The sequence below is a fragment of the Bradyrhizobium sp. RD5-C2 genome, assembly GCF_019972155.1.
In the GTDB taxonomy this organism is placed as follows: domain Bacteria; phylum Pseudomonadota; class Alphaproteobacteria; order Rhizobiales; family Xanthobacteraceae; genus Bradyrhizobium.
The window spans coordinates 163,224-218,117 of record NZ_BOVL01000057.1 but is presented as its reverse complement, the minus strand read 5'-3'; the positions used below and the strand labels follow the sequence as shown (position 1 = coordinate 218,117).

The window sequence follows — 54,894 nt, the reverse complement described above, 5'->3', positions numbered from 1 at the left end:
GGCGCGGCGCGCGGGGCCGGTGCCGGATGCGGCGCAACGGCTGCGGCGCGGGGCGGCGGGGGAGCCGCGCGGGGTGGAGCTGCGGCCCGCACCGGCGCAGGCCGGGAGACCGGTGCCGACGGCGACACCGCAGCATGCGCGGGCGCCGAACGCGCAGCCGGCGTCTGCCGTGCCGGCGGCGTGCGGTTCGCCGGCGACGGCGCCGCCGCGGGCTTCACGTTCGTGGTCGGCGCGGTCGCGGCATGCGAGAGCGGTTGCGCGCCGGGCTTGCCGGCGGTCGCGGGCGAGGCCGGCGCGTTTGTCGTGGGGGCAGCGCCGGGCTTGGCCGGTGGAGCAGGCTGCGCGTTGGCAGGCGCCATGGCTGTTGCCGGCTTGCCTGGTGTCACCGCGTTCGGCTTTGCACCCGGCTGCGCTGCGCCAGGTTGCACGGTGCCCGGCTGCACGGCGCCGTGCTGCTGCGCGGGATTGGCCGGCGCGGTCGCCGACTGCGGCAGCGCCGGTCCATTCTTCGCGCCCGGCAAGGTGTGCGCACCCGGCGCACCCATCGCGTTCGGCGCGGCAGCTGCGTTCGGCGCAGCGCCGGGCGCTCCCATGGCCGCGCCCTGCGCTGGTGTGACGCCGGCCGGCGTCAGATTGGCGCGTTGCATCGCCGCGGCCGGCAGCTGCGGTGCCGCCGTGACCGGTGCGCCGCCCATCGCCGCCGTCACCCCGGCCGCATGGAGCTGCGCCGGCGTCGGGTTGGGATTGTTGATCACAGTGTTGATCACTGTCGTGTTGTGGATGTTGTTGAACACGATGTTGTTCTGCGGCGGCACGACATAGGCCGGTGCGGCGACATAGGCCGGTATCGCCACGAAGAACGGCGTCGGCAGCACGAACAGGCCGATCGGCGGCGGCGGCGGCGGCAGCACGACGAAGTCCGGCGGCGGCGGCGGCAGGAAGAATATCGGCGGCGGCGGGGGCGGCGCGAAGGCGAACACCGGATCGCTGTAGTACAGCACCGGGCGGTCGACATAGACGATCTCGTCGGGCGGCGGCGGCGGCACGTCATAGTCGATCGCCGCGAACTGCGGCGGCGGCTCCAGCGCGGCCGACAGATAGGCGAGCCGGCGCCGGGCGTCATATGAATGCGGCCCGCGCGGATAACGGTGCAGATACGACCAATACGCATCAGGTGTGTCGGCGCTGTAGGTGCGGCGCCAGGTGATGGCCTCACGCCGCGCCGCCACGATCGCGCGCACGCGCTTGGCCAGCGGATCGGTCGGATAGGCCTGCAGATAATCCTCGTAGCCTTGCAGCGTGTCGCGCTCCAGCGCCGCGGCATAGGCGTCCTGCGCCGGGAAATCGCGGATCGGCTTGGTGCGCAGTCCGGCATCGACCTGCTGCGGCGGTGCATCCGGCTTGCGCTCGAAGAACATGAAGGGCGCGTCGACCTTCTGGGCATTCCACGGGATCTCGGCGCCCTTGGTCATCTCGTTGACGCGCAGGCGAACGCGGTCGAACACCTCGGGCAGGGTCAGGCCGCCGGCGCGAATCATTTCCGCCAGCGCCTGCGCGTAGGGTCCGTAAGGCGGCGCACCGTCAGGGGCGACGGTGCCGGGCGCCGAATTGAAGGCGATCAAGAGCTTCGGATCGGGATCGACCAGCGCAAGGCCGCCGGCCAGCGGCTGGCCGTCCTTGGCGAAGGGATTGCTGCGCGCCGCATCGAGCACGATGACGCCGGCCTTGATCGGCAATGCCGAGAGCTGATGGCTGTAGTCGGAGAGGCGGATCGCCTCGACCGGGATGTCGGTGTCGCGGGCGATCTTGGCGTCGACCGGCACGAAGTAGTTCTCGCCGGTGAGCTGCACGCCGTAGCCGGCGAGATAGACGAAGGCCACCGCATTGGGCCCTGCGTCCTGCACCTTCTGGATGAAATCGCGGAACGACTTGCGCAGCGTCTCGCCGTCGAGATCGCGCGCGCCGACCACGTCGAAGCCTGCGGCCTGCAATGTCTGCGCGATCAGGCCGGCATCGTTTGCGGCGGTCTGCAACGCACCGGCCTGATAGGCGCCGTTGCCGACCACCAGCGCGAGGCGTTTCTCCTGATCCTGCGCATGGACGGGAAGCGACGAGAGCGACACCAGACCGACGATCAATGCCCACAGAATGCGCGTCATAGTGGTCGTCCCTTTTCTTCTCAAGAGTTGGCGTTACGGATGGAAAGGCTACTTCCGTGAATGCGCGCTGAACAGGATTGCGGCAATTGTGGCAATCCTTGGTCTGCACGGTCGCCGGCACCCCGGAATCGGCTTCCCGGGCGCGCGCGATCAGGCGATATTGCGCAGATAAAACAGGCAAAAAAGGAGCACCTCGATGCCAATCGCCGGACAAGGCATGCTGCTGACCTCGATGGATATCGACAGCTTACACGAAGCTGAATTCAACCGCTGGTACGATCGCGAGCATCTCGAAGAACGAGTCGCGATCGACGGTTTCCTGGAGGCCCGCCGCTACGTCGCCCATGACGGCAAGCCGAAATATCTCAGCCTCTACTCGACCGCGACCTTCGCAGTGCTCGAAAGCCCGGCCTACCGCAAGGCGCTCGCCAACCAGACCGACTGGTCGAAGGCCAACATCGCGCGCTTCCAGAACATGATCCGCGGGGTCGCGCGCATCACGATCAGCCGCGGCGTCGGCAGAGGCGCAGCGCTTGGCATCATCCGCTTGCGCCCGCCGGCCGACGATGCCGAAAAGCTCCGCGCTGCATTGCGGGAGCAACTCGATCCAGCCGCGCACGACGGCATCATTTCGATGCATCTGCTCGAGAATGACCCCGTGCTGTCGAAGCCGCTCACGCCGGACGCCGCGAAAGCCGATCCCGGTGCCGGTGACTGGTTCGTCTTGATCGACGCCACCGATGTCGGCGCGGTCCCCGCAGCCGCGGCAAGCATCACCGGCAACGCAGCTTTGAAGCCGCTGGTGGTCAGCAGCGGCGTCTACCGGCTGTTGTGGGATGTCGCGAAGAGCGATCTTCCGCGCGGTTGAAGCAAACGCGCACCGCTTGCACGGAGATCATGCTCAAACACGAACGGTATGCGGTGCAGACCATGCTGCACCGCCACATAACGCAAACGAGATTAACGCTACACGCGCATCAGCCGCGCGAAAGCTGATGATCGGACAATTTAGCCTTTGCGTTCTCTGGAACGGCTCTAATAAGATAAGCCTATGATCCAATTCAAAAACCAGAACAACGCCACGTGAGCGTTCGTCGTCAACGATAAGGCCGCGCGGGCCGGCATTTTTCGCGCGGGTCAAAGGTAGGAATGAAACCGACTGATATCTCGGCGCCGGATTACTTTCATAAAGTAGTCGATTGCCAATGGGCTTGTCCCGCACACACCCCCGTTCCCGAGTACATCCGGTTGATTGCTGAGGGGCGTTACAGCGACGCCTACATGATCAATTGGAAGTCCAACGTGTTCCCCGGGATTCTCGGGCGCACCTGTGACCGTCCCTGCGAGCCGGCGTGCCGCCGCGGGCGGGTCGAGGACACTCCGGTCGCGATCTGCCGCCTGAAGCGCGTCGCCGCCGACTTCAAGGACGACATCAAGGACCGTCTGCCGAAGCCGGGACCGAAGAACGGCAAGCGCATCGCGCTGGTCGGCGGCGGCCCTGCCTCGCTGTCCGTGGCGCGCGATCTCGTCCCGCTCGGCTATCACTGCACCGTGTTCGACGGCGATCCCAAGGCCGGCGGCATGATGCGCAGCCAGATTCCGAAATTCCGCCTGCCCGACAGCGTGATCGACGAGGAGACCGACTACATCCTCAACCTCGGCGTCGAGTTCAAGGGCGGCCAGCGCGTCGACAGCCTGAAGCAACTGATGGCCGAGAACTATGACGCGATCTTTGTCGGAAGCGGCGCGCCGCGCGGCCGCGAGCTCGACATTCCCGGCCGCAAGGAGGCCGCCGCCAACATCCATATCGGCATCGAGTGGCTGTCCAACGTGTCGTTCGGCCATGTCGACAAGATCGGCCGCCGCGTCATCGTGCTCGGCGGCGGCAACACCGCGATGGATTGCTGCCGTACCGCGCGCCGCCTCGGCGGCGAGAGCGTCAAGGTGATCGTCCGCTCCGGCTTCGAGGAAATGAAGGCGTCGCCGTGGGAGAAGGAAGACGCGCTGCACGAGGACATCCCGATCCTCAACTTCATGGTGCCGGTGGCGTTCAAGCATGTGGCCGGCAAGCTGATTGGCGTCACCTTCCAGAAGGTGAAGGCGGAGTACGACGCCAAGGGCCGGCGCAATCTGGTGCCCTCGGGCGAGCCTGACGAGACCGTGTCCTGCGACGATGTGCTCGTTGCGGTCGGCCAGGAGAATGCGTTCCCCTGGATCGAAGCCGATTGCGGCATCGAATTCGACAAGTGGCACATGCCGAAGGTCGACCCAAAGACGTTCGTCTCGACCAATCCGAAGGTGTTCTTCGGCGGCGACGCGGCGTTCGGGCCGAAGAACATCATCTGGGCGGTGGCGCACGGCCATGATGCCGCGCTGTCGATCCACCGGATGCTGTCCGGCGAGGACATCACCGAGCGCCCGCTGCCCGAGGTGCACGTCTCCTCGCAGAAGATGGGCATCCACGAGTGGAGCTATGACAACGACATCTCCGCCGACAAGCGCTTCAAGGTGCCGCATCGCGACAAGGTGATCGCGCTGAAGGACATCCGCGCCGAGGTCGAGCTCGGTTACGACCTCAAGCTCGCGCTCGGCGAGGCGCAGCGCTGCCTGAACTGCGACGTGCAGACGGTGTTCGCCGCGCCGCTCTGCATCGAATGCGACGCCTGCGTCGACATCTGTCCGATGGACTGCATCACCTTCACCGAGAACGGTGAAGAAGATGACGTGCGGCAGCGCCTGAAAGCTCCCTCGCCGCATCACGATCAGGCGCTCTACGTCTCCGGCGACCTGAAGACCGGCCGCGTGATGGTGAAAGACGAAGACGTCTGCCTGCATTGCGGACTGTGTGCCGAGCGCTGCCCGACCGGCGCCTGGGACATGCAGAAGTACCTCATCGATATGGTTCAAGCGGGATCAACATGTCAGTCCAAAGCCCGATCAGCAGCGTAAACGACTTCGTCGTCCGCTTTGCCAACGTCAACGGTTCGGGCTCGGCCTCCGCCAACGAACTGTTCGCGCGCTCGATCCTGCGCCACGGCGTGCCGGTGTCACCACGCAACATCTTCCCCTCCAACATCCAGGGCCTGCCCACCTGGTATGAGGTGCGCGTCACCGAGGACGGCCATCTCGGCGCCCGCGGCGGCGTCGACATGATGGTGGCGATGAACCCGCAGACCTGGGACAAGGACGTCGCCTCAATCGAGCCCGGCGGCTATCTGTTCTACGATTCGACCAAGCCGATGCCGACGTCGAAATTCCGCGAGGACATCACGGTGATCGGCGTGCCGCTGACCGCGATCACCAACTCGACTTACACCGATCCCAGACAGCGCCAACTGTTCAAGAACATCATCTATCTCGGCGCGCTCTGCGCCCTGCTCGACCTCGATCCCAAGGTCGTCGAACAGCTGATCGGCGAGCAGTACAAGGGCAAGGAGAAGCTGCTCTCCTCCAACGTCCATGCGCTGCATCTCGGCCGCGACTGGGCGCTGCAGAACCTGAAATGCCCGGTCGGGCTGCGGGTGAAGAAGTCCGACAAGGTCGGCGACCGCATCTTCGTGGAAGGCAACAGCGCCGCCGCGCTCGGCGCCGTCTATGGCGGCGCCACCGTGTGCGCCTGGTATCCGATCACGCCTTCATCGTCGGTGGCGGAAGCCTTCACCAGCCACTGCAAGAAGTTCCGTCACGATCCCGAGACCGGCAAGGCGAAATACGCCATCGTGCAGGGCGAGGACGAGCTCGCCTCGATCGGCATCGTGATCGGCGCCTCCTGGAACGGCGCGCGGGCCTTCACCGCGACCTCGGGTCCGGGCATCTCGCTGATGACCGAGTTCATCGGCCTGTCCTACTTCGCCGAGATCCCGGCCGTGATCATGAACATCCAGCGCGCCGGCCCCTCGACCGGCATGCCGACCCGTACCCAGCAATGCGACGTGATCGCCTGCGCCTATGCCTCGCATGGCGACACCAAGCACGTGCTGCTGTTCCCGGAAGACCCGGCCGAGGCATTCGAATTCGCCGCCGCCGCCTTCGATCTCGCCGAGCGGCTGCAAACCACGATCTTCCTGATGCTCGATCTCGACATCGGCATGAACCACCGGCTGTGCCGCCCGCTGAAGTGGGACGATGCCAAGCAATACGACCGCGGCAAGGTGATGACGGCGGAGATGCTCGAGGAGGGCCGCGACTTCGGCCGCTACCTCGACGTCGACGGCGACGGCATCCCCTATCGCACCTATCCCGGCACGCATCCGACCAAGGGCTCCTATTTCACCCGCGGCACCTCGCGCGACCGCTACGCGCGCTATTCCGAGGAAGGCGCGGTTTACGCCGACAACATGCAGCGCCTGGTGCGCAAGTTCGAGACCGCGCAGGACATGGTGCCGCGGCCGCTGCAGGCCAATGCGGCGAAGCCGACCAAGGTTGGCGTGCTCTATTTCGGCTCGACCTCGCCCGCGATGGACGAGGCGATCGGGATCCTGGAGGCGCGCGGCCATCAGCTCGACCGCATGCGCATCCGCGCCTTCCCGTTCCACTCCAGCGTCGCGAGCTTCATCGCCGATCACGACTTCGTCTACGTGGTCGAGCAGAACCGCGACGCGCAGCTCCGTCAGCTGATCGTCAACGAGAACGGCATCGACCCGGTGCGGCTGGTGCCGATCCTGCACTATGACGGCACGCCGATCACCGCGCGCTTCATCGCCAACGCGATCGGCGACCATCAGGATCATCTCAAGGTGACCCCTCTCCGCAAGGCCGTGACATGACCTACATTGCAAAACCGAAGTTTCATCATCCCGGTCTGAAGAAGAACGAGCTGGGCTATACCCATCGCGACTACGAGGGCAAGATCTCGACCCTGTGCGCCGGCTGCGGCCACGATTCGATCACCGCCTCGATCATCGAAGCCTGCTACGAGCTCTCGATCGAGCCGCACCGGGTGGCGAAGATTTCCGGCATCGGCTGCTCGTCGAAGACGCCGGACTATTTCCTCGGCAATTCGCACGGCTTCAACTCGGTGCATGGCCGCATGCCGTCGGTGCTGACCGGCGCTAACCTTGCCAACCGCGACCTGATCTATCTCGGCGTCTCCGGCGACGGCGATTCCGCCTCGATCGGCTTCGGCCAGTTCGCGCATTCGATCCGGCGCGCCGTCAACATGACCTACATCGTCGAGAACAATGGCGTGTACGGCCTGACCAAGGGCCAGTTCTCGGCGACCGCCGACCGCGGCTCGAAGTCGAAGAAGGGCGTCACCAACACCGACAACGCGATCGACCTGGTCGCGATCGCGCTGCAACTCGGGGCCACCTTCGTCGCGCGCAGCTTCTCCGGCGACAAGACGCAATTGGTTCCCTTGATTGCCGCTGCGATCCGCCACAAGGGCGCGTCCTTCATCGACGTGATCAGCCCCTGCATCGCCTTCAACAACCACGCCGGCTCAACCAAGAGCTTCGACTATGTGCGCGAGCACAATGACGCGGTGAACCGTCTCGACGTGCTGGTCGGTCGTGAGCCGATCAGCGTCGACTATGCGCCCGGCACCGTGCAGGTGGTCGAGCAGCATGACGGCTCGCGGCTCGCGCTGCGCAAGCTCGACGCCGACTACGATCCGCACGATCGGCTCGGAGCACAGACCTTCCTGCAGAAGCATGCGGCCAAGGGCCAGATCGTCACCGGACTGCTTTACGTCGATCCGGATGCCGAGGACCTGCACACCCATCTCGACACCGTCGAGACGCCGCTCAACACGATGGACGAGCAGGCGCTCTGCCCCGGCTCAGCCGTGCTGGACAAGATCAACGCCAGCCTGCGCTGACGGTCAATTCGGTTTCGAATCGGGCCTCCTGGCACTGCCAAGAGGCCCGATTTCTGTTTGGAGCTACTTGTCGCTCAGGACGTCGCCGAACAGCGCCCAGGACTTGCCGTCGAACCGAGCCATCTGGATCTGGCGGATCGGCGTCACATTGTCGGGCTCGGTCTGCACCTTGATGCCCGGCAGCAGCATCGGCAGTTCGAGCGCCTTCAGATTGGTCGCCTGCTTGATGATGTTGTCGCGGCTGTAATCGCCGTTGCAGTTCTTCAGCACCGCCGTCATGACCTGCGCGACGGTGTAGCCCTGCACGTTGAAGAGGTCGCCCGGGCTCGCATTCGGCTGATACTTCTTCATCCAGGCCGAGAACTCCTGCTGCGCCGGATCGTCGGCCCAGCGCGGGTCGGTCGGGTCCTTCAGATAGAGCCCGGTCACGACACCGATGACGTTCTCGAGCCCGGCCGGCTCGAGCACCGCAGAAACGGAGTTGGAGACGGTCGGCAGGATGGTGAGCGGCTTCCAGCCCATGCTCGCCGCCTTGCGCAGCGCTTGCGCCGCGAATTTCGGCGTCGCTTCGGCGAAGAACACGTCGGCACCGGACTCCCGCATCGTCACCATCTGGGAATCGATGGTCGGATCGGTCGTCAGGTAGGTGGTCTCCGCAACGATCTGGCCGACATGCTCGCCGAGCCCGTCCTTGAAGCCCCTGAGATAATCCTTGCCGGCGTCTTCGTTCGGCGTGATGACGGCGATCTTCGCGTCCGGCTTGGTCTTCAGGATGTACTTTGCATAGAGCCGGCCTTCGAGCTCGTAGGTCGGATTGAAGCCGACCGTCCACGGGAACTGCTTCGGATCGTTCCAGCGCGTCGCGCCGGAGGACACGAACAGCTGAGGCACGTGCTTGATGTTCAGATATTTCTGCACGGAGATGTTGGTCGCCGTGCCGACCGCGCTGAAGATCGCGAGCACCTCGTCCTGCTCGACCAGCTTGCGGGTCTGCTCGACGGTCTTCGACGGCGAATAGGCGTCGTCGAGACTCTCGAACTCGATCTTGCGGCCGCCGATGCCGCCCTGGTCGTTGAGCATCTGGAAATACGCGGCTTCGGCGCGTGCGATCGTGCCGTAGGCGGACGCCGGGCCGCTATAGGGTGCGGTGTTTCCGATTCTGATCGCGGGATCGGCTGCAACGGACGGCGAGATCGACAAGGCCGAGAGCGCGGTGAAGGCGAGAAAGCCCGCCAGGCGGGAGCGAGTTGACAAGAGCATATCCTTTTCTTGGTTTTCTTGACGCGGCGCACCTTATCAATCGCGCTCGCGCAGGCAATCACCAAGAGGACGTCAATGAGATTTCCGCAGGCCGGCAATCACGTTCGCGCGTGGAACATGATGCGATTCAAAATCCGGAATGTTGCCGGGATGTTCGCGATGCGAGCCTTCGATGGACACGAAGGTTCATCATGCAAGACTCGCCTTCCGCGCGGCGGTGTACGCCGCGCTCATGTCAGCGAGAACGTTATCCTCAGGCAGCGACCGCAGCCGCGCGCGGGCTGACGACGTATTCCTTCAGCACCTTGTCGGTGCCGTCGAGTTCGGTGAGTGCCACGTCGTAGGACCACAGATCGGCGAGATGCTGCAGCACGCGCCGCGTGTCGGTCTCGTTGAGCTGCGCGCCCTTCACGGTGGTGTGGCGCAGCATCAGGCGGCGGTCGCCGTCGAGATCGACATCCACGACCTCGATATTGGCATCGACGAAGCCGACGTCGTATTGCCGCGCCAGCTCGCGGCGCACCCGGCGGTAGCCACGCTCGTCATGGATCGCATCGACCTTGATGCCCTGGCTTTCGGCGGGGTCGTCGTGCAGATGGAACATGCGGAAGCGCCGGATCAGCGCCGGGCTGAGAAATTGGTTGATGAAGCTCTCGTCGCGGTAGTTGCTCCAGATCTCGCGCAGCACGCCCTCGACGTCGCCCTTGCCGGCGATATCGGGGAACCAGGCGCGGTCCTCGTCCTCCGGAGTCTTCACGATCCGCTCGATGTCCTGCATCATGGCAAAGCCGAGCGCGTATGGATTGAAGCCGGAATAGCGGCGATCGTCGAACTCGGGCTGAAACACCACATTGGTGTGCGACTGCAGGAATTCGAGGAAATTGCCGTCGGTGATCCGGCCCTGCTGATGCAGCCGGCTCATGATGCGGTAATGGACGTAGGTCGCGGTGCCCTCGTTCATCACCTTGGTCTGGCCCTGCGGGTAGAAGTACTGCGCGATGTGACGCACGATGCGAATGAGCTCGCGCTGCCAGCCTTGCAGCCGCGGCGCGGTCTTCTCGAGGAAGTAGAGGATGTTCTCCTGCGGCAGACCGAGCAGCGCGCGGCGCCGCTCGGCAGTGAGCGTCGCCTTGCTCTTGGCCTTGGTGTTCGGCACCGTCCGCCACAGATCGTTGAACACGGCCTCCTCGTGCTGCCGGCGCTCGCCGGCGCGCTTCTCTTCGGCGCGCAGGTCGAGCGTCTTCTTTCCGGGATAGCGGTCGACGCCATGCGACATCAGCGCATGGGCGGCATCGAGCGTCCGCTCCACCGTCTCGCGGCCATGACGATCCTCGCAGACCGCGATGTAGCCTTTGGCGAATTCGAGATAATCGAGGATGCCTTCGGCATCGGTCCACTGCTTGAACAGATAGTTGTTCTTGAAGAAGTGATTGTGCCCGAACGCCGCGTGCGCGATCACCAGCGTCTGCATCGTCGCCGTGTTCTCCTCCATCAAATAGGAGATGCACGGCGAGGAATTGATCACGATCTCATAGGCGAGGCCCATCAGCCCCTTGCGATAGGACGCTTCCTGGAAGGCGAACTGCTTGCCGAACGACCAGTGCTTGTAGAACAGCGGCATGCCGACCGACGAATAGGCGTCGAGCATCTGCTCCGCGGTGATCACCTCGATCTGGTTGGGATAGACGTCGAGCCCGAGTTCCTTGCGCGCGACCTCCTCGCAGGCGTCGTGAATTCGCTGCAGCGTCTGGAAATCCCAGTCGGCACCATCGAACAGCAGTTCGCCGGAAGACCCCATTAAACTATACCCTTTCCTGACTGGTGCGGCGCTTGAACAGGTCCTGGAACACCGGGAAGATCTCGCCGCGCTCGCTCACCTTGCGCATCGACAGCGGCTGGCCCTCGTTGCGCAGCCGCTCATAGAGCGTCCAGAGCGAGGAGTCCGGCATGTCGAAGGTGTAGTTGGCGGCCTCGCCGACCTCGAGATAGGCGAAGAACTGGCAGACCGGCAGGATCTTGTCGGTCAGGAGATGCCCGGTCACCCCACTGTCGGAGGTCATGTTGTCGCCGTCCGAGGCCTGCGCGGCGTAGATGTTCCAGTCGGCGGGACGGAAGCGGGTTCGAACGATGTCGTGCATCGCAACCAGCGCGCTCGACACCAGCGTGCCGCCGGACGCCGGTCCATGGAAGAACGTATCCTCGTCCACCTCCTCGGCGCGGTCGGTGTGCCGGATGAACACGATCTCGACGTGCTTGTAGCGCCGCTTCAGGAAGACGTAGAGCAGCATGTAGAACCGCTTCGCCAGATCCTTCATGTGCTCGGACATCGAACCCGAGACGTCCATCAGGCAGAACATCACGGCCTGCGCCACCGGCTTCGGCACCGTCTCGAAGCGGCGATAGCGGATGTCGATCGGATCGATGAACGGAATCCGCTTGACCTTGGCCTTCAGCGCTTCGAGCTGCGCCAGCAGCTCGCGGCGCCGCGTCTCGTCGTCGCATTCCGCAAGCTCGGCCTCGAGCGCCTCGACCTCGTCCTTGCGCGGCCGGCGCAGCGCCACGCGTCGCGCCAGCGCCCGGCTCACCGTGCGGCTGATGGAAATGTTGGCGGGCGAGCCCGATGTCGCATAGCCCGCGCGCCGGATGCCCTCGCTCTCAGTTTCTGCGAGCTTGCGTTTGGCAAGATCAGGCAGTTCGAGGTCGTCGAGGAAGAGGTCGACGAACTCCTCGCGGCTGAGCACGAAGCGGAAGGCGTCCTCGCTGTCGCCCTCGCCAGCGCCGGAGCCCTTGGCGCCGCTCTGGTTCGGGCGCTGCAGCCAGTCGCCCTCGACGAATTTCTTGTTGCCGGGCAGCACCATGTCACGCGTACCGCCCTCGCGCCGGAACCGCGGCTCATCCATGCCGTCCAGCGGGATGGTCACCTCGCCGCCCTCCAGGACATCCTTGATGTCCCGGTCCTGTGACGACTTCTTGACGGCTCCCTGCACCAGCGCCTTGGCGCGCCGCAGGAAGCGCTGGCGATTCTCCAGGCTCTTGCTACCCGGGTTCAGCCGCCGATCGACGATATGCATGACCACGTTGCATCTGCCTCACGCCGGATGCGATCAGACCAGTCGCATCGCATTTTTATTAGACGGAACGAGACGAGACGGAAAGCCGCTGCCGGCCTTCCGGATCGTGCACTAGCCGGCCTGCTTCACCCGCATGTACCACTCGACGAGCCGGCGGACCTGGCGCTCGGTATAACCGCGCTCCACCATTCGCTCGACGAACTCGCCGTGCTTCTTCTCGGTCTCGCCGTCCTTCTTGGAGCCGAACGAGATGACCGGAAGCAGATCCTCGACCTGCGAGAATATCCGCTTTTCGATCACGTCGCGAACCTTTTCGTAGGAGGTCCAGCTCGGGTTCTTGCCGTTGTTGTGCGCCCGCGAACGCAGCGAGAACTTGACGACCTCGTTGCGGAAATCCTTCGGGTTGGCGATGCCGGCCGGCTTCTCGATTTTTGTGAGCTCCTGGTTCAGTAGCTCACGGTTCATCAGCTGGCCGGTGTCGGGATCCTTGAAGTCCTGATCCTCGATCCAGGCGTCGGCATAGTCGACATAGCGGTCAAACAGATTCTGGCCGTAGTCGGAGTAGGATTCCAGATAGGCCTTCTGGATCTCGTTGCCGATGAACTCGGCATAGCGCGGCGCGAGGTCGGCCTTGATGAATTCGAGATAGCGCTTCTCGGTCTCGTCAGGCAGCTGCTCGCGGCGGATCGCCATCTCCAGCACATACATCAGATGCACTGCGTCGGCGCCGACCTCGGTGGTGTCGTGATTGAAGGTCGAGGCCAGCACCTTGAAGGCAAAGCGGGTGGAGACGCCGTCCATGCCCTCGTCGACGCCGGCAGCGTCCTTGTATTCCTGCACGCTGCGCGCCTTCGGATCGGATTCCTTGAGGCTCTCGCCGTCATAGACCCGCATCTTGCCGAACAGCGTCGAATTCTCGTGCTTGCGCAGCCGCGACATCACCGAGAAGCGGGCCAGCGTTTCCAGCGTGGCCGGCGCGCACGGCGCGGCGGCAAGCTCGGAGGTCTGGATCAGCTTCTCGTAGATCTTCTGCTCCTCGGTGACCCGCAGGCAGTACGGGACCTTGATGACGCAGATGCGGTCGATGAAGGCCTCGTTGTTCTTGTTGGTCTTGAAGCTCTGCCACTCGGCTTCGTTGGAGTGCGCGAGGATGATGCCGGTGAACGGGATCGCACCGATGTTCTCGGTGCCGATGTAGTTGCCCTCCTGCGTCGCCGTCAGCAGGGGGTGCAGCATCTTGATCGGCGCCTTGAACATTTCGACGAACTCGAGCACGCCCTGGTTGGCGCGGTTGAGGCCGCCGGAATAGCTGTAGGCGTCGGGGTCGTTCTGGGCGTAGGTCTCGAGCTTGCGGATGTCGACCTTGCCGACCAGCGAGGAGATGTCCTGGTTGTTCTCGTCACCGGGCTCGGTCTTGGCGACCGCGATCTGGCGCAGCCGGGAGGGCTGGATGCGCGCGACGCGGAATTGCGAGATGTCGCCGCCGAAGGCCTCGAGCCGCTTGTAGGCCCAGGGCGACATCAGCCCGCTCAGCCGGCGGCGCGGAATGCCGTACTTCTCCTCGATCATCGGCCCAAGCTGCTCGGGGTCGAACAGCCCGAGAGGGCTCTCGAACACCGGCGACAGCTCGTCACCCGCCTTCAGCACGTAGATCGGATGAATTTCCATGAGCGCCTTGATGCGCTCGGCGAGCGACGACTTGCCGCCGCCGACCGGTCCGAGCAGATAGAGGATCTGCTTGCGCTCCTCGAGGCCCTGTGCGGCGTGACGGAAGAAGCCGACCAGACGCTCGATCGTGTCCTCCATGCCGAAGAAGCCGGCGAAGGCCGGATACGACCTGATCGTACGGTTCAAAAAGATACGGCCAAGGCGTGGGTCCTTGGCCGTGTCGATCATCTGGGGCTCACCGATTGCCGCTAATAACCGCTCGGCCGCATTGGCATATCGCATCGGATCGCTTCGACACGACTCCAGATACTCGGCCATCGACATGTCGGTCTGGCTTCGCGCTTCAAACGACCTTGCGAAGGCGTTGAACAAAGAATCGTTGTACATGATCCCTCTCTCCACGATATGTATCGCCGCACGACTGACACGAGTCGCAACCAGAGCATCCTAGGATCGAATCAGCGTCGGCACGCTGGGCTCATTGGACACTCGACCGACTCATTTCGGCAATGCACGGCGCGTGCAGCCTCTGCCTTATCAACAGGCAGGAAGCTTAATGGTTCATCAATATCCCCTTGTTTTTGGTGTCTGTAACCCCCTCGCCACATCCGTGGTTTACCGGGGCCCAGGCTTCCGAAGCGGACATCCGACCGGGGCAGCTTCCCCGTCCGGCGATGAACGTTGGCTTCCCTGAAAAGGTGTGACTGTCCTGCCTTGGCGTCAAGATGTGCACGTCACAGACTCGCATGAACAAACTGTCAGGCAAGGTTGAACGTGCCTCCTTGTCGCCGCGACTAAGGCAACGAGCCCGCGCAGTTCCACGCGGCACCATTGCCGCGCTGTAAAGATGACACCTTGAAGGCGCGGGCTATTCCCGGGGCGGTCATGAAGCAGACGTTCCTTGTTGTCGCACTTGCCGCCGCAGCCTGCGCCGGTGCGGCGTTAACTGTTCAGGCGCAGGAAGCCGTCGACAAGACCAAGGCGGCCGCCTTCGACAACAGGATGTTCGCAGGCCCGCCCGACGCGAAAGCCTATGCCTGCTTCGTGCGGCGATACGATGCAAATCATCTGGCGCAGCATCCGAAGCAGAAGGTCAGCGCGATGAAGCTGCTCGTCTCCGCCGAAGATGCGCCGGAGGACAAGACCACCAACTACTCGTTCCGGCTCGGCGTCAGCTACCGCCATCGCCCAGGCAATTTCGACTCCAGCGGCTACTGCAACCACGCGATCGCAACCGAATCCGGACACGAGATACGCTTCGAATGCAGCGTAGATTGCGAGGGCGGCGGTATCAGCGTGGCGTTGTCGAAGGACGACAAATCCGCGATCGCGCGCCTGAGCAGCATCAGGATGTGGAATCGCAACAAGCCCGACGATGACGCGGCCGAAGCGCTGCTCGCCGGCGCCGACGACAAGATCTTTCGCGTCGATCGGGCGGGCTTGAGCGAATGCGCCGAACTTGTGACCGACCGCAAGGAACTCGCTGCGCTCCGCCACAAGTGATAGGTTTTGCGCCGATCAACAATCATTGCGCGAGGGACGCCATGCACCGACGCAGCATCCTGTGGGGCACGCTCTCGGCGATCGGCGCGGCCTTCGCAGCATCGCGGGCGAACGCCGCTACTGAGACCCCACCACCGGGAAAGCTGAAGGTGGTCTATCACCTCGACGACCTCGGCAAGGTCAATTTCGTCATCGGCAACATCCAGAACCATCTCGACGGCGTCGGCGGCCCCGGCAATGTGACGATCGCGCTCGTGGTCCACGGCCAGGCGCTGAAGGCGTTTCATACGGCAGCCGCCAATCCCGACCTGTCGAAGCATGTCAGGCAGCTCACGAAGGACGGGATTGAACTCGCCGCCTGCGCCAACACCATGAAAACGCAGAACATCGGCCTGAAAGACCTGCTCCCCGGCTTCGTTGCCGCCGAGCGCGGCGGCATGGTCCACCTCGCCGAGCTGCAATCCCAGGGCTACCTCTACCTGCGGCCCTGACGCGCGGTCGCGCCGCAACGCGTCATAAAAATGTGCCGAGATCGGGGTCTGCTTGGACACGTTCCGAGGGGATCGAACTGTTGTGAATGGCGTTATCCCTTTGGAATGCTGATAGTCCGCCCCGGGCCCCAAGCCATGTTGACAATCCCCCTCCACCCCCGAAAGCTGCGCGGGAACCCAAAAATCGACCCTCGATCGAACGAGAACAGGCACCCATGAACCCCGTCAAAGCACTCGAAAATCACCACCAGGCCGTCTGGCTGGACTTCCTTGCCCGCGGCTTCGTCGCCAACGGCGACCTGAAGCGGCTGATCGAGACCGACGGCGTCAAAGGCGTGACGTCCAACCCCTCGATCTTCGAGAAGGCGATCGGCAGCTCGGACGAGTATGACGGGGCGATCGGCCAGGCCCTCAAGAAGGGCGACCGCTCGGTCGCCGACCTGTTCGAACACCTTGCGGTCGTGGATATCCAACATGCCGCCGACGTGCTGCGCCCGGTCTATGACCAGAGCCATGGCGGCGACGGCTTTGTCAGTCTCGAAGTGTCGCCCTATCTGGCGATGGACACCAAGGGCACGATCGTGGAGGCCGAGCGGCTCTGGAAGGACGTCCACCGCAAGAACCTGATGGTCAAGGTGCCGGCGACGCCGGAGGGCCTGCCGGCGATCGAGTATCTGATCGGCGAAGGCATCAGCATCAACATCACGCTGCTGTTCTCGCAGAAGGTCTATCGCCAGGTCGCGGAAGCCTATCTCAAGGGCCTGGAGAAGTACGTCGCCAGGGGCGGCGATCCCTCCCATGTGGCGAGCGTCGCCAGCTTCTTCGTCAGCCGCATCGACTCTGCCGTCGACAAGCAGCTCGACGAGAAGATCGCGCGCGCCAACGACCCGTCCGAGAAGGAGCGGCTTGCCGCACTGAAGGGCAAGGTCGCGATCGCCAACGCAAAGCTCGCCTACCAGGACTACAAGCGCCTGTTCTCGGGCCCGCGCTGGGACAAGCTCACGGCCAAAGGCGCGAAGCCGCAGCGGCTGCTGTGGGCCTCGACCGGCACCAAGAACAAGGACTACAGCGACGTGCTCTATGTCGAGGAGCTGATCGGCCCCGACACCGTCAACACCGTGCCGCCTGCAACGCTTGATGCGTTCCGCGACCACGGCAAGGTCCGCGACAGCCTCGAGGAGAATGTCGAGGACGCCCGCCATGTGCTGGAGGAGCTGGAGAAATCCGGCATCTCGCTCGATGCGATCACCGAGGAGCTGGTCAAGGACGGCGTCAAGCTGTTCGCCGACGCGGCCGACAAGCTGTACGGCGCGGTCGCCCACAAGCGCGCGACCTCGCTCGGCGGTGGCATCGACCATCAGAAGCTTGCGCTCGGCGCCGGCATCGAGAAGGCGGTCGAGAAGAGCACCGAGGAATGGCGCGCGTCGGCCAAGATCCGCAGGCTCTGGCACAAGGACAAGTCAGTCTGGACCGGCGATGACGAGGACAAATGGCTGGGCTGGCTAAACAGCGCTGCGACCGCCGACGTTGCCGCCTACGAGGATTTCGCAGCCCGCGTGAAGGGACAGAACTTCACCGACGCCGTCGTGCTCGGCATGGGCGGATCGAGCCTCGGGCCGGAGGTGCTGGCGCAGACCTTCCCGCATAGATCCGGCTTCCCGCGGCTGCACGTGCTCGATTCCACCGACCCAGCGCAGGTGCGCGCGATGGAGGAGTATGTCGACATCGCGAAGACGCTGTTCATCGTCTCCTCCAAATCCGGCGGCACCACCGAGCCGAACGTGATGAAGGACTATTTCTTCGACCGGGTCGCCAAGGCGATCGGCAAGGACAAGGCCGGCCACCGCTTCATCGCGGTGACCGATCCCGGCTCATCGCTGCAGAAGGTCGCGATCAAGCAGGGCTTTGCCCGCATCTTCTACGGCGACCCTGCGATCGGCGGCCGCTATTCCGTGCTGTCGCCATTCGGCCTGGTTCCGGCCGCGGCCGCGGGCATCGACGTCCGCAGCCTGCTCGGCCATACGCTCGCCATGGTGCGCTCCTGCGGCGCCGACGTGCCGCCTCAGGAAAACCCGGGCGTGCAGCTCGGGCTGGCGATGGGCATCGCGGGGCTCGAAGGCCGCGACAAGGTGACGATCTTCGCCTCGCCCGACGTCGCCGATTTCGGCGCCTGGGCCGAGCAATTGATCGCGGAATCGACCGGCAAGGACGGCAAAGGCCTGATCCCGATCGAGGGCGAGACCATCGGCGACGCCGCGGTCTACGGCAACGACCGCTTCTTCATCGACCTGCGCACCGACGCCGAGAACGACGCCGCGCATGAGGCCAAGCTCGCCGCGCTCGAGGCCGCCGGCCATCCCGTGGTCCGGATCGTGATGAAATCGATCGACCGTATCGGCCAGGAGTTCTTCCGCTTCGAGATTGCGACCGCGGTGGCAGGCTCGATCCTCGGCATCAACCCGTTCAACCAGCCCGACGTCGAGGCCGCCAAGATCAAGACGCGCGAGCTGACCGCGGCGTTCGAGAAGACCGGATCGCTGCCGGCCGAGCAGCCGGTGGTGTCGGTGGATGGAGTCGAACTCTACACCGACGCGCAGAACGCCGGGGAATTGCGCAAGGCCGGCGCCAATGGCGACCTCAATTCCTGGATCAAGGCCCACCTCTCGCGCTCCGGCCGCGGCGACTATGTCGCCCTGCTCGCCTATATCGAGCGCGACGGCGACACCATCGACGCCATGCAGGCGATGCGGCTGAAGGTGCGCGATGCGAAACACCTTGCGACCTGCGCCGAGTTCGGCCCGCGCTTCCTGCATTCGACCGGACAGGCCTACAAGGGCGGGCCCGACAGCGGTGTGTTCCTGCAGGTCACGACCGACGACAGCAGGGATTTGGCGGTGCCCGGCCAGAAGGCGAGCTTCGGCGTCATCAAGGCGGCGCAGGCGCGCGGCGATTTCGACGTGCTCACCGAGCGCGGCCGGCGGGCGCTGCGCGTTCATCTCAAGGGCGACCTCACCTCCGGGCTTGCGGCACTCGATGCCGCGATCTCGGCCGCACTGAACTGACGGAGGCGAGCAATGCAACTCGGCATGATCGGCCTCGGGCGGATGGGCGGCAACATCGTCCGCCGCCTGATGACCCAAGGTCACACCACCGTGGTCTACGACAAGGATCCGAAGGCGGTCGCGGCGCTCGTCGCCGACAACGCCACCGGTTCCTCGTCGCTGGAGGATTTTGTCCTCAAGCTGGAAGCGCCGCGCACCGCCTGGGTGATGCTGCCGGCCGGCAAGATCACCGAAGCCACCATCGAGGCACTTTCAAAGTTGATGTCGCCCGGCGACGTCATCATCGACGGCGGCAACACCTTCTGGCAGGACGACGTCCGCCGCGGCAAGGCGCTTCGTGAGCGCGGGCTGCATTACGTCGATGTCGGCACCAGCGGCGGCATCTGGGGCATCGAGCGCGGCTACTGCATGATGATCGGCGGCGACAAGCCCGTCGTCGACCGGCTCGATCCGATCTTCAAGACGCTGGCGCCGGGCATCGGTGACATCCCGCGCACCTCCGGCCGCGAGGGCCGAGATCCGCGCATCGAACAGGGCTATATCCACGCCGGTCCTGTTGGCGCCGGGCACTTCGTCAAGATGATCCACAACGGCATCGAATACGGCCTGATGCAGGCCTATGCCGAAGGCTTCGACATCCTGAAGAACGCCAATATCGAGGCGCTCCCGCCCGAGCATCGCTTCGATCTCGACATCGCCGACATCGCCGAAGTCTGGCGGCGCGGCAGCGTGATCCCGTCCTGGCTGCTCGACCTCACCGCCTCGGCGCTGGCGCAGAACCACACGCTCGACAACTACTCAGGCTTTGTCGAGGATTCCGGCGAAGGCCGCTGGACCGTCAATGCCGCGGTCGACGAGGCCGTGCCGGCGGAAGTGCTGACCGCTGCGCTCTACACCCGCTTCCGTTCGCGCAAGGATCATACCTTCGCCGAGAAGATCCTCTCGGCGATGCGCGCAGGCTTTGGCGGCCACAAGGAGCCGCCGAAGAAAGCTTAGAAGCATTTTCAAGCGAAGTGGGCACCGGTTCGCGTGAAGAAAACGCGTCAAAACAAGAATCGAGAGCTCGGTTCCGATACAATCGGAACGGAGCTCGAGAGATAACCGCGGAAGGTCACGTGCAGAAGAAACCCGATCCTTGCTCCTTCATCATCTTCGGCGCCACCGGTGATCTGACACACCGGTTGGTGGTCCCGGCGCTCTACAATCTCGCCGCCGGCAACCTGCTGCCGGAAAAATTTTGCGTCGTCGGCGTCGTCCGCAAGGGCATGTCGAGCGAGCAGCTGACCGACAGTCTGTTGCAAGGGTTGCGCAAGTTCGCCACCCGCCCGGTGGACGAGGCGATCGCGAAGCGGCTGTTCGAATGCGTCACCGCGATCGAGGCCGATCCGCGCGATCCGGCGTCCTTTGATGCGATGAACGAGCGGCTCGACAAGCTCGAGACGGCGCGTGGCACCGGCGGCAACCGGCTGTTCTATCTGGCGACCCCGCCGAACGCCTTCCTGCCGATTAGCGAGCAGCTCGGACGCACCGGCATGCTGGAGGAGAACGGCGCCTGGCGGCGGCTGATCATCGAAAAGCCGTTCGGCACCGATCTGGCGTCGGCGAGGGCGCTGAATGCCGCGCTGCTGAAGCTGATGGACGAGCACCAGATCTACCGGATCGATCATTACCTCGGCAAGGAAACCGTCCAGAACATCCTGGTGCTGCGCTTCGCCAACGGCATGTTCGAGCCGATCTGGAATCGCAACCATATCGACCACATCCAGATCACCGTCGACGAGAAGCTCGGCGTCGGCCATCGCGGCAGTTTCTATGACGCCACCGGCGCGCTGCGCGACATGGTGCCGAACCATCTGTTCCAGCTGCTGTCGCTGGTGACGATGGAGCCGCCGGCGCGTTTCGATGCCCATGCGGTGCGCTCGGAGAAGGCCGAGGTGCTGAGCGCGATCCAGATCCAGAGCGAGCAGGAGGCGCTGTCCAACTCGGTGCGCGGCCAGTATCGCGGCGGCCGGATCGGCGACACGGAGATCGAGGACTACCTCAAGACACCGGACGTCAAGCCGGACAGCTCGACCGAGACCTATGCCGCGCTGAAGCTGACCATCGACAATTGGCGCTGGGCCGGCGTACCCTTCTATCTGCGCACCGGCAAGGCGCTGACCAGCAAGCGCACCGAGATCGCGATCAAGTTCAAGCAGGCGCCGTTCGCGATGTTCCGCGATACCGCGGTCGACCGCCTATCGCAGAACTACCTGGTCATCTCCACCGAACCGACCGAAGGCATCGAGCTGCAGTTCAACACCAAGGTGCCTGGCCCGGCCATCAACATCGACGGCGTCGAGATGAAGTTCCGCTACAAGGACTACTTCAAGGCCGAGCCGTCGACCGGCTACGAGACGCTGATCTATGACTGCATGATCGGCGACAATCTGCTGTTCCAGCGCGCCGATAGCGTCGAGGCCGGATGGCAGGCGGTGCAGCCCTTCCTCGATGCCTGGAAGACTGCCGGGGGACGCGGCCTGCAACCCTACAAGGCCGGCAGCGAGGGCCCGGAGGCTGCCAACGCGCTGCTGACGCGCGACGGCCGCAGCTGGCGAAAGCTCAGCTGACCATGGCCGCGAGCGGCGAGCGCAAGATCATCACGGTCGCCGATCCGGCCGCACTGGCGCAGACGGCCGCCGAGCGGGTAATCGCAAGGTTCGACGAGAACAGCGGCCGGATCGCAGTCTGCCTCACCGGGGGCTCCAGCCCCAAGGCGCTCTACCAGTTGCTGGCAACCCCGGACTATCGCCGGAGGATTCCGTGGGATCGCATCGACTGGTTCATCGGCGATGAGCGCCTGGTGCCGCGCAAGGACAAGCTGCACAATATGAGCATGGCGCGCCAGGCCTTCCTCGACCGCTGCGCTCCGGCTGCGAATGTTCACCCGATCGCGACCGACACCGCCGATCTCAGGGATCCCGACGTCAGCGCCGCGCTGTACGAGAACGAGCTGATGGCCTTCTACGGCGCCGAGCAGCTCGATCCGAAGCGGCCGCTGTTCGACCTGGTGCTGATGGGCATCGGGCCCGACGGCCACACCGCCTCGCTGTTTCCCGGCTTTCCCGCGGTCGAGGAGACGCAGCGCTGGGTAGTCGGGGTGCCCAAGGCCAATGTCGAGCCGTTCGTGCCGCGAGTCTCCCTGACCCTGCCTGCGCTCGCCTCCTGCCGCGAGATGCTGTTCGAGGTGGCGGGCGAAAACAAGCGCGCGATCTTGACGCGCCTGTTCGCAGGCGAGAACCTGCCGGCAAACCGCGCGCGATCGCTGGGCGAAACTGTCTGGCTGATCGATCAGGCCGCGCTGCCGGAGGATTTTCGTGGATGATTTTCTTAGGTATTTTCTTGGGTGACTTTCTTGGGTGACGGGCAAAACCCCTGCGCACTGGTCGTGATGGGCGTCTCTGGCTCGGGCAAGAGCACCATCGCCGACCGCCTCGCGATCAGGATCGGCTGGCGTTTCGAGGATGGTGACAGTTTTCACCCGCCGAGCAATGTCGCGAAGATGCATTCTGGCCAGCCGCTCACCGACGAGGATCGCTGGCCCTGGCTGCGCGCGATCGCCAATGAGATCGACCGCACCTGCGGCGTCCGCGAACGGGCGGTCATCGCCTGCTCCGCGCTGAAGCGCGCCTATCGCGACATCCTGGTGCACGGCCGCAACGACATCCGCATCGTCTTCCTCGACGGCACAGAGGAGCTGATCGCCGCGCGGCTCGCCGCGCGCAAGGACCATTTCATGCCGCCGGGCCTGCTCGCCAGCCAGTTCAAAACGCTGGAGCCGCCGACGCCGGACGAACGCCCGATCACGGTTGCGATCGACCGTTCGGTCGACACCATCGTCGAAGACATCGTCAATCAACTGAAGCTGGACCGCCCATGAACCACACCGCCACCCGCATCGCCCTTGTCGTATCCGATGTCGACGGCACGCTGCTCACCAAGGACAAGACCTTGACCGACGGCGCCAGCACAGCCGTGCGCAAGCTGCACGAGGCCGGCATCGGCTTCACCATCGTCTCCAGCCGGCCAACCATCGGGATGGGTTTCCTGGTCGCGCCGCTCGCGATCACGCTGCCGATCGGCGCCTTCAATGGCTCCTCGATCGTCGATCCGCAATTGAAGCCGATCGAACAGCATGTGATCCCGCCGGCAGTCGCCAAGCGCTGCGTCGACCTGCTCCGCGAGCGTGGCATCGACATCTGGCTGTTCACCAACGACCGCTGGCTGACCCGCAATCCCGACGGCGAGTACAACGCGCACGAGAAACGCGCGATCAAGCATGATCCGACCATCGTCGGCGATTTCACGCCCTATCTCGACCAGGCCTGCAAGATCGTCGGCGCGAGCTCGGATGCGCCCCTGTTGCAGCGCTGCGAGGCGGAGATGCAGCAGATGGTCGGCCATGACGCGACCGCGGTCCGCTCGCAGACCTATTATCTCGACGTCACCCCGCCCGGCCACGACAAGGGCACCTTCGTCAAGGGCATCGCGAAGCGCCTCGGCGTCTCGCTTGAGAATGTCGCCACGATCGGCGACATGCAGAACGATCTGCCGATGTTCGCGCGAAGCGGCGTCTCGTTCGCGATGGGCAATGCCAGCGATGACGTGAAGGCGCGCGCCACGCATGTCACCGAAACCAACGAGCATGACGGCTTCGCGCGCGCGATGGATGTCGTGCTGACGATGGGCCGCTAGACCGCGATCAGGTCGACCGCTGCACCGCGGGCTTCTCGGCGTCGGCCCTGGCGGCGCTGAGATTGTGCGCCGTGTTGATCAGCGCGATATGGGTCAGCGCCTGCGGAAAGTTGCCGGTCTGCCGGCCGGCGCCGGAGTCGAACTCCTCCGCCAGCAATCCGAGATCGTTGGCAACCGCGACGACGCGGTCGAACATGGTCTGCGCCTTGTCGAGATCTCCCGCCAGCACGTGGGCGTCGGCGAGCCACAGGCTGCAGGCCAGGAACGCGCCCTCGATGGGCTGGATTTCGTCGGACACCTCGCGCGGATCGTGCCGTAGCACGAACCCGTCGCGCATCATGTGCCGCTCGACCGCCGCGATCGTGCCGCGGATGCGCGGATCGGACGGCGGCAGGAAGCCGACCGACGGTAACAACAGCAGGCTGGCATCGAGCAGCTTTGAGCCATAGCTCTCGACGAAGCTGTCGAGATCGGGATCGTAGCCCTGCCGGCAGACGTCGCGATGAATGGCCTCGCGCAGCACCCGCCATTTGACCAGCGGCCCTTTGAAGCCGAACCGCTCCGCGCTCTTGATGGCGCGGTCGAAGGCGACCCAGCACATCACCTTGGAGAACACATAGTGTCTGGGCGTGTCGCGGCGCTCCCAGATGCCGTGATCCGGCTGGTCCCAGACGTCGGCGAGATGACTGACGACGGTGCATTCGAGCGACCAGTTCTCCTCGTCGAGCTTCAGCTTGGCCATGCGGGACTGGTGGAAGGCGTCGATCAACTCGCCGTAGACGTCGAGTTGCAGCTGCGCATGCGCTGCATTGCCGACGCGGACCGGTTGCGCCCCCTCATAGCCGGGCAGCCACCCGGCTTCCCATTCGAGCAGGCGCCGCTGGCCCAGGATGCCGTACATGATCTGCATGTTGGCGGGAGCGCCGGCCGCGGCCCGCAGCAGCCAGTTGTGCCAGGCGGCCGCCTCCTCGGTGTAGCCCGAATTCATCAGCGCCAGCAGCGTGAAGGTGGCATCGCGCAGCCAGCAGAACCGGTAGTCCCAGTTGCGCGCGCCGCCGAGCTTTTCCGGCAATGACGTAGTCGGGGCCGCGACGATGCCCCCGGTCGGCCTGAAGGTCAGCGCCTTCAGCGTGATCAGCGAGCGCATCACGAGGCCGCGCTGATAGCTGCCGTCATAGGTCGAACGGCTGCACCATTCCTTCCAGTAGTCCTCGGTATCCTTCAGCGCCACCTCGGGATCGATCGGCTCCGGCACCGGCTGATACGACGCTCCGTAGGTCAGGACGAAGGGCACGGTGTCGCCTTCGCCGATCTCGAAATCGGCGATCGTGGTCAGGTCCTTGCCCGATGTCTTGACCGGTGTGCGCAGCACGGTCATGTCCTGCCCGCTGATCGCCAGCAGCCCCTCGCCGTCCGGGTTCTTCCTCACCCAGGGGACATCGACGCCGAAGCCGAAGCGGATGACCAACTCCATGTGCATCTTGACGCGGCCGCTGATGCCGCGAACCAGGCGGACCACGTCGGAAGCATTGCCGCGCGGCGGCATGAAATCGATCAGCGCGACCACGCCGTCTTCGATCTCGAATCGCGTCTCCAGGATCAGCGTATCGTCCCAATAGCGGCGGGAGGTCTGCCTGATCGCACCAGTTGGCGCCAGCAGCCAGCGGCCGTTCCGCGACGTGCCGAGCAGCGCCGCGAAGCAGGCGTCGGAATCGAACGCCGGCCAGCACAGCCAGTCGATCGAGCCGTCACGGCCGACCAGCGCTGCGGTCTCGCAATCGCCGATCAGTCCATAGTCTTCGATGCGAGAGGCCACGCGCCGTGCTCCGCGTTGTCAGGCGTGCGACCGCTCGCGGGTTGCACGCTTGAGCGCGTCGACGTCGATCGCCGATGCGAGATGCTCGATCGATACCGGCAGCCGCCGTTTCCAGTTCGGATGCTCGTAGACGGTGCCGGGGATGTTCGGCTGCTCGACGATGCCGAGCAAATCCTCCATCGAGACCGCCATCATCCGCGATCGCGTCCGCGCCATGAAGCTCACCACCGAATAGAAATCATTGTGGTGAATGTCGTGACGGCGCAGCACGTCGTCGAGATGGCCGAGCGCATCCCAGCGCCCCTGGTCGGTCTCGCCGGGATCGATGCCGAGCGAGCGCTTGGTCTTGAGGTCGCTGAACGAGCGCCAGCCGGCATAGGTCGACAGGTCGTGCGTGTTGAACGTCACCAGCGCGTTCGGCAGATAATAGTCGGCGTTGCGGAACACGCCCTGGTCATCGGTCTCGAACATCATCACCAGATAAGACCAGATGCCCCAGCCGTTCATCTGCTCGCGGAAGCCCGGAGGCACGGTGCCGAGGTCCTCGCCGATCACGACGCAGCGGTTTGCTGTGCTCTCCTGCGCGGTCGCCGCCAGCAGCGCCTCGAACGGCATCAGCACATAGGCGCCATTGGCCGGGCCGAAGCCGCGCGGCACCAGATAAAGCCGCTTCAGCCCGAAGGCGTGGTCGAGCCTGATCGCGCCGGCATGGTGCATCGAGGCGCGCAGCATCTGCCTGAACGGCTCGAAGGAACGCTGCTCGAGGCCCGCGGCGTTGAAGCCGGCGAGCCCCCAGTCCTGGCCCGCGGTGTTGAGCGGGTCCGGCGGCGCGCCGACGCCGAGATGACGCGAGATCGCAGTCTGCTCATTCCAGGCGTCGAAGCCGTCCGACTGCACGCCGACGGCGACGTCGAGATAGAGCCCGACCCGCATGCCGAGTCTGTGCGCGAGCGCCTGGCAGGCGCCGAGCTGTCGGTCCGCGGTCCATTGCACGAACTCGACGAATTCAACCTCGGCGGCGGTGTCGCGCGCCCGGCGCAATTTCGTGCACGCCGCATCATTGGGCTGCCGCCACTCGTCCGGCCATTCCCACCACGGCGTGTTGAGTTTGTGCCGCATCACCTCGAAGCAGGCGAAGCGCGACAGCAGCACGCCCTGCTCCTTGCGATAGGCCTCGAAATCCTGCCAGCGGCCGAGGCCGGGATTGGCCTTGAAGGCCGCGAAGGCGGCCCGCAGCGCCGGCCATTTCAGCGCCGCGACCCCGACATAGTCGACCATGTCGCGGCTGCGGAGCTGCGCCAGCGCGGCCTGCGTCTCGGCATCGATGCGGAATTCGGGAATCTTCGCGACGTCGATATAGAGCGCGTTGAGGAACAGCCGGCTGTTCGGCGAGTACGGGCTGCAATCGCCGGGACGATCGTCGAACAACGCATGCAGCGGATTGAGCCCAATGCCGTCGGCACCGAGCCGATGGGCGAATTCGAGCAGGCCCTGCAGATCGGTGAAGTCGCCGATGCCCCAGTTGCGCGCGGAGCGCACGCCATAGAGCTGGACCGCGATCACCCAGCAGCGGTCGAACGCGCCGCCGAATGCGCCGTCCGGCGCCACCAGAAACGGCAGCTCCTCGCTGCCCGATGCGTCCTTGAGCTGCAACCGGTGCACGCCCTCAGGCAGGCCGGACGGCCACGTCACACTCCGTTCATGCGCCTCGCCTTGCGCGAGCAAGGTAGTACCGCTGATGAGCTTCCATTGCACCGGTAGCCGGGCCGCCTCGGAGAGCTCCGTCTGCCCGCCATGGCCGCCTCTGACGACCACGGGATCGGCGATCATCCGCCGCGGCGCCTGGGGCGGCAGCGCCGCGAGGATCGCCGTCAGCGCCTCCGGGGTTGTCACACGGCGGTGACCGCTCCCATCGATATACTCGGTCTGGATTCCCAGGGTCTGGGCTTTGGCATAAAGGTCCATTCGGCACGCTGCCTGCTCGCGACGGTATCGGGATCGTTGCTAAATTGTACAGATACGGGAAAGGGATAGTTGATGTTCAACGCTCTACCCTATCCGGCGTTCCCACCGGGAACCATTGCCCGGCGAGCGGCTTTCTATATGGGTCTGGCGCGCCTCCTTCGCGGCGCCGGGAATTCATTTGCCTATTCAATGGCGGCATCACCGTGAACAAAACCGCCCGGCCTGTCGAGAGCGCCAACGGCACTTTTCATATCACCGATGTCTATCCGTCGGTTGATGGCGGCCGCTTTGCGGTCAAGCGCATCGCGGGCGAAGCTGTCGAGGTGTGGGCGGACATCTACCGTGACGGACATGATGTGATCGCAGCGGCATTGGTGTGGCGGCATGAGGGCGACGGCGAATGGCAGCACGCGCCGATGACGCCGCATAGCGACGACCGTTGGGGCGGCGCCTTCGTGCCCGATCGGCCCGGCCGTTACAGCTTCGCGATCGAGGCCTGGACCGACGAATTCGCCAGCTGGCGGCATCGCTTCGAGCAGAAGCAGCGCGACGGCGGCGACCACACGCTGGATGCCGTCGAAGGCGCGGGCATGCTGACCCGGGCGCAAGCGGGGGGACCTGCCGCAGCCGCAATCATCATCAGGCAGTGCGAAATCTTCCTGCAGACCGGTGAGCCGGGCGCGCTGCTCGCACCCGAATTGCGGGAGGCGATGGCCGGCAGCCAGTTTCGCCGCGACCTGGTGCGATCGCAGCTCTATCCCCTCACCGCCGACCGGCCGCGGGCGCGTAGCGGCGCCTGGTACCAGATGTTTCCGCGCAGCCAGGGCAAGACGCCGGGCGTGCATGCGACCTTCAACGACTGCATCGCGCGGCTGCCCGATATCGCGGCGATGGGCTTCGACGTCGTGCTGCTGGCGCCCATCCACCCGATCGGACGGACCCATCGCAAGGGCCGCAACAATGCCGCTATCGCGCAGCCGGGCGATCCCGGCAGCCCCTATGCGATCGGCGCGGCCGAGGGCGGCCACGACGCCGTGCATCCGGAGCTCGGCACGCTCGACGACTTCCGCGCTTTCGTGGCGGCATGCCAGACCCACGGCCTCGAGGTGGCGCTCGATTTCGCCGCGCAATGCTCGCCCGATCATCCCTGGCTGACCGCGCATCCGGAGTGGTTCAAGCGGCGTCCGGACGGATCGATGCGCACCGCCGAACATCCGCCGCAGCGCTGGGACGATGTCGTCAATCCGGATTTCGGATCCGAAGATGCGGCGGCGCTGTGGCGCGCGCTGCGCGATGTCGTGCTGTTCTGGGTCGAACAGGGCGTCAAGATCTTCCGGGTCGACAATCCGCACACCAAGCCGCTGGCATTCTGGGAATGGCTGATCCGCGAGGTGCAGGACCGCGATGCGGACGTGCTGTTCCTCTCGGAAGCCTTCGCGCGGCCGAAGCTGATGAAGGGCCTCGCCAAGCTCGGCTTCACGCAGTCCTATACTTACTTCACCTGGCGCACGCAGCGCTCCGAGCTCGAAGCGTATCTCGGCGAGTTGATATCCTATCCCGATCGCGACTTCTTTCGGCCGAATTTCTTCGTCAACACACCTGACATCCTGCCCTTCCACCTGCAAAGCGGCGAATCCTGGATGTTCAAGTCGCGTCTCGCGCTGGCCGCGACGCTTTCAAGCAACTACGGCATCATCAGCGGATTCGAACTGCTCGAGCACACGCCGGTGCCCGGCCGCGAGGAGTATCTCAACTCCGAGAAATACGAGATCAGGGTTCGCGACTGGGATCAGGTCGGGAACATCAAGCCCTATGTCGCGGTTCTCAACCAAATCAGACGCGGCAATCCGGCCCTGCAACAATTCGCCGATCTGCGCTTTATCAATGTCGATGACGGTGGCGTGATCGGCTTCGTCAAGGAGGCGGTCGATCAGGGCAATGTGATCGCGGCCGCGATTGCGTTGTCGTCCGAGCCGCGCGACGTCTGGCTTCCGCTCGGCGACGTCATGGTCGGCCGCGGCGATGCCCGCCGCCCCGTCACGGCCGTGGAAGACCTTGTCACCGGCGAGCGTCATGCGCTCGAATGGGGAGGCATCCGCCTGCATCTAGATCCTGCGCGCGATCCCGCGTTGCTGCTACGCTGTGTCGCCTGAAGGAGCCGCCATGAACGTATTTTCCTCCGTCGACAGCGAGGTGAAGGTCGCGACCGAGACCGCGGACCAGCTATGGTACAAGGACGCCATCATCTACCAGCTGCACGTCAAGGCGTTCGCCGACAGCAACAATGACGGCATCGGCGATTTCACAGGCCTGACGGAGAAGCTCGGCTATCTGCAGGAGCTCGGCGTCACCGCGCTGTGGCTGCTGCCGTTCTATCCCTCGCCGGGCCGCGACGACGGCTACGACATCGGCGATTATGGCGATATCAATCCCGATTTCGGGACGATGAAGGACTTCAAGCGCTTCATCCAGGAGGCCAAGAGGCGCGGTTTGCGCGTCATCACCGAGCTTGTCGTCAACCACACCTCGGACCAGCATGCATGGTTCAAGCGCGCGCGCCGCAGCCCGCCGAATTCGAGCGCGCGCAGCTGGTACGTCTGGAGCGACACCGACCAGAAATACCTCGATACCCGCATCATCTTTACGGATACGGAAAAGTCGAACTGGACCTGGGATCCGGAAGCCGGCCAGTTCTACTGGCACCGCTTCTTCTCGCACCAGCCCGACTTGAATTTCGACAATCCCCGCGTGGTGCGCGCCATCGTGCAAGTGATGAAGCGCTGGCTCGACACCGGCGTCGACGGCTTCCGGCTCGACGCCATTCCCTATCTGTGCGAGCGCGACGGCACCAACAACGAGAACCTGCCGGAGACGCATGCCATCATCAAGCGGCTGCGCCAGGAGCTCGACGCCTATGCCAAGGGCAAGATCCTGCTGGCCGAGGCCAACCAGTGGCCGGAGGACGTGCAGGAATATTTCGGCCATGGCGACGAATGCCACATGGCCTATCACTTCCCGCTGATGCCGCGCATCTACATGGCGATCGCGCAGGAAGACCGCTTTCCGATCACCGACATCCTCAGGCAGACGCCCGATATTCCGGCGGCTGCCCAGTGGGCGCTGTTCCTGCGCAACCACGACGAGCTGACCCTGGAAATGGTCACCGACGTCGAGCGCGACTATCTGTGGTCGACTTACGCCAACGACCCGCGCGCCCGCATCAATGTCGGCATCCGCCGCCGCCTGGCGCCGCTGATGGACAATGACCGGCGCAAGATCGAGCTGATGAACTCGCTGTTGCTGTCGTTTCCCGGCACGCCGATCATCTATTACGGTGACGAGATCGGCATGGGCGACAACATCTATCTCGGCGACCGCAACGGCGTGCGGACGCCGATGCAGTGGTCGCCGGACCGCAACGGCGGCTTCTCGCGCGCCGACCCGGCGCGGCTCTACGCGCCGATGATCATGGACCCGGTCTACGGCTACGAATCCGTCAATGTCGAGGCGCAGTCGCGCAGCCTGTCGTCGCTGCTGTCGGCGACCAAGCGGCTGATCGCGGTGCGCAAGTCGACGCTTGCGTTCGGGCGCGGCACCATGACCTTCATCCGCCCGGAGAACCGCTCGGTGCTCGCCTATGTCAGGCAGTACCAGGGCGAGACCATCCTGTGCGTCGCCAATCTGTCGCGCTCGGCGCAGGCGACCGAACTCGACCTCTCCGCCTTCAAGGACCGCATACCGCTCGAGATGCTCGGACGCACGCGCTTCCCGGCGATCGGCGAGCTGCCCTACATGATCACGCTGGCACCTTACGGCTTCTACTGGTTCCAGTTGCAGGAGCGCGACAAGTCCGAGCCGGTGAAGCCGCGCGCGGTGCCGGAGTTCGAGACGCTGGTGGTGCCGCTCGGTTCGACCTGGACGTCGCTGGCGCGCGAGCGCGGCGTGTTCGAGCACGACGTGCTGCCCGGCCATCTCGCCCGCACGCGCTGGTACCCGGAGCATTCCCTGAAGGCGATCCAGCCGACGCTGGTGTCCGCGATCCCGTTCTGCGACATCGGCGACAACCGGCCCTGGCTGATCTTCTTCGAAACCACGGAGCGCGGCACCACCAGCCGCTACGTGCTCCCGATGCAGATCGAATGGGTGCGCTTCGACCGCGAGCGCTACAACCCGCGCGCCTTTGCCGCGGTCCGTCAGGGCGCGCGCGAGGGCACGCTGCTCGATGTCTCCACCGACCAGATCTTCACCGGCCTGTTCCTGCGAAACTTGCGGGAAAACCTCACCGTCGACGAGGGTGAGCAAGGCCTGAAGCTCGAATTCCGACCGACCAGCCGCTTCTCCGATCGCCCGGTCCGACAGCCCGAACGCATCCGCGTGTTCGAGAACGATCAGCCGCATTCGACTGCGCTGGTCGACAATGAGTATGTCACCAAGATCTACCGGAAGCTCGAGGTCGGCATCAATCCGGAGATCGAGATGGGCCGCTTCCTCACCGAAGTGGTCAATTTCCCCAACACACCGGCCTTGCTCGGCACATCGGAACTGGTGGAGGGAGACAATCGCAGCGCGATCGCAGTGCTGCACGCCATGGTGGTCAATCAGGGCGACCTCTGGAATGTCGGCGCCGCGCACCTCGACCGCCTCGTCGAGCGGCAGCGCCTGCTGGCGGCGAGCGAACATCCGGAGGAGAACGGCGATCAAGCCACCTATCTGCGCCACCTGTCGCACAGCGGCAAGCGTCTCGCCGAGCTGCACATCGCGCTCGCCAGCAACCGGGACCTGCCGGACTTCATGCCCGAGCCGACCAGGCCCGAGGACCTGCAGCGCTGGAACGATGAGATCATGGCGCGCGCCGAGCGCGTGTTCGACACGCTGAAGCAGCGGCGCGGCTCCCTGAGAGAGGCCGACCGGCTGCTGGCCGATCAGTTGCAGGCCCAGCACGACCTGCTGCCGGAGCGGCTCAAGGCGCTGCTGCCGCGCGAGACCGACGGGCTCAGCATCCGCCATCATGGCGACCTGCATCTCGGCCAGTTGCTGGTCGTCAAGGACGACGTCTTCATCATCGATTTCGACGGCGGACCGGGTCGCACCATCGCCGAGCGGCGGCGCAAGGCGCCGGCGGCCCGCGACGTCGCCGGCCTGATCCGCTCGATCGACTACGCCGCGACCGCCGCGCTGGAACGCGCGTTCAAGGTCGCGCCCGACGACAGCGGCAGGCTGGGCCTCGCTTTGGCCGAATGGCGCGACCAGGCGGCGGATACGCTTCTGGCGGCCTATCGCGAGACCGTGGCCGGCCAGCGGCTGTGGCCGGCCGACGCCAGAGCGGCCGAGCGCCTGCTCAACTTTTTCCTGCTTGAGAAAGCCTTCTACGAGATCGAGTATGAGCTAGCCAACCGGCCGGATTGGCTCCGAGTCCCACTGACTGGCCTGTTGAGACTCCTGGCCCAACAGCCGCACGAGGTTGCATGACCAAACTGCCCGCCGAGGCCTATGCGATCATCGAGGGCCGCCATTCCGATCCTTTCCACTATCTCGGGCTTCACGCCGAGGGGGATCGCAATGTCGTGCGCGCCTTTCTGCCTGACGCCAGCAATGTCGAGGCGATCGGGGAGCATGGCGAGGCGGCGCCGCTGGCCAAGATCCATGACGCCGGCCTGTTCGCAGGTCCCCTGCCGAACGGCTCGACGCGCTACCAGCTCCGCGCCCGCTTCGGCGACAATGTCGTCGAGCTGGAGGATGCCTACCGCTTTCCGCCGATCCTGAGCGATTTCGATCTCTATCTGCTCGGCGAGGGTACGCATCTGCGCGTCTACGACACGCTCGGCGCCCATCCGATGACGCTCGACGGCGTCGACGGCATCGGCTTCGTGGTGCTGGCGCCGAATGCGCGGCGGGTCAGCGTGGTCGGCGACTTCAATTTCTGGGACGGCAGGCGGCATCCGATGCGGGTGCGCGGTCCGGGCTATTGGGAGCTGTTCATCCCGCGCGCGCGCGTCGGCGACCACTACAAGTTCGAGATCATTGGGCGCAACGGCCAGCATCTGCCGCTGAAGTCGGATCCGCTGGCGTTCGCCGCCGAGGTGCGCCCGAAGACCGCCTCGATCGTGATCGACGAGCGCAAGATCCCGCACCCGCGCCCGGCGCCCGATCGCATCAACGCGCTGAGCTCGCCGATGTCGATCTACGAGGTCCATCTCGGCTCGTGGCGCCGCAAGGGCCGCAATGAGTGGCTGACCTATCGCGAGATGGCGGAGCAGCTGCCGGCCTACGCCAGCGACATGGGGTTCACCCATATCGAATTCCTGCCCATATCAGAGCATCCGTTCGATGGCTCCTGGGGCTACCAGCCGACCGGCATGTTCGCGCCGACCAGCCGCTTCGGCTCGCCCGACGATTTCGCCGCGCTGATCGACGCCTGCCACGGCGCCGGACTTGCCGTGCTGCTCGACTGGGTCCCTGGGCATTTCCCCGACGACCCGCACGGTCTCGGCAATTTCGACGGCACCGCGCTTTACGAGCACGCCAACCCATTGCAGGGCCGCCACCTCGACTGGGGCACGCTGATCTACAATTACGGGCGCACCGAGGTCACCAACTTCCTGGTGTCGAACGCGCTGTTCTGGCTCGATCGCTACGGCATCGACGGGCTGCGCGTCGATGCCGTAGCCTCCATGCTCTATCTCGACTACAGCCGTCCCGCCGGCGGCTGGATCCCGAACAAATATGGCGGCCGCGAGAACATCGAGGCGATCGATTTCCTGCGCCGCTTCAATACCGAGCTGTTCGCGCATTTCCCGCAGGCAACGACCGCGGCGGAGGAATCCACCGCGTGGCCACAGGTGTCGCGCCCGGTCGAATATGGCGGGCTCGGCTTCGGCTACAAGTGGAACATGGGCTGGATGCACGACACGCTGAAATACATCGGCAAGGATCCGATCCACCGCAAGCACCATCACGGCGACATCCTGTTCGGCCTGCATTATGCCTTCTCGGAGAATTTCATCCTGCCGCTGTCCCACGACGAGGTGGTGCACGGCAAGCGCTCGATCCTCGGCCGCATGCCCGGCGACGACTGGCAGCGTTTTGCGAATCTGCGCGCCTATTACAGCTTCATGTTCGGGCATCCCGGCAAGAAGCTGATGTTCATGGGCTGCGAGTTCGGCCAGGAGCGCGAATGGAATCACGACCACTCGCTCGATTGGCATCTGCTGCAACAGCCGAGGCACAGCGGCATCCAGAACCTGGTCCGCGACCTCAACCGGCTCTATCGCGCGCTGCCGGCGCTGCACGAGCTCGACTGCGACCAGGCCGGCTTCGAATGGGTCATCACCGACGACGCCAGCAACAATGTGTTCGGCTGGATCCGCAAGGGCAACGATGCGCGCGCCCGCTGCCTCGTGGTCCTGAACTTCTCGCCCAACGTCTATCGCAACTATCGCGTCCGGGTGCCGTTCGCGGGCAAATGGCACGAGGTGTTCAACTCGGATTCCTCCCATTACGGCGGCACCAATGTCGGCAATATCGGCGAGGTCCGTGCCTCTGAGGGCGCCACGCCCGAGCTGAGCCTGACCATTCCGCCGCTGGCAGCGATCTTCCTCGTACCGGAAAGCTGATTGATGCGACTGACCGGAGGTACGTCCGCACGGCTCGGTGCAAGCTGGGACGGCAGAGGCACCAACTTTGCGCTGTTCTCGGCGAATGCGGAGAAGGTGGAGCTGTGCCTGTTCGACGGCCAGGGCCGCCGCGAACTCGAGCGGATCGAGATGCCAGAGCGCACCGAGGACGTCTGGCATTGCTATCTCAACGACGTCTCGCCGGGCCAGCTTTACGGCTATCGCGTCTACGGACCCTACGCACCGGAACGCGGCCACCGCTTCAATGCCAACAAGCTGCTGCTCGATCCCTACGCCAAGCGGCTCGCCGGCCGGCTGGTGTGGAGCGATGCGCATTTCGCTTATCGTACCGGCAGTGCGCGCGAGGATCTCTCCTTTGACCGGCGCGACAATGCCCGCGGCATGCCGAAGGCCGTGGTGGTCGACGAGACCTTCAACTGGGGCCGCCGCGAGATCCGGCCGCACGTTCCCTGGCAAGACACCATCATCTACGAGGCCCACGTCAAGGGCCTGACCCAGAAGCGCGAGGACGTGCCGCCGAACCTGCGCGGCACCTATGGCGGCCTGTCGTCGCCGGCGATGATCGATCACCTCAAGCGGCTCGGCGTCACCACGATCGAGCTGTTGCCGATCCACGGCCTGATCGACGACCGCGTCCTGGTCGAGAAGAAGCTCGCCAACTACTGGGGCTACAACACCATCGCTTTCTTCGCGCCGGAGGCACGCTACGCCCAGGACAATGCGCTGGACTCGTTCCGCACCACGGTGGCGCGGCTGCACGATGCCGGCCTCGAGGTGCTGCTCGACGTCGTCTACAACCACACCGCCGAGGGCAACCATATGGGCCCGACGCTGTGCTTCCGCGGTATCGACAACGCCTCCTATTACTGGCTGAACCGCGAGAACCCGCGCTTCTACGACGACTTCACCGGCTGCGGCAGCTCGGTCAACCTCACCCATCCGCGCGTGCTGCAGATGGTGATGGATTCGCTGCGGTACTGGGTCGAGGTCTGCCATGTCGACGGCTTCCGCTTCGATCTCGCCACGACCCTGGCGCGCGGACCGAACGGGTTCGATCGCAACCATCCCTTCCTCACCGCGATCCGCCAGGACCCGGTGCTGGCGACCGCCAAGATGGTCGCTGAGCCCTGGGATCTCGGTCTCGGCGGCTACCAGGTCGGCGCGTTTCCGTCGCAATGGTCGGAGTGGAACGACCGTTATCGCAGCGCGATGCGGCGCTACTGGAGCGGCGAAGGCAGCCTGATCGGCGACATCTCAGGCCGCATGACCGCGTCCTCGGATCTGTTTCACCACGACAACCGGGCGACCCGCGCCAGCGTCAACCACATCACGGTGCACGACGGCTTCACGCTCGCCGATCTCTTCAGCTACAACGAGAAGCACAACGAGGCCAATGGCGAGGACAATCGCGACGGCTCCAACGACAACCACAGCAACAATTGCGGCCATGAAGGCCCGACCGATGATCCCGCCATTATCGCGCTGCGCCGCCAGCTCAGGAAGAATGCGCTGGCCTGCCTGCTGCTCGCACAGGGCACGCCGCTGATCCTCGCCGGCGACGAGGTCGCCAACACCCAAGCCGGCAACAACAACGCCTATTGCCAGGACAATGAGACCGGCTGGATCGGCTGGGAGAACCTCGGCACCGACGACGACGCCATCGCCTTCATCGGCCATCTCACCGCGCTGCGCCAGCGCTTCGGCCAGATCCGCTGCCAGAGCTGGCTCGATGGCCGCCGCGCCGACGGCAGCTATGGCGTGATCTGGCTGACGCCATCGGCGGAGGAGATGAAGGAGTCCGACTGGAAATTCCCGGAAAGCCGGTTCCTCGCCTACGTGCTGGGGCCGATGGAACAAGGCCAGGCGCCGATCTTTATCGTGCTGAATGCCGCGCCGCAGGAGATCGTGTTCAGGATGCCGCGGATGGCGGAATACAGGAGCTGGCAGCAGGTCTTGAACACGACCAAGGCAGAACAAACGGCCGAGCAATTTGTGGCCGGCGCCGACACCACGGCACCGCCGCGCTCCGTGCTGGCATTCGCAGGCTCCGCATGAACAGTGCGCAGCACTTCGGACCCGAACTGACCACTGACGGCACGCGCTTCCGGCTCTGGGCGCCGGCAGCCAAACGCGTCGACCTCTTGCTCGACAAGCCGCATGCGCTCACGCGCGATGCCGCCGGCTGGTACGTCGCCGAGATAGCCGGCGCGCGCGCGGGCACGCGTTACAAATTCCGCATCGACGACGAGGTCGATGTGCCCGATCCAGCCTCTGCGTTCCAGCCGGACGACGTGTTCGGCCCGAGCGAGGTGATCGATCACGCAGCATTCAAATGGCGCGCGACCGAGTGGCGCGGCCGACCCTGGCACGAGTCCGTTATTCTCGAGGCCCATGTCGGGACCTTCACGCCGGAGGGCACCTACCGCGCCATGATCGACAAGCTCGATCATCTGGTGGCAACCGGCATCACCGCGCTCGAACTGATGCCGCTGGCCGATTTCGCAGGCAAGCGCAACTGGGGCTATGACGGCGTGCTGTGGTATGCGCCCGACAGCGCCTATGGCCGCCCCGAGGACCTCAAGGCCCTGATCGATGAGGCGCATCTGCGCGGGCTGATGGTGATGCTCGACGTGGTTTACAACCATTTCGGCCCGGAAGGGAATTACCTCGGCCGCTATGCGCCCACCTTCTTCAGCGACGCGCATACGCCGTGGGGCAGCGCGATCGATTATCGCGTACCCGAGGTGCGTGCGTTTGCGATCGGCAGCGTGGTGAGCTGGCTGCGCGACTATCGCTTCGACGGGCTGCGCTTCGACGCGGTCAACACCATCGTCGAAGCCGGCGAAATCTCCATCCTGCATGACTTCAGCAAGGCCGCAGGCCAACTCGCCACGGAAACCGGCCGGCACATCAACCTCGTGCTCGAGAACGGCGACAACATCGCAAGCCTGCTCGATGCCGCCGAGGACCCACCGCACGGCAAATTCCGCGGCCAGTGGAACGACGATTATCATCACGCCTGGCATGTGCTGCTGACCGGCGAAACCCAGGGCTATTACGGCGACTACAAGGCGCCGAAGCAGGACCTCGCGCGGGCGCTGTCGTCCGGCTACATCTACCAGGGCGAAGTCTCGGCGTTCTGGGGCGGCAAGGCTCGCGGCGAGCCGAGCGGTACGCTGTCGCCGACCTGCTTCATCAACTTCCTGCAGAACCACGACCAGATCGGCAACCGGCCGCTGGGCGACCGGCTCGAGAGCATCGCAAAGCCGCAGGCGATTGAGGCAGCGTTGGCGGTCACGTTGATCGCACCGACCACGCCGATGCTGTTCATGGGCGAGGAATGGGGCGCGACGACCCCCTTCCCGTTCTTCTGCGATTTCAAGGGCGACCTCGCCAACGCCGTCCGCGCCGGCCGGCGCAAGGAATTCGCCTGGGCCTATGCCAAATACGGCGACGACATTCCCGATCCGCTTGCCGAAGGGACGGCGCGATCGGCCGTGCTCGACTGGGCGGCGCTCGGCCACGATCCCGCCCGCGCGCGGCTGACGCTGGTGCGCGACCTGCTCACCGTGCGCCGGCGCGAGATCACGCCGCGGCTGACAGGGGCACGCTTCGGCGGCGACCGCGTCACGGGCGATCTCTTGACCGCGCATTGGCGGATGGGCGACGGCCGCACGCTATGGCTGACGGCCAATTTGTCGGATCGGGATGTCACTGGCGCGCCGGAAGCGAAGGGAACTGTGATCTGGGGCGGCGCGTTGTCGAGCGACCTCCCCGGCTGGGCGGTGCGCTGGCACATCGGATAGCACAATGCCTCCGGCGATCCCGATCGCGACCTACCGACTGCAACTCACTGCCGATTTCGATTTCGATGCCGCCGCCGCCGTGGCGCCGTATCTGAAGGCGCTCGGCATCAGCCATGTCTATGCCTCGCCGTTCATGAAGGCGCGCAAGGGCTCGACCCATGGCTATGACGTCGTCGACCACACCAAGTTCAATCCGGAACTCGGCGGCGAAGAAGGCTTTGCGCGGTTCAGCGATGCGTTGAAGCAGAACGACCTCGGCCTGATCCTGGATTTCGTGCCGAACCATGTCGGCGTGCACTTCGCCGACAATCCCTGGTGGCTCGATGTGCTGGAATGGGGACCGGTGTCGCCTCACGCGGTCTCCTTCGACATCGACTGGGACCTCTTGCCCTATCGCGCGCGCGGTGGCGTGCTGCTGCCGATCCTCGGCTCGTCCTACGGCCAGGCGCTGGAACGCGGCGAGATCAAGCTGCGCTATGACGCGAGCGAAGGCAACTTCTCTGCGTGGTACTTCGAGCACCGCCTGCCGATCGCGCCGGAGCGCTATGGCGAGGTGCTGAGAACCCTCGTCCGCGAAGCCGGTGCGGAAGACAGTCCGGCCGGTCGCGCGCTGCTCGAGCTCGCTGCCAAGTATCGCGGGCTGCGTCACCCGAACCGGCAGGAGGCGCCGACGCTGAAGGCCGCGATCCAGGCGATCGCGGGCAGCTCCGAGATCATCGCGCGCGGGCTCGATGCCTATCGCACCAGTGAGGACCGGCCGACCCAAACGCTGGCGCTGCATCATCTTCTGGAACGCCAGCACTACAAGCTCGGCCACTGGCGGCTTGCCTCCAGCGACATCAACTATCGACGCTTCTTCGACGTCAACACGCTGGCCGGCCTCAGAGTCGAGGACGCCGCCACATTCGAGGCAAGCCATAGTCTCGTGAAGCGGCTGATCGCGGAAGACCGACTGCAGGGTTTGCGGCTCGACCATATCGACGGCCTGCGCGATCCCGCCCAATATTTCCAGCGGTTGCGCCGCCTGATCCGCACCGCGCAAGGCGCCAAGGCCAAGCCCGTCTACATTGTGGTCGAGAAGATCCTCGGCGAGGACGAGAAGCTGGCGAAATTCAGCGGCGTTCACGGCACCACCGGCTATGAATGGATGAATACGATCAGCCAGGTGCTGGTCGACGGCAGCGGGCTCGATCCGCTCAACGAGATCTGGCGCCAGATCAGCAACCAGTCGCCGAACCTGACGCCGGTGCTGCGCGCGGCCAAGCGCCGCGTGCTGGAGACCTTGCTGACCAGCGAATTCACCGTGCTGGCGAGGCTGCTCGCGCGCATTGCCAGCGGGCACTATTCGACCCGCGACTTCTCCGCCGACAGTTTGCGGCAGGCGCTCGAGCTCTACGTGCTGCACTTCCCGGTCTATCGCACCTATCTCACCACCTCCGGCCCAACCACGCATGACCGCGCGCTGATCAGCGCGATCATCGAGCGCGCCCGCGCCGACTGGTTCGCTGCCGATGAAGGCCTCTTCGACTTCCTGCGCGACGCCCTGACGATGGACCTCCTGAAGCCCGGCCGGCCGCCACATGGTGCGCCACGAATCCGGCGCTTCGCGCTGAAGGTGCAGCAATTCACCGGGCCGATGATGGCGAAGTCGCTGGAGGACACCACGTTCTATCGCTACCACCGCCTGCTCGCGCTCAACGAGGTCGGCGGCGATCCGGCGGCGAGCGCGATCGCGCCCGAGACCTTCCACGCCAAGATGCAGGCCCGCGTCCGCGAATGGCCGCACGGCATGACGTCGACCGCGACCCACGACACCAAGCGCGGCGAGGACGCCCGCACCCGCATCATGGCGCTCGCGGAAATCCCCGGCGAATGGACCGGCGCGGTGGCGCGCTGGAAGGTCTTGAACGCACCGCATCTGGTGCTCGACGGCGAGACGCGCGCTCCTTCAGCGACGTTCGAATACATGCTGTACCAGGCCCTGATCGGTGCCTGGGATCCGGAAGATGCGTCACTGGTCGGACGCATCCAGGCCTATGCCCTGAAGGCCGCGCGTGAGGGCAAGCAGGAGACCAGCTGGCTCAATCCGCACGAGCCTTACGAGGCGGGTGTGAAGACCTTCATCGCGCGGATCCTCGATCGCACGGCCTCGCTGGAATTCCTCGATGCGCTGGAGACGCTGGCAGGGCGCACCGCGCTGATCGGGGCGCTGAACTCGCTCAGCCAGATCACCCTGAAGGCGACGATGCCGGGCGTGCCGGATTTCTACCAAGGCACCGAAAGCTGGGATCTTTCCCTCGTCGATCCCGACAACCGCCGTCCGGTCGACTTTGCCGGACGCGCGGACATGCTCGCGGCGCTGGAGACGCCGGACTGGGATGCACTGGCGCAAGGCTGGCGCGATGGCCGCCTGAAGTTCGCATGGACGCGGCATCTGCTGCGGCTGCGCAATGAACTGCCCGAGATATTCACCAGCGGCGACTACCAGCCGCTCACGGTCAGCGGCCCGCATCGCGATCATGTCATCGCCTTCGCGCGGCGCCATGGCCGCGAGGCGGTCATCGTCGCGGTAGCGAAATCATTTGCCCCGTTCACGCAGGGCGGACGGAGCTGGCCGCGCGCCGAGGCCTTTGAAGGCGAGATCGATGTGGCTGGATATGCGCTCCCGGGCGGCCAAGACAGGATTCAGCTCTCGACGCTGTTCGCCAGGCTGCCGGTCGCGGTACTGAAGGCGAAGGCCGCGGCTGGAACGAAGCAAGCCCCAAGACGTGCACGCGCGCACGGCTAACGTCACGCGTCAGCGCTTGGTCAGCAGCAACTGCCCGCTCTTCTTAATGGCGGCCTGCGCGACCTCGGCGAAGCGTTGCAGCAGCCACGGCAGCGTCACTTCCAGGCGCACATGGCTGTCCTCGACATCGAGATGTCCGGTGGCGACCTGCCCCAGCGCGCGGACGCGGAAGCTCATGCGGTTATTCTCCCAGCGCTCCTCGTCGACGCTCATGACAGGCACGTTCGCCGCTGCGCGCGACAAGCCTGTCTTCAGGCGGCGCATCGCTTCGTCGCGGCCGAGGCTGTGGGGAATCGAGACAATCAGCGGAGCCGACATCGCGGTGCACTCCTCCATGGATTCCGTTGATGTAGTTCTGTTCCACCGCAAATGGAAGATCACACAGTTTTATCGCACGGTTCAAACCGGAACCTTCATAGTTGCGGGTTGTTTCCTCTCCCGAAGGGCAGAGACGACAGGCCCGCGGGGCTGAGGAGGACTGAGATGTCACTTGGAACGATCATTCTTATTATTCTGGTTATTGCGCTGCTTGGCGGCTTCAGCGGCATCGGCGGCGGACCGTTCTACGGCACCGGCTATTACGGCGGCGGCGGTCTCGGCCTTGTGATCGTGATCCTGCTGATCCTGCTCCTGCTGGGACGCCTGTAGCGCCCGGACGCGTGTTGCGCACGATCCGCATCAGCAACTGTCATCACCCGCGAAAGCGGGTGATCCAGTATTCCAGAGGCGTTCGTGATTGAACGGATCAGCCGCGGCGTACTGGATACCCCGCTTTCGCGGGGTATGGCGACCAAGCCAGCGGCACAAGCCTTCCTAAACGTTTGCTACTGCGCCGCGAGCTTCTTCATCGACGCCTTGATCGACGAGGCCGCATCCTCATAGCCGTCCCATGCCTTGCTCTTGGCGAGCAGCGCCGGCACCGACCGCACCGTATATTTCTTCGGATCGAGGTCGCCGCGCACCTGAGCCCAGGTCAGCGGCATCGACACCGTCGCGACCGGACGCGCTCGCGGCGACAGCACCGCGACCGCGGTCGAGAGCCGGTCGTTGCGTAGATAATCGAGGAAGATCTTTCCGGTGCGCTTGGCCTTGGACATATTGATCAGATAGCGCTCGGGATCGTCCTGCGCCATCCACTGGCAGATCGCTTGCGCGAATGCCTTGGCCTCCTTCCAGGTCACCTTGTCCTTCGCACCTGAGAGCAGCGGCGCCACGACGTGAAGGCCCTTGCCGCCGGTGGTCTTGCAGAAGCTCTCGAGACCGACCGCAGTCAACCGCCGACGCATGTCCTTGGCGGCGTCGATCACGTCGGAGAATGTGACGTCGGGGGCCGGATCGAGATCGAACACCAGCCGGCCCGGCGTGTCATAGGCATCGGGTGCGCAATTCCAGGGATGAAGTTCGAGCCCGCCGAGCTGCGCGACCGCAGCCAACCCTTCGACCTGGTCGATCTGCAGATAGGGTTTGCGGTCACCGGAGACCTTGGCGAGCTTCAGGAGCTTCGATGTGCCGGCCATCGCGTGGCGCTGGAAGAACGTCTCGCCCTTGATGCCGTCAGGCGCACGCACGATCGAGCACGGACGGCCCTTGAGGTAGGAGATCATCCAGGCGCCGACCGCCTCGAAATAATTGGCGAGGTCGAGCTTCGTCACCGGCGCGCCGTCGCCGGCATCGGGCCACAGCGCCTTGTCCGGGTGCGAGATGACGATGCCCATGACCTCGCCGGATTTTGCTTTCGCCATCGGCTTCACCACTTTTGTTACGACCGGCCGCTCGGCCTCGACCTCGTGCGCCGGCTTGTCCTGGCGCAGGCCCTTGAACGCCGCCTGGCGGATGTTGCCGGCGTCGGTCCAGCCGGCGAACTCGATCTCTGCGACCAGCTCCGGCTTCAGCCAGTGCACGTCGCGGCCCTTCTTCGGCGCGTCCTTGCCGCCGAACGGGCTGGTGTCGGACGCTGCCGCCTTCAGCGCCGGCATGATGCGGCGGACGGTATCCTGGCCGAAGCCGGTGCCGACGATGCCGACAAACTCCAGATGGCCGCCGCGATAGACGCCCGCCATCAGCGAGCGGAATTTGCCGTTGGTGGTCTTCCAGCCGCCGATCACCACCTCGTGGCCGGCGCGGATCTTTGCCTTGGTCCAGTCGTCGGAGCGGCCGGAGCGATAGGCGCCGTCGAGGCGCTTGGAGACGATGCCTTCCAGCCCGAGCTTGCGCGCCGAATCCAGCACGGCGTCACCGCGCTCCTCGAAATGCTCGACATAGCGGATCAGTCTGCCCTTGCGCGCCGCGAGCAGCGCCTTTAGCCGCGCCTTGCGCTCGGCGAGCGGCAGCGGGCGGAGATCCTCATTGCCGGCAAACAGCAGGTCGAACGCATAGAAGATCAGCTGGTCGGTCTTGCCGTCGGACAATGCCGCCTGCAGCGTCGAAAAATGCGGCATGCCGTTCTCGTCGAGCGCGACGATCTCGCCATCGATCAGGGCATCCGGCAGCTTGCCGGCCTCCGTCACGATCGCGCCGAACTTGTCGGACCAATCGAGCCCCTTGCGGGTCTTCACCACGGCCTCGCCGTCCTCGACGCGAAGCTGCACGCGGTAGCCGTCGAACTTGATCTCGTGGCACCAGCCCGCGCCATTGGGCGGACTCTCGACCGCGGCGCAGAGCTGCGGCGAAACGAAGTCCGGCATCTCCGTTACCTGCATCGGTTGGGCCTTCGGCCTCGTCTTCAATTGCGCTTTCAATTTTTCCTTGGGCGCCGGCGCCTTGGTCCGGGCGCGCGCGTCGGCAGCCATGCCGTGGTTGGATTGCCAAACCGCATCTGCCTTCATTGTCGCCTTCGCCTTGCCGTTGCCCCTGGCCAGCATGAACGGCTTCGGCGCCCGGCCCTTGCCGGCTGTGATCTCTGCCATCGACCGGCCGGAGGCGACCGAGCGGTCCTCGTCGAGGACCGCCTCGCCATTGCCATCAACGGCGTATTCGTCGCGGTGCTTGATCAACAGCCAGTTGGTGCGCTTGCCGCCGAAGCGGTCGTTCTTCATCCGCACAAGCACCCAGCTGCCGTGCAGCTTGTCGCCATGCAGCGTGAACTTGAGGTCGCCCTTCTTGAAGCCGCGTTCGGGATCGTCCGATTCCCAGGTGCCGCGATCCCAGAGCTGCACTGTGCCGCCGCCATACTGGTTTTCGGGAATGGTGCCTTCGAAATCGCCATAGTCGAGCGGATGATCCTCGACCTCGACCGCGAGCCGCTTGTCGTGCGGATCGAGCGAGGGCCCGCGCGTCACCGCCCAGGACTTGAAGACGCCGTCGAACTCCAGCCTGAAATCATAGTGCAGCCGTGTCGCGTCGTGCTTCTGGATCACGAAGCGCCGTTGCTTGCCGGGCGCGACCTTGACGTCGCCAGACGGCTCATTGGTCTTCTCGAAGTCGCGCTTCTTGCGATAGGTGGTGAGATTTCTCAACGACACGTCCAGGCCTCGGCGCAAACCACGGCCGCCGCGAGCCTGCGGCCATCAGGAACCAAAACCTACGGTATCCGTTCAAGTTCCAAACTCAAGCTGTTTGGAGACGATCATGGCCGCTCCCCGCGCCTACTGGAAAGGCACGCTCAAACTGTCGCTGGTGTCGTGCCCCGTGGCGCTCTACCCGGCCTTGACCACGGTCGAGAAAGCCCGCTTTCACATGATCAACCGGGAAACCGGCAACCGGCTGAAGCAGCAGATGGTCGATGCCGAGACCGGCGACGTCGTCGAGGGCGACCAGAAGGGCCGCGGTTACGAGGTAACCAAGGGCAAATATGTCGAGATCGAGAAGGACGAGCTCGAGGCGGTCGAGATCGAAAGCAACCACACCATCGACATCGACAGCTTTGTGCCCGAGGGCGAGATCGACAAGCGCTATCTGGACCACCCCTATTACATCAGACCCGACGGCAAAGCCGGCGCGGACGCATTCGCTGTCATCCGCGACGCCATGAAGGACCAGGACCGCGTCGCGCTGGCGCGCATCGTGCTGACCAATCGCGAGCACGTGATCGCGATCGAGCCGCTCGACAAGGGCATGCTCGGCACCACCCTGCGCTACCCCTACGAGGTACGCGATGCCGGTGACTATTTCGACGATATCAAGAGCCCGAAGGTGACCAAGGACATGATCGAGCTCGCCAGCCACATCCTCGAAAGCAAGGCCGCGCATTTCGATCCGTCGAAATTCAAGGACGAGTACGAGACCGCGCTGAAGGCGCTGGTCCGCCGCAAGGCCGCCGGCAAGCCGATCAAGGCGGCCGCGCGCGAGGAGAAGCCGAGCAATGTGGTGAACTTGATGGACGCGCTGAAGCAGAGCCTGAAGGACCGGAAAGGTGACGCCAGGCGCTCAGGCTCCGCCGCACGACGCCCGGCCTCGCATCGCCGTACCGCCAAGAAGGCGCACAGGTCGAGCGCGCGGTCGCGCAAGGCGGGGTGAACTCCCGCTCCCGTCATTGCGAGGGGCGAAGCGACGACTTTGTCCGCCGAAGCCTCGGCAAAGGGCGGAAGTAATCCATCTTTCCGCAGTCGAGGAGAGATGGATTGCTTCGCTTCGCTCGCAATGACGATGGGAACGGCTGCCCCTACTTCTACTTCGCGGCCTTCCGCTTCTTGGCCGCCTTGCGCTTCGCCGTCTTCTTCTTGGAAGCCTTCTTCGGTACCTTCCGCCCCTTGGCACGCGCCTCCGACAGACCGATCGCGATCGCCTGCTTGCGGCTCGTCACCTTCTTCTTGGAGCGGCCACTGCGTAGCGTGCCGGCCTTGCGCTTCTTCATCACACGCTCGACATCGCTTGATGCATTTCGCGAGTATTTTCTTGCCATGACTTCTCTCCCGTTAACGGAAACAAGCCTCGATGGGAGTGAAAGTTCCGACGGTGCCGTCGCCCGGCTCGACCGGGCGACCCAGTATTCCAGAGACGGTAGTGATTTAACCGAGAGGCCGCGGCGTACTGGATGCCCCGCCTTCGCGGGGCATGACACCGGAGAGAGCTAATCCGCCGCGCGGAGCCGATAGCCGATGCCGGTCTCGGTCAGCACGAACTGCGGACGCTCGGGGTCGGCCTCGATCTTCTGGCGGAGCTGGCGCACGTAGACGCGCAGATATTGCGCATCGGTCAATTCGTCCCACAATTCCTTCAGCAGAAAGCGATGGGTCAGCACCTTACCGGCATGCTGCACCAGCACGCGCAGCAGGTCGTACTCCTTCGGCGACAGCTTGATCTCCTTGTCGCCGACCTTGACGATCCGGCGCACCAGATCGACCGAGAGATCACCGGAGCGGAACACCGGCCGCTCGCCCTGCACCTGCAGCTGGTGGCGCAGCGCGGCGCGCAGCCGCGCCAGCAGTTCGTCCATGCCGAACGGCTTGGTCAGGTAATCGTCGGCGCCGAGATCGAGCGCCTGCACCTTGCCGCCTTCGTCGCCGCGGCTCGACAGCACCACGATCGGAACGCTCTCGTTGCGGCCGCGAATCATGCGCAACAGATCGTGGCCCTGGATGTCGGGCAGTCCGAGATCGAGGATGATCAGCGCCGGCCCCTCGCCCAGCATTTCCAGCGCGATCTTGCCGTTGGAGGCTTCGAGGATGTCGTAGCCCCGCGTGCTCAGCCCCATCCGCAGGAGCTTGCGGATCGGCGGCTCATCGTCGATGACCAGGACTTTGATCGGCGTGGCGTTCATGCAGCAGTGTCCAGCGCATTGGTGTTGGCCGGGATCGGCAGGCGGATGGTGATGACGGCGCCGGTCCGGTCGGAGCGGTTGGCCGCCGCGATCGTGCCGCGCATCGCCTCGACGAAGCCGCGCGAGATCGCAAGCCCGAGGCCGGTGCCGGGACGGACATGATCGCCCTTCTCGGCGCGGTAGAACTTGTCGAACACGCTTTCGAGCTCGGCGGCCGGAATGCCGTTGCCCTCGTCGAGGATCTGAAGCGCGATGGTGTCGCGGTCGCGCGTGCCGCGGATCGAGATCGTGGTGTCCGAGGGTGCGTATTTGGCGGCGTTGTCGAGCAGGTTGAACAGCACCTGCTCGAACAGCACGGCGTCGAGCTCCAGCATCGGCAGGTCGGCCGCGAGCTCGAGCGACACCCGGTGATGTACGAGGATCTTGGCGGCGCGGCGCAGCGCGCTGCCGACGATCTCGCCGACATCATGCCGTGCGGTGTTGGGCACGATCGCGCCGGATTCCAGCTTGGTCATGTCCAGGAGATTGGCGATGAAACGATTCAGCCGTTCGGATTCGTCGATCACGGTCGCGAGCAGGTCATGCTTCTGGGCATCGCTCAGGCTGGTGCCGAGATCGCGCAGCGCCGAGGCCGAGCCGAGCACCGAAGCCAGCGGCGTCTTGAGGTCGTGCGAGATCGAGGTCAACAGCGCGCCGCGCAGCCGGTCGGACTCGACCGTGCGCTTGACGCGATCCATGTCCTCGACCAGCAGCACGCGCTCGATCGCCAGCGCGCCCTGGTCGACCAGCGCATCGAGCAGCCGGCGCTGGTCGGGCGTCAGCAGCGGCCCGGTGCGGTCGTCGTCGATGCCGATCACGCCGATCGGGCCGCGGCCGGTGCGCATCGGCAGGAACAATCGCTTGCCGCCCGGCAGCGTGTCGGAGCCGCGGCCGGCCGGGCGATCGTTGCCCCAGGCCCAGTTGGCGGCGGCGAGATCGGCCTGATCGAGTTGGTCCTCCGGCGGATAGCCGCTCTTGACCGTCAGCATGCCGTCCTCCGGCAGCAGCAGCACCACGCGCACCTTCAGCATCAGCGCAATCTGGTAGGCGGTCGCCCACAGCACGTCGTCGAGCGTCGCGGTGCCGGCGAGCTTGCGGCTGAACGCATAGAGCGACTCGGTGGTGCGGACGCGGCCGATCGCGGTGTCGGCCTGGACGCGCACCCGCGCCGCGACGTTGGAGACCAGCAGCGCGATCAGCATGAAGAAGAAGAACGCCGCGACATTGGTCGGGTCGGTGATGGTGAAAGTATAGACCGGCGGCAGGAAGAAGAAATTGTAGCACAGCGAGGCGGCGACGCTGGCCAGCAGCGAAGGCCACAGCCCGTAGCGCGCCGCCGCACCGACCACCGCGGTGATGAACACGAGGTCGACATTCTCGATGCCGAAAAACGGCTGGATTAGCTTGGCCGCGCCGAGCCCGATCGCCGTCAGCAGCAGCGCCATCAGATAGGGCCGCGGATTGAACGGCTCCTGCCGCTGCGCGGTCTGCACCGCTGCCTTGCCGACCGGCAATTCGTCGCCGGCGATCACGTTGACGCTGATATTGCCGGCGCGGCGCACCAGATCGTGCACCACCGAACCGCGGGTCAGCTCGAACCAGCGCGAGCGCGTCGACTTGCCGATGATGATCTGGGTGACGTTGTTGGCCTGGGCGAAATTGATGACGTCGTCGGCGATGCGGCGGCCGACGCCGGGAAGCGTCAGCGCCTCGCCGCCGAGCGATTCCGCGAGCCGCATGGTGTCGGAAAGCCGGTCGCGCTGCTCGTCGCTCAATTGCAGGCTGCGGCGCGTCTCGATGCTGACCGCGGTCCATTGCGCATGCAGCCGGTCGGCCAGGCGCTTGGTGTAGCGCACAAGGCCGGCCGCGCGCGGATCCTCGCTCAGGCACACCAGGATGCGCTCGCCCGCGGCCCAGGGCCCCTGGATCGCATTGGCCTGCATGTGGGTGAGCAGCTGCTCGTCGACCCGCTCGGCGGTACGCCGCAGCGCCAGCTCGCGCAGCGCGGTGAGATTGCCGGGCGAGAAATAGTGCTCCAGCGCCCGCTCCGCCTGCTTCGGCACATAGACCTTGCCCTCCTTCAGGCGCTGGATCAGGTCGTCGGGCGTGAGGTCGATCAGCTCGATGGCATCGGCGCGATCGACCACCGAGTCGGGCACCGTCTCGCGCACCCGCACATGGGTGATCTGCGCGACGACGTCGTTGAGGCTCTCGATGTGCTGGATGTTGATCGCGGTGTAGACGTCGATGCCGTGCGACAGCAATTCCTCGACGTCGAGATAACGCTTGGGATGCCGGCTGCCCGGGGCATTGGTATGGGCGAGCTCGTCGACCAGCGCGAGCTGCGGTCGCCGCGCGATCAGGGCGTCGAGGTCCATCTCCTCGAGCGTCTGGTCGCGATAGGCCAGCCGCTTCCGCGGTATCACCTCGAGACCCCTGAGCAGCGCCTCGGTCTCCACCCGCCCGTGGGTTTCGACGACACCGACCACGACGTCGACGCCCGCCTTGAGGCGGGCGTGGGCACTCGAGAGCATCTCGTAGGTCTTGCCGACGCCGGGGGCGGCGCCGATGAAGATCTTTAGCCGCCCCGATCGATCGGTCTCCCGGCGCGCCGCCTCCAGCAGCGCATCCGGCGAGGGTCTTTTATCGGGGTCACGCTGATTGGCCATACCGCAATATAGTCATCCTGCGAGAGCGGGCCTACTCCCCTATTTCGCCTTTGCCGCGTCGAGCGCCAGGTTGAGCGCAAGAACGTTAACGCGGGGCTCGCCGATGATGCCGGCGAAGCGGCCCTGCGTGTTCTGCGTCACCAGCTCGCGCACCGCATCCTCGGACATGCTGCGCGCCTTGGCCACCCGCGGCACCTGGAACAGCGCGGCATCCGGCGAGATGTCGGGATCAAGCCCGCTGGCCGACGTGGTGACGAGATCCACCGGCACGCTGGCAGTCGGATTCTCCGCCTTCAGCTTCTCGACATCCTCCTTGACCCGGTCGTTCAGCGCCTTGCTGGTCGGGCCGAGGTTGGAGCCGCCGGAATTGGCCGCGTTGTAGGGCGCCGGCACGGTCTTGGAGGCATCGTTCGGATCGGGCGCGACGGTCGCCGACGGCCGGCCGTGGAAGTATTTATCCTCCTTGAACTCCTGCCCGATCAGGGCGGAGCCGATCACCTTGCCGTCTTTCTCGATCAGGCTGCCTTGCGCCTGCTTCGGAAAGATGACGCCGGCGATCGCCGTCATGGCGAGCGGATAGGCAAGGCCCGTGATCGCGGTCAGCAGGACCAGCACAAGGATAGCGGGGCGGATTTCTTTCAACATGACAGGTCTCCTAAGTCTCTCTCGTCATTGCGAGCGAAGCGAAGCTATCCATGGCTCAGCACGGGGATCGATGGATTGCTTCGTCGCTTCGCTCCTCGCAATGACGGTTGTGGTTACGCAAGGCCCAAGGCGGCGACGATGAGGTCGATCGCCTTGATGCCGATGAACGGGATGATGATGCCGCCGAGACCGTAGATCATCAGGTTGCGGCTTAGCAGCGCACCGGCACCGACGGCGCGATACTTGACGCCCTTCAGCGCCAGGGGAATCAGCGCGATGATGATCAGCGCGTTGAAGATAATTGCCGACAGGATCGCGCTCTGTGGGCTCGCCAGGTGCATGACATTCAGCACCTGGAGCTGCGGGTAGAACGCGAGGAACATCGCCGGGATGATCGCAAAGTACTTTGCGACGTCGTTGGCGATCGAGAACGTGGTCAGCGCACCGCGGGTCATCAGGAGCTGCTTGCCGATCTCGACCACCTCGATCAGCTTGGTCGGGTTGGAGTCGAGGTCGACCATGTTGCCGGCCTCGCGGGCCGCCTGGGTGCCGGTGTTCATGGCGACGCCGACGTCGGCCTGCGCCAGTGCCGGCGCGTCGTTGGTGCCGTCGCCGCACATCGCGACCAGCTTGCCCTTGGACTGCTCGTCGCGGATCAGCTTGAGCTTGTCCTCGGGGGTTGCCTGCGCCAGGAAGTCGTCGACACCGGCCTCGGCTGCGATCGCGGCCGCGGTCATCGGGTTGTCGCCGGTGATCATCACGGTGCGGATGCCCATGCGGCGCAATTCGGCAAAGCGCTCGCGGATGCCGCCCTTGACGATGTCCTTGAGGTGCACGACGCCGAGCAGCTTGCCGTCCTTGGCCACCGCCAGCGGCGTGCCGCCGGCCTTGGCGATCTCGTCGGCAATCGCCTGGATCTCGCGGGCTTCGGCGCTCATCGTCGCTGCGACCGCGCGGACGGTGTTGCCCGACGCGACGGTGCGGGGCGAACCGCCATCGACATAGGCGAGGATGGCGTCGACCGCACCCTTGCGGACCGACGAGGTGCCGGCATCGATGCCGCTCATCCGGGTCTGCGCCGTGAACGGCACGAAGGTCGCGGCAAGCTCATGCATGTCGCGGCCGCGAATGCCGTACTTCTCTTTGGCGAGCACCACGATCGAGCGGCCTTCCGGCGTCTCATCGGCGAGCGAGGCGAGTTGTGCCGCGTCGGCGAGGTCCTGTTCGGTGACGTCACGGATCGGACGGAACGCGGTCGCCTGGCGGTTGCCGAGCGTGATGGTGCCGGTCTTGTCCAGGAGCAGCGTATCGACGTCGCCGGCTGCTTCCACCGCGCGGCCGGACATCGCCAGCACATTGAACCGCACCAGGCGGTCCATGCCGGCGATACCGATCGCCGACAGCAGCGCGCCGATCGTGGTCGGGATCAGCGTGACGAACAGCGCCACCAGCACCACGACCGAGATCGAACCGCCGGCATAGGCCGCATAGCTCGGGATCGTCACCGTCGCGAACACGAAGATGATGGTGAGGCCCGCGAGCAGGATGTTGAGCGCGATCTCGTTCGGCGTCTTCTGCCGCTCGGCGCCCTCCACCAGGCGGATCATGCGATCGATGAAGGTCGAACCCTGAGCCGCGGTGATGCGGACGCGGATCCAATCGGACAGCACCTGGGTGCCGCCGGTGACCGCCGAACGGTCGCCGCCGGACTCGCGGATAACAGGTGCGGATTCGCCGGTGATGGCGGCCTCGTTGACCGAGGCGACACCTTCGATCACCTCGCCGTCGGACGGGATGTTGTCGCCGGCCTCGACCAGCACGATATCGCCGACCTTCAGCGAGGTGCCGGGCACCATGCGATAGGTCCGATCGGTGCCGGTCAACAGCTTGGCCTGGCTCTCGGTGCGGGTCTTCTTCAGCGACTCCGCCTGCGCCTTGCCGCGGCCCTCGGCGACGGCTTCGGCGAAGTTGGCGAACAGCACCGTGAACCAGAGCCAGAGGATGATCTGGAAGGTGAAGCCTAGGTTGGCGCCGCCGGTGACGAGATCGCGTACGAAGATGATTGTGGTCAATGCGGCCACCACCTCCACCACGAACATCACCGGGTTATTCATCATCAGCCGTGGATCGAGCTTGACGAAAGCCGACCAGATCGCCGGCACCAGGATCTTCGGGTCGAGCATGGTCGACGCCGTCACCTGCTTCTGCAGTTTCATGGTTTCCATGGATGTCACTCCGGACGTATTCAATCAGAACAGGGTGTTGGCGTTCATGGCGAGGTGCTCGACGATCGGCCCGAGCGCGAGCGCCGGGAAGAAAGTGAGACCGCCGATGATCAGGATCACGCCGATGACGAGGCCGACGAACAGCCCGCCGGTGGTCGGGAAGGTGCCCGCCGAGGCCGGGATCGACTTCTTCTCGACCAGCGATCCCGCGATCGCCATCGCCGGCACGATCATGAAGAAGCGGCCGACAAACATCGCCGAGGCGAGCGTCAGATTGTAGAACAGCGTGTTGCCGGTGAGGCCCGCGAACGCCGAGCCGTTGTTGCCGGTCGCGGACGTGTAGGCATACAGCACCTCGGTGAAGCCGTGCGGGCCGGCATTGGCCATCGAGGCCACCGCCGACGGCAGCACCACGCCGACCGCGGTCCAGCCGAGATACATCAGCGGCAGCACCAGGATCGCGAGCATCGCCATCTTGACCTCGCGCGCCTCGATCTTCTTGCCGACATATTCCGGGGTGCGGCCGACCATCAGGCCGGCGACGAAGATCGCCAGCACGACGAACAGCAGCATGCCGTAGAAGCCGGCGCCGACGCCCCCGATGATGACCTCGCCGAGCTGCATGTTGATCAGCGGGATCATGCCGCCGAGCGCGGTGAAACTGTCATGCATGGCGTTGACCGCACCGCAGGACGCAGCCGTGGTGACAACGGCGAACAGCGAGGACGCGACGATGCCGAAGCGGACCTCCTTGCCCTCCATGTTGCCGCCGGTGAGACCCAGCGCCTGCAGCGCCGAGGTGCCGTTGGCTTCCGCCCAATAGGTGACGGTGACGCCGGCGACGAACAGGATGCCCATCACGGCGAAGATCGCCCAGCCCTGGCGCTCGTTGCCGACCATGCGGCCGAACACATTGGTCATCGCAGCGCCGAGCGCGAAGATCGAAATCATTTGCACGAGGTTCGACAGCGCGGTCGGGTTCTCGAACGGATGCGCGGCGTTGGCGTTGAAGAAGCCGCCGCCATTGGTGCCGAGCATCTTGATCGCAACCTGCGAAGCAACCGGTCCGAGCGCGATGGTCTGCTTGCCGCCCTCTAGCGTGGTGGCGTCGACATAGGCACCTAACGTCTGCGGCATGCCCTGCCAGACCAGGAACAGCGCATAGACGATGCAGATCGGCAGCAGGACGTAAAGCGTGCAGCGCGTAACGTCGACCCAGAAATTGCCGACCGTGCGCATCGACGAGCGGGTGAAGCCGCGGATCAGCGCCATCGCCAGCGCGATGCCGGTCGCCGCCGACAGGAAGTTCTGGTGGGTCAGGCCGAGCATCTGGACCAGATAGGACAGCGTGCTCTCGCCGCCGTAGTTCTGCCAGTTGGTGTTGGTGATGAAGGAGATCGCGGTGTTAAAGGAGAGATCCTCGGCAACCGCCGTCTGGCCGGCCGGATTGAACGGCAGCACCGCCTGCAGCCGCATCAGGCCGTAGATGAGCGTGAAGCCGCCGACATGGAACAGCAGCATCGCGACCGTATAGGTCAGCCAGTGCTGCTCGCGCCGCTCGTCGACGCCGCCGACCCAGTAGATGCCGCGCTCGACCGGGCGCAGCACGGGTGAGAGGAAGGTGCGCTCGCCGTTGAACACGCGGGTCATGTACCAGCCGAGCGGTTTGACCAGCGCGACCACGATCGCGCAGAACAGAATAATTTGAATCCAACCGATGACGGTCATTGCGTCAAACCTTTCGAATGGGTGCGAAGCGCAGCAGCGACGCGAACATGCCGAGCAACAGCCCGGTCAGCACCGCGTCGGCCAACAGAATTGTGCAGAGCGCTGACATCGCGAA

General features: G+C 65.0%; 35 protein-coding genes. 20 read left to right on the top strand and 15 right to left on the bottom strand.

Translation table 11 applies throughout. The annotated features are described in order from the left end of the window. Nucleotides 1–2,159, bottom strand: a 2,159-nt coding sequence (locus tag BraRD5C2_RS37155) for a caspase family protein (RefSeq protein WP_223977031.1), incomplete at its 3' end; no start/stop codon positions are given. A gap of 196 nt (nt 2,160–2,355) precedes the next feature. Between BraRD5C2_RS37155 and BraRD5C2_RS37150 the strand changes: the two genes are divergently transcribed. From BraRD5C2_RS37150 to BraRD5C2_RS37135, 4 genes are all read left to right on the top strand, one after another. Beyond that, a complete protein-coding gene (locus tag BraRD5C2_RS37150) occupies nt 2,356–3,027 on the top strand; it encodes a DUF4286 family protein (RefSeq protein WP_223977029.1) in 672 nt (223 codons plus the stop codon). A gap of 281 nt (nt 3,028–3,308) precedes the next feature. Further along, complete coding sequence (locus BraRD5C2_RS37145; protein ID WP_223977027.1) at nt 3,309–5,108, top strand: FAD-dependent oxidoreductase; 1,800 nt, start codon at nt 3,309–3,311, stop codon at nt 5,106–5,108. Next, the gene (locus tag BraRD5C2_RS37140; protein WP_223977025.1) at nt 5,078–6,925 is read left to right on the top strand and encodes a 2-oxoacid:acceptor oxidoreductase subunit alpha; all 1,848 of its coding nucleotides are present in this window, start codon (nt 5,078–5,080) and stop codon (nt 6,923–6,925) included. Before BraRD5C2_RS37145 ends, BraRD5C2_RS37140 begins: the two co-directional genes overlap by 31 nt. Beyond that, on the top strand, nt 6,922–7,977 hold the full coding sequence (locus BraRD5C2_RS37135) for a 2-oxoacid:ferredoxin oxidoreductase subunit beta (protein ID WP_100955583.1): 1,056 nt from the start codon (nt 6,922–6,924) through the stop codon (nt 7,975–7,977). Before BraRD5C2_RS37140 ends, BraRD5C2_RS37135 begins: the two co-directional genes overlap by 4 nt. Nucleotides 7,978–8,040: 63 nt before the next feature. Here the strand turns inward: BraRD5C2_RS37135 and BraRD5C2_RS37130 are convergent, their stop codons facing one another. The 4 genes from BraRD5C2_RS37130 to BraRD5C2_RS37115 form a co-directional block, all read right to left on the bottom strand. Next, nucleotides 8,041–9,231, bottom strand: coding sequence for an ABC transporter substrate-binding protein (locus BraRD5C2_RS37130; RefSeq protein WP_223977023.1), 1,191 nt, complete (start codon nt 9,229–9,231; stop codon nt 8,041–8,043). A 259-nt stretch (nt 9,232–9,490) separates the two neighbouring features. Then, complete coding sequence (locus BraRD5C2_RS37125; protein ID WP_223977021.1) at nt 9,491–11,035, bottom strand: SpoVR family protein; 1,545 nt, start codon at nt 11,033–11,035, stop codon at nt 9,491–9,493. 4 nt (nt 11,036–11,039) lie between these two features. Then, entirely contained in the window at nt 11,040–12,308 is a 1,269-nt protein-coding gene (locus BraRD5C2_RS37120; RefSeq protein WP_223977052.1) for a YeaH/YhbH family protein, read from the bottom strand. 111 nt (nt 12,309–12,419) lie between these two features. Continuing rightward, on the bottom strand, nt 12,420–14,363 hold the full coding sequence (locus tag BraRD5C2_RS37115) for a PrkA family serine protein kinase (protein WP_092116153.1): 1,944 nt from the start codon (nt 14,361–14,363) through the stop codon (nt 12,420–12,422). Nucleotides 14,364–14,861: 498 nt separating this feature from the next. Here BraRD5C2_RS37115 and BraRD5C2_RS37110 point away from each other — a divergent pair, with 498 nt between their 5' ends. From BraRD5C2_RS37110 to BraRD5C2_RS37075, 8 genes are all read left to right on the top strand, one after another. Continuing rightward, nucleotides 14,862–15,479, top strand: coding sequence for a hypothetical protein (locus BraRD5C2_RS37110; protein ID WP_223977019.1), 618 nt, complete (start codon nt 14,862–14,864; stop codon nt 15,477–15,479). 41 nt (nt 15,480–15,520) lie between these two features. Further along, entirely contained in the window at nt 15,521–15,970 is a 450-nt protein-coding gene (locus BraRD5C2_RS37105; RefSeq protein WP_223977017.1) for a DsrE family protein, read from the top strand. A gap of 215 nt (nt 15,971–16,185) precedes the next feature. Then, entirely contained in the window at nt 16,186–19,032 is a 2,847-nt protein-coding gene (locus BraRD5C2_RS37100) for a bifunctional transaldolase/phosoglucose isomerase (protein ID WP_223977015.1), read from the top strand. A gap of 12 nt (nt 19,033–19,044) precedes the next feature. After that, nucleotides 19,045–20,028, top strand: a complete 984-nt coding sequence (gene gnd, locus BraRD5C2_RS37095; RefSeq protein WP_223977013.1) for a phosphogluconate dehydrogenase (NAD(+)-dependent, decarboxylating) — start codon at nt 19,045–19,047, stop codon at nt 20,026–20,028. Nucleotides 20,029–20,147: 119 nt separating this feature from the next. After that, on the top strand, nt 20,148–21,641 hold the full coding sequence (zwf, locus tag BraRD5C2_RS37090) for a glucose-6-phosphate dehydrogenase (protein WP_223977010.1): 1,494 nt from the start codon (nt 20,148–20,150) through the stop codon (nt 21,639–21,641). Nucleotides 21,642–21,643: 2 nt separating this feature from the next. Next, complete coding sequence (gene pgl, locus BraRD5C2_RS37085; RefSeq protein WP_223977008.1) at nt 21,644–22,396, top strand: 6-phosphogluconolactonase; 753 nt, start codon at nt 21,644–21,646, stop codon at nt 22,394–22,396. Nucleotides 22,397–22,462: 66 nt separating this feature from the next. After that, the gene (locus tag BraRD5C2_RS37080; RefSeq protein WP_374708095.1) at nt 22,463–22,951 is read left to right on the top strand and encodes a gluconokinase; all 489 of its coding nucleotides are present in this window, start codon (nt 22,463–22,465) and stop codon (nt 22,949–22,951) included. Beyond that, nucleotides 22,948–23,766: a Cof-type HAD-IIB family hydrolase gene (locus tag BraRD5C2_RS37075; RefSeq protein WP_223977004.1), complete on the top strand. Its 819-nt coding sequence runs from the start codon at nt 22,948–22,950 to the stop codon at nt 23,764–23,766. Before BraRD5C2_RS37080 ends, BraRD5C2_RS37075 begins: the two co-directional genes overlap by 4 nt. 7 nt (nt 23,767–23,773) lie before the next feature. Here BraRD5C2_RS37075 and BraRD5C2_RS37070 read toward each other — a convergent pair whose 3' ends face one another. Both BraRD5C2_RS37070 and malQ read right to left on the bottom strand, forming a co-directional pair. Next, nucleotides 23,774–25,582: a glycoside hydrolase family 15 protein gene (locus BraRD5C2_RS37070; RefSeq protein WP_223977002.1), complete on the bottom strand. Its 1,809-nt coding sequence runs from the start codon at nt 25,580–25,582 to the stop codon at nt 23,774–23,776. Between the two features lie 18 nt (nt 25,583–25,600). Next, nucleotides 25,601–27,547, bottom strand: coding sequence for a 4-alpha-glucanotransferase (malQ, locus tag BraRD5C2_RS37065; protein WP_223977000.1), 1,947 nt, complete (start codon nt 27,545–27,547; stop codon nt 25,601–25,603). Between the two features lie 203 nt (nt 27,548–27,750). Between malQ and BraRD5C2_RS37060 the strand changes: the two genes are divergently transcribed. From BraRD5C2_RS37060 to treY, 6 genes are read left to right on the top strand one after another with little or no spacing between them, the layout of a single operon-like run. Beyond that, on the top strand, nt 27,751–29,700 hold the full coding sequence (locus BraRD5C2_RS37060) for an alpha-1,4-glucan--maltose-1-phosphate maltosyltransferase (RefSeq protein ID WP_223976998.1): 1,950 nt from the start codon (nt 27,751–27,753) through the stop codon (nt 29,698–29,700). A gap of 10 nt (nt 29,701–29,710) precedes the next feature. Beyond that, nucleotides 29,711–33,016, top strand: a complete 3,306-nt coding sequence (gene treS / locus BraRD5C2_RS37055; RefSeq protein WP_223976996.1) for a maltose alpha-D-glucosyltransferase — start codon at nt 29,711–29,713, stop codon at nt 33,014–33,016. Next, complete coding sequence (gene glgB / locus BraRD5C2_RS37050) at nt 33,013–35,160, top strand: 1,4-alpha-glucan branching protein GlgB (RefSeq protein WP_223976994.1); 2,148 nt, start codon at nt 33,013–33,015, stop codon at nt 35,158–35,160. Before treS ends, glgB begins: the two co-directional genes overlap by 4 nt. Before the next feature lie 3 nt (nt 35,161–35,163). Further along, the gene (gene glgX / locus BraRD5C2_RS37045; RefSeq protein ID WP_223976992.1) at nt 35,164–37,236 is read left to right on the top strand and encodes a glycogen debranching protein GlgX; all 2,073 of its coding nucleotides are present in this window, start codon (nt 35,164–35,166) and stop codon (nt 37,234–37,236) included. Next, entirely contained in the window at nt 37,233–38,987 is a 1,755-nt protein-coding gene (gene treZ, locus BraRD5C2_RS37040) for a malto-oligosyltrehalose trehalohydrolase (RefSeq protein WP_223976991.1), read from the top strand. The genes glgX and treZ overlap by 4 nt, the downstream gene beginning before the upstream one ends. A 4-nt stretch (nt 38,988–38,991) precedes the next feature. Next, on the top strand, nt 38,992–41,775 hold the full coding sequence (gene treY / locus BraRD5C2_RS37035) for a malto-oligosyltrehalose synthase (RefSeq protein ID WP_223976988.1): 2,784 nt from the start codon (nt 38,992–38,994) through the stop codon (nt 41,773–41,775). A gap of 9 nt (nt 41,776–41,784) precedes the next feature. On the opposite strand, the gene BraRD5C2_RS37030 is transcribed toward treY, so the two are convergent. Then, the gene (locus BraRD5C2_RS37030) at nt 41,785–42,093 is read right to left on the bottom strand and encodes a polyhydroxyalkanoic acid system family protein (RefSeq protein WP_223976985.1); all 309 of its coding nucleotides are present in this window, start codon (nt 42,091–42,093) and stop codon (nt 41,785–41,787) included. Between the two features lie 165 nt (nt 42,094–42,258). On the opposite strand from BraRD5C2_RS37030, the gene BraRD5C2_RS37025 reads away from it, so the two are divergent. Then, complete coding sequence (locus BraRD5C2_RS37025) at nt 42,259–42,423, top strand: DUF3309 family protein (RefSeq protein ID WP_076865768.1); 165 nt, start codon at nt 42,259–42,261, stop codon at nt 42,421–42,423. A 176-nt stretch (nt 42,424–42,599) separates the two neighbouring features. On the opposite strand, the gene ligD is transcribed toward BraRD5C2_RS37025, so the two are convergent. Then, a complete protein-coding gene (ligD, locus tag BraRD5C2_RS37020) occupies nt 42,600–45,236 on the bottom strand; it encodes a DNA ligase D (RefSeq protein WP_223976982.1) in 2,637 nt (878 codons plus the stop codon). Between the two features lie 106 nt (nt 45,237–45,342). On the opposite strand from ligD, the gene ku reads away from it, so the two are divergent. Then, complete coding sequence (gene ku, locus BraRD5C2_RS37015) at nt 45,343–46,230, top strand: non-homologous end joining protein Ku (protein ID WP_223976978.1); 888 nt, start codon at nt 45,343–45,345, stop codon at nt 46,228–46,230. A gap of 151 nt (nt 46,231–46,381) precedes the next feature. Here ku and BraRD5C2_RS37010 read toward each other — a convergent pair whose 3' ends face one another. The 6 genes from BraRD5C2_RS37010 to kdpA form a co-directional block, all read right to left on the bottom strand. After that, entirely contained in the window at nt 46,382–46,615 is a 234-nt protein-coding gene (locus BraRD5C2_RS37010; RefSeq protein WP_223976976.1) for a DUF6496 domain-containing protein, read from the bottom strand. Between the two features lie 168 nt (nt 46,616–46,783). Beyond that, nucleotides 46,784–47,473 (bottom strand): response regulator, encoded by a 690-nt coding sequence (locus BraRD5C2_RS37005; protein ID WP_223976974.1) that lies wholly within the window; start codon nt 47,471–47,473, stop codon nt 46,784–46,786. Beyond that, nucleotides 47,470–50,181 (bottom strand): sensor histidine kinase, encoded by a 2,712-nt coding sequence (locus BraRD5C2_RS37000; protein ID WP_223976971.1) that lies wholly within the window; start codon nt 50,179–50,181, stop codon nt 47,470–47,472. Before BraRD5C2_RS37000 ends, BraRD5C2_RS37005 begins: the two co-directional genes overlap by 4 nt. A gap of 39 nt (nt 50,182–50,220) precedes the next feature. After that, nucleotides 50,221–50,826 carry a K(+)-transporting ATPase subunit C gene (locus BraRD5C2_RS36995; RefSeq protein WP_223976970.1) on the bottom strand — a complete coding sequence of 202 codons (606 nt, stop codon included), beginning with the start codon at nt 50,824–50,826 and terminating at the stop codon, nt 50,221–50,223. Nucleotides 50,827–50,939: 113 nt separating this feature from the next. Next, nucleotides 50,940–53,051 (bottom strand): potassium-transporting ATPase subunit KdpB, encoded by a 2,112-nt coding sequence (gene kdpB / locus BraRD5C2_RS36990; RefSeq protein ID WP_223976968.1) that lies wholly within the window; start codon nt 53,049–53,051, stop codon nt 50,940–50,942. A gap of 24 nt (nt 53,052–53,075) precedes the next feature. After that, a complete protein-coding gene (kdpA, locus tag BraRD5C2_RS36985; RefSeq protein ID WP_223976966.1) occupies nt 53,076–54,779 on the bottom strand; it encodes a potassium-transporting ATPase subunit KdpA in 1,704 nt (567 codons plus the stop codon). Nucleotides 54,780–54,894: the final 115 nt, after the last annotated feature.

Coding starts and splice junctions, on each gene's coding strand:
- BraRD5C2_RS37150 (WP_223977029.1), top strand. CDS start 2,356: ATGCCAATCGCCGGACAAGGCATGCTGCTGACCTCGATGGATATCGAC.
- BraRD5C2_RS37145 (WP_223977027.1), top strand. CDS start 3,309: ATGAAACCGACTGATATCTCGGCGCCGGATTACTTTCATAAAGTAGTC.
- BraRD5C2_RS37140 (WP_223977025.1), top strand. CDS start 5,078: ATGTCAGTCCAAAGCCCGATCAGCAGCGTAAACGACTTCGTCGTCCGC.
- BraRD5C2_RS37135 (WP_100955583.1), top strand. CDS start 6,922: ATGACCTACATTGCAAAACCGAAGTTTCATCATCCCGGTCTGAAGAAG.
- BraRD5C2_RS37125 (WP_223977021.1), bottom strand. CDS start 11,035: ATGGGGTCTTCCGGCGAACTGCTGTTCGATGGTGCCGACTGGGATTTC.
- BraRD5C2_RS37120 (WP_223977052.1), bottom strand. CDS start 12,308: ATGCATATCGTCGATCGGCGGCTGAACCCGGGTAGCAAGAGCCTGGAG.
- BraRD5C2_RS37115 (WP_092116153.1), bottom strand. CDS start 14,363: ATGTACAACGATTCTTTGTTCAACGCCTTCGCAAGGTCGTTTGAAGCG.
- BraRD5C2_RS37110 (WP_223977019.1), top strand. CDS start 14,862: ATGAAGCAGACGTTCCTTGTTGTCGCACTTGCCGCCGCAGCCTGCGCC.
- BraRD5C2_RS37105 (WP_223977017.1), top strand. CDS start 15,521: ATGCACCGACGCAGCATCCTGTGGGGCACGCTCTCGGCGATCGGCGCG.
- BraRD5C2_RS37100 (WP_223977015.1), top strand. CDS start 16,186: ATGAACCCCGTCAAAGCACTCGAAAATCACCACCAGGCCGTCTGGCTG.
- gnd (WP_223977013.1), top strand. CDS start 19,045: ATGCAACTCGGCATGATCGGCCTCGGGCGGATGGGCGGCAACATCGTC.
- pgl (WP_223977008.1), top strand. CDS start 21,644: ATGGCCGCGAGCGGCGAGCGCAAGATCATCACGGTCGCCGATCCGGCC.
- BraRD5C2_RS37080 (WP_374708095.1), top strand. CDS start 22,463: ATGGGCGTCTCTGGCTCGGGCAAGAGCACCATCGCCGACCGCCTCGCG.
- BraRD5C2_RS37075 (WP_223977004.1), top strand. CDS start 22,948: ATGAACCACACCGCCACCCGCATCGCCCTTGTCGTATCCGATGTCGAC.
- malQ (WP_223977000.1), bottom strand. CDS start 27,547: ATGGACCTTTATGCCAAAGCCCAGACCCTGGGAATCCAGACCGAGTAT.
- treS (WP_223976996.1), top strand. CDS start 29,711: ATGAACGTATTTTCCTCCGTCGACAGCGAGGTGAAGGTCGCGACCGAG.
- glgB (WP_223976994.1), top strand. CDS start 33,013: ATGACCAAACTGCCCGCCGAGGCCTATGCGATCATCGAGGGCCGCCAT.
- glgX (WP_223976992.1), top strand. CDS start 35,164: ATGCGACTGACCGGAGGTACGTCCGCACGGCTCGGTGCAAGCTGGGAC.
- treZ (WP_223976991.1), top strand. CDS start 37,233: ATGAACAGTGCGCAGCACTTCGGACCCGAACTGACCACTGACGGCACG.
- treY (WP_223976988.1), top strand. CDS start 38,992: ATGCCTCCGGCGATCCCGATCGCGACCTACCGACTGCAACTCACTGCC.
- BraRD5C2_RS37030 (WP_223976985.1), bottom strand. CDS start 42,093: ATGTCGGCTCCGCTGATTGTCTCGATTCCCCACAGCCTCGGCCGCGAC.
- BraRD5C2_RS37025 (WP_076865768.1), top strand. CDS start 42,259: ATGTCACTTGGAACGATCATTCTTATTATTCTGGTTATTGCGCTGCTT.
- ku (WP_223976978.1), top strand. CDS start 45,343: ATGGCCGCTCCCCGCGCCTACTGGAAAGGCACGCTCAAACTGTCGCTG.
- BraRD5C2_RS37010 (WP_223976976.1), bottom strand. CDS start 46,615: ATGGCAAGAAAATACTCGCGAAATGCATCAAGCGATGTCGAGCGTGTG.
- BraRD5C2_RS37005 (WP_223976974.1), bottom strand. CDS start 47,473: ATGAACGCCACGCCGATCAAAGTCCTGGTCATCGACGATGAGCCGCCG.
- BraRD5C2_RS37000 (WP_223976971.1), bottom strand. CDS start 50,181: ATGGCCAATCAGCGTGACCCCGATAAAAGACCCTCGCCGGATGCGCTG.
- BraRD5C2_RS36995 (WP_223976970.1), bottom strand. CDS start 50,826: ATGTTGAAAGAAATCCGCCCCGCTATCCTTGTGCTGGTCCTGCTGACC.
- kdpB (WP_223976968.1), bottom strand. CDS start 53,051: ATGGAAACCATGAAACTGCAGAAGCAGGTGACGGCGTCGACCATGCTC.
- kdpA (WP_223976966.1), bottom strand. CDS start 54,779: ATGACCGTCATCGGTTGGATTCAAATTATTCTGTTCTGCGCGATCGTG.